Source organism: Thermodesulfovibrio hydrogeniphilus (genome assembly GCF_054657355.1).
This window is the reverse complement of sequence record NZ_BAAHYW010000001.1, coordinates 1,973,535-2,029,539: the sequence shown is the minus strand read 5'-3', so window position 1 is coordinate 2,029,539 and position 56,005 is coordinate 1,973,535. Positions and strand designations below refer to the sequence as shown.

Here is a 56,005-nt window from a genome sequence, read left to right as displayed (position 1 = left end):
AAAAATTGGGACTGATCGTAATAGATGAACAACACAGATTTGGAGTTGTCCAGAGAGCTACTTTAAAGAAAAAAGGGATTAATCCTGATACCCTTGTGATGACAGCTACTCCCATCCCTCGCACAATGGCTTTAACTGTATATGGAGAGCTTGATTATTCTGTGCTTGACGAATTACCTGCTGGCAGAAAGCCTATTATTACAAAAATAGTCAATCCTGAGAATAAAAAAGTAGTTTATAAAATGATTGAGGAGGAAGTTAAGGCAGGTGGGCAGGTTTATATTGTATATCCTTTAATTGAAGAGTCTGAGGTTATGGATTTAAAATCTGCAACACAGGGATATGAGGCTCTTCAGAGGATCTTTCCAAAATACAAAGTAGGACTTATTCATGGCAAAATGCCTGCAAAGGAAAGAGACGAGGTCATGAAAGAATTCAGGCAGGGCAAAATTCATATTCTTGTTGCTACAACAGTTATTGAAGTAGGTGTGGATGTCCCAAATGCGACCTTGATGATTATTACACATGCTGAAAGATTTGGACTTGCCCAGCTACATCAGCTAAGAGGAAGAGTTGGAAGAGGTAGCAGACCGTCAAAATGCATCTTGATTCCTTACAAGCTGACAGAAGAGGCTAAGTTGCGTTTAAGTGCTTTGGTTAAATACTCAGATGGCTTTAATATCGCTGAAGAGGATATGAAAATAAGAGGTCCGGGAGAGATGTTTGGAGTGAAACAGTCTGGTATGCTGGATTTAAAGGTCGCAGATTTTATAAGAGACAGAGAAATGCTTGAGATTGCGAGGCAGGAGGCTGAAAATCTCTTAAAAGAAGACCCTTCCTTTAAATATTGTCCGCAACTTAAAGCCCAGTTGCAGGATTACTGGAAGGACAAAGTAGAAATATTTTTAACTGCTTAATTAATCTTCTAAAAATTCTTCAACAAAGATTTTTGCCTATCGTAAAATACCCCGAAGAGTCCCAACTGCTAACTCTTGATGAAGTGGTACTATGCATACTATTTGTTGTTCAGAAGTTTGTTTTTTTAAAAACAGCATGACTTCCCTTAATACGAACGATTTTAAATCCAAATTTTTCTAATTTTTTAATTAGTTCCTCCCCAGACATTCTTTTTAATTTAGACATTAACAAGAACCTCAAAGGTTGTGATAAAAGGCTTTGAAGATTCTGGAACAGGAGATTCTTCTAAATATGATTCTGTTGCTTCTTTTAAATTTATTAAAGCTTCTTCTATGTTATATCCCTGACTTACAGTGCCAACTTCTGGGCATTCAGCAACATAAATGTCGTCTTCCTTATAAATAATGGCTGTAAATATCTTTGGCTTTATATTTGCCTATTGTATTGAGATTATAAACAAAATAATATCTTGACTTTAAATTTTTCCACTTTTTTCATTTCTGATGGATTAAATTTGTGGGTTAATTACGGTGGGCATTTACTGCAGATGGAGGCAAAGAGAGAGGTTGAAAGATATCTGTCTCCTCTGTCTGGTAAAATTACAACAATTACGCCACTGCGAATTTCACTTGCCTTTTTTAAGGCAATGTTCATAGCAGCACCTGAGGACATACCAACAAATACGCCCTCAAGTAATGCAAGTTTTCTTGTTGTATCAAATGCTTCTTCGTCATTAACATTAATCTTCTCGTCAAGTTTTGAAGGGTCAAATATTTTAGGCACTATGCTTTCGGATAGATTTTTCAAACCCTGAATTCTGTGACCCGGAACAGGTTCAACTCCGATTATTTGTATATTGCTATTAAACTCTTTAAGGCGTTTGCTAACTCCCATTATTGTTCCGGTTGTTCCCATTCCAGCGACGAAGTGTGTGATTTCACCTTTGGTTTGCTCTATTATTTCGGGAGCTGTTGTCTCATAATGAGCTCTTATATTAGCCTCGTTGTCAAACTGATTTGGCATGTAATAGAGCTCGGGAGCATCTTCATAAATCTGGTGTGCAAGCCTTATAGCTCCATCTGTGCTCTCCTCGGCAGGTGTTAAAATGAGTTCAGCGCTAAGGGCTTCAAGAATTCTTCTTCTCTCAACGCTGACACATTTAGGCATTACAAGCTTAATTCTATATCCCTTTGCAGCTGCTATCATGGCAAGTCCTATGCCAGTATTTCCAGAGGTTGGTTCAAGAATAATCTTATCCTTTGTAAGAAGCCCCTTTTCTTCAGCGTCTTTTATAAGATAAAGGGCTGTGCGGTCTTTGATTGAACCTCCAGGATTTGCCCCCTCAAATTTTCCATAGAGGACAACTTTTGGATTCGGATTTATCCTGTCAAATCTTATAAGCGGTGTGTTTCCTATTATATCAATTACGCTCATTTGTTAATTATATCACAGACTTTTGAATTTTTTCCTTACTTCTTTAATCTTGCCACAAGAAAATTTGCCTTCTTGACATTTGCCTGTTATACATGACGGTCCTGCATCTTTAAATAGCAACGGTGCAATCTTTTTTGCCTGCCTCAACATTTCTGTTGCAAGCTCTCTAATTTCCCATTGAGCCCGATTGCAACAACGAACTCTGAAGAAATGAAGAAGTTCCCTTGCATTCATGGTTATTACAATCTTTGTCTCTGCTGCATTTGGCAACACAAATCTTGCATCCTGACGAGCAGCCTCACCTTTAAGCCCTTTGTCTTCCAATGCTTTTAGTAGCTTGCAGTAGTAATCATGGGCAGACTTCATTGCCTCAAGAAAAAGAGATTCCAACTCCTTGTCTTCCGCAATTGATGGCGGGACAACAAAATCAAAGCCCTTTTCTTCGCTGACATATCTTTGGGACTGCTGGCTGTATGATGCAATTCTATGTCTTACAAGTTGATGGGAACATGCACGTGATATACCTTCAACTGCGAATGTGAAACTCACATGTTCAAAAGGAGATAAATGCCCACTTTCCCTTAAAAGATTTATAAGTTTTTCTTTTTCCTCAATCGTTAGTTTTTCTTTTAACTCATCAATTCCTACAGGGCTGTAACAAAGTCTCGCAGACAGTGCAACTACTTCTTCAGGATTTGGTGTATGCGTAAGGATAGAAACTTTTAGAGTTGCTATCATATTACGCCCTTTGTTGAGGGTAAATCTTCTCCAGAAATATGAACGGCTTCCTTTAATGCCTTTGCAAATGCCTTAAAGACAGCCTCAATTACATGATGCAGGTCTTTACCATAGCGAACATTGATATGGAGTGTAATTTTTGCGTTATTTGCCAGTGCTCTGAAAAATTCCTCAAAAAGTCCGATATCAATATCCTTGATAAATCCCTTAAATGGGACATTATAGACGAGAAAAGCCCTTCCTCCTAAGTCAACTGATACCTCGCACAAGGCTTCATCCATTGGAATTGACGCAAAACCATATCTTTTAATTCCCTTTCTGTCTGAAAGCGCCTTTTCAATTGCTTGACCAAGCACTATGCCTATATCTTCTGTAAGATGATGATAATCTACATGAGTGTCACCCTTTGCATTCAGAACTAAATCAAATTTACCGTGAAATGAAAAAAGCTCAAGCATGTGGTCTAAAAAACCTACTGAAGTGTTAATACTATTTTTTCCTGAGCCATCTAAGTTAAGCTCTACTTTTATCTCTGTTTCTTTGGTTTTTCTCTCTACTGAGGCTTTTCTCATTTTTTATTCCTCTAAGATTTTCTTAAGGGTTTTTAAAAATTCATCATTCTCTTCTTTCGTGCCAATTGTAACCCTCAAAGCATTCTTAATTACAGAGGACATATCTCTGATAAGAATTCCTTCTTGCGTCAATCTCTGGTAAATCTCTTTGGAGTTTTTTGCTGTAAAAAATATAAAATTTGCCTCTGAGGGATAAACTTTTAATCCGCTCAGATTTGATAATTCTTTGAAAACCCTTTCTCTTTCTTTTATAATTAATCCCACGAATTTCTTTATTTCAGGATACATGTTGTTAAGAGCCTCTTTTGCAATATACTGAGTTAATGCATCAACATTGTATGGAAGCCTAACTTTGTTAATTTCATGAATAATTTCCTCATTGGCAATCAAGTATCCGACTCTTAATGCTGCAAATCCTATTTTGCTGAGAGTTCTTAGTATAATCAGATTTTCATAGTCTTTCAACAAAGGCAAAAATCCTCTCTCGTTGCTGAAAGGATAATATGCTTCATCAATTACAACAAGGGTGGAATTTTTTCTTGCAAAATCAATAACTTTCAAAATCTTATCCGATGAGAATGTGTTTCCTGTTGGATTATTAGGAGTGCTGAGAAAAATCAATTTCGGCTTTTTTATTTTAATTTGCTCTATTATTGCTTTTTCATCTATATCAAAGGAATCATCAAGCTTTGTCTCTATTGTTTCAACTCCGATACTTTTTGAAATTATGCCATACATTACAAATGTCGGAACAGGATAAAGCACTGGTCCGCCAAAAGTAAGAACTAAGTAATAAATCAATTCGTCTGAGCCATTTCCAATCATTATGTTTTTGTATGAAATCTTGAACTTTTTACCTATGGCTTTTCTGAGTTCAATAGCTTCAGGGTCAGGATACCTGTTCAGTGGTATATTTATTTCCTTTACAATCTGCTCTATTTTAATTGGAAATGGAGACTCATTGGCATCAAGTTTGATTCTGCAAGGAATTTCTTTTGCCTGATAGGCTTTAAGTTTTTTTACATTGTCTCTAACAATTGCTCTAATGTTAAATTTTTTCATAGATTTTTATGATAAGTTGCCATTTTAAATATTGTCAACTGGTATGCTCTGAGATTATAATACAAGCTTATGGAGCTTGATTTTTTTAGAAACATCGGAGAGATGCTATACAAGAGAATTTCTTCCTCTAAACCTCAGTTTAACAAAACATCACTCGGCAGGGGCGCATCTGGTGATATGACTTTCCCGATTGATAAATTGGCAGAGGACATGATAATTGAGAGCTTTGAAAAGGAAGGCTTTAGCTTTAATATAATTGCAGAGGAAAGAGGAACAAAAATACTCAAAGATAACAACTTCACTCTCATTATTGACCCTATTGATGGAAGTAAAAATGCTGTCTCAGGAATACCGTTTTTTTCCACATCAATTGCAATAACAGACGGAACTGAGCTGAACAGTCTCAAATTTGGATATATAATAAATCTTACAAATGCTGATGAATTTTATGCTCAAAGGGATAAAGGAGCTTTTTTTAATGGTGAAAAAATTATTCCGCAGGAAAATGAAAAATCAATAATCGTTGCCTTTGAATCATCAAACCCTTATTCGGGAATTCAAAAAATACTGCCTTTATTTAAAATCGCAAGCAGAGTTAGATGTTACGGAAGTACAGCCCTTGACCTTGCGTATCTTTCAATAGGAGCAATAAGCATTTTTGTAACAGCCACTCCTTCAAGAATTTTTGATTTCTCTGCTGGAATTTTGATTGCTAAGGAATCAGGTGCTTTGATTAGAGATTTAGATGGGAAGCCAATTGAAACCTTGCCTGTTAAATTTGATACAAAAACCACTCTTCTTGTATGTGGCAATGAAACTCTTTACTCCAAAGCAATCAAAGCATTAGGGAAGGAATGAGCCATTCATCAACAAAAAAGCTTGGCATTACACTTTTTATTACTTTTTTAATCTTTGTTGCTGAATTAGTTGGTGGAATATTAAGTAACAGTCTTGCCCTGTTAAGTGATGCAGCCCATGTATTTACTGATTCCTTTGCCCTTATTTTAAGTCTAATTGCTTCATTGATAATGCGAAGACCTTCTGGTAAAAGAGCAACCTATGGTTATCAAAAAGTCGGAATACTCGCAGCCCTGATAAATGGAGTGAGTCTTATTATAATCGCATTAATGATATTCCTTGAAGGCTACAAAAGACTCGTTAATCCTCCTTCAGTTGACTATCAGATTATGCTACCTGTAGCAGTTTTTGGATTTATAGGGAATCTCGTCATGGCACTGATATTGGGACACAAACACGAGGATTTGAATATAAAAAGTGCGTGGTTGCATGTATTGGGTGATACATTGTCCTCAGCGGGCGTAATAATTGCAAGTATTATTATTACATACACAGGATGGCTTGTAATTGACCCTCTTGTGAGCTGGTTTGTTGGGTTCATTATCATCTTCGGTGGAATCAGAGTGGTAAAGGAATCATTCTCAATTTTCCTTGATTTAGTGCCAAAAGGACTTGATTTAATTGAAATAATTGAAAAAATAAGAAAAATTAATGGCATTGTGGATGTCCATGATGTCCACATCTGGTCAATTGGATATGGAATACCTGCATTTTCAGCACATGTTGTGGTAAATGCTCAGCTTCTAAGTGAGGCTGATCAAATCAGAAAAGAGATTGAAAAAGAGCTTATAGAATTTGGCATCAAACACATTGTAATTCAAGTGGAAAGTGTAAATTGTATAAATAATAGTTTATATTGCAAAGTTGAGGAATCACACCATCATTAATCTTTTCAGTTTCTTATCAATACATGATTTTTCAAATACGGCTTCGTTTCCTTATCGCTTTTTGCCCCACACTGTTATCGCAAGCCTGTCTGTTGCGAGCGAAATACCCATACATTCACTGCGAGACTCCAAATAAGGCGAAGCAGTCTCTAATTAGTGACTGGTGATTGGTGGATGGTGAATAGTGAATGGAATCTTTTTCACTATAATTGCGATTCCAAGCAAAGCGAGACAATTTCTCTTTTCTCTTTCAACAAGGCATGAGATTGCTTCGCATGCTTCGGATGCTCGCAATGACAGCAAAAAATACTTAATTTTCAAATGGTTATACCAATTATTGGATTTCTATCGCTATTTTTGGATTTTTGAGGAATTGTATACTCTTATGATAGTATATTTTAATGATTTTTGAATCTGCATATTTAAAGATTTCTGAGCAAGAGTTCAAGGAAAAAATTGAAAAAGCCTTTGAAATAATCAAAAACTGCACTCTTTGTCCAAGAAATTGTAATGTTGACAGAACAAAAGGACAAAAGGGATTTTGTAAAATTCTTGATAAGCCTTTTGTCTCAAGTTGGGGACCCCATTTTGGAGAAGAAAGACCTCTTGTTGGAAGATATGGCTCTGGCACAATATTTTTTGGATTTTGCAATTTAGGTTGTGTTTATTGTCAAAATTGGACAATAAGCCATCTTGGAGAAGGAGAGGAAATCTCTTATGATGAGCTTGCTTCAGTTATGATTTATCTACAAAATCTTGGTTGCCATAACATAAATTTAGTTACTCCAACTCATCAGGTTCCTCAAATAATTAAAGCAATTTATATTGCAAGGGAAAATGGACTTAGAGTTCCAATTGTTTACAACTGCGGTGGATATGAGGCATTGGAGACACTCAAGATTCTTGATGGAATAGTTGACATTTATATGCCTGATTTTAAATATGCCGATGACAAACTTGCTGAAAAATACTCAAAGGTGAAAAACTATGCATTTTATGCAAAACAGGCAATTAAAGAAATGCAAAGGCAGGTAGGAGATCTTATTATAAACGAAGAAGGAATTGCACTTAGAGGCATACTTATAAGGCATCTTGTGCTTCCAAATAATATTGCTGGAACTGAAGAAGTTGTAAAATTCATTGCTGAGGAAATCTCAAAAAACACTTACATAAACATAATGGACCAGTACAGACCATGCTGGCATGCAGATGATTATCCTGAGCTTAACAGAAGAATAACAAACAAAGAATTCAATGATGCAATAAATATTGCACTTAAGTATGGATTAAAAAGAATTGACTGTCTTCTTTATTCAAAATATTACAGATTCTGGGAACTATGAAATTTCTATCACCTCTGGAGTCATTGTTTCAAGATCAAGTAACATAAATGTAGCTTTTCCATAAAGCCAACCACATGCCTCACCAGGATTAAGGATTAAAGTATTTCCAATTTTTCTAATGTCAACCTCATGCATATGTCCATAAACAATCACATCAAACTTTCCTGACAGGGCAAGCTCTTCAAGTAATTGTGGTTCATGCATAAGTGCAAACTTTTTACCTGCTATTTCAAAAGTTCTAATTCCTTTCTGAATTCTGTCTCCATACATTTTCTTAAGCAAAAGAACCTCACCGTCATTGTTTCCAAAAACTCCGTAAAAATCTCCTTCAAAATCCTTAAAAAGTCTCCAAGTAAATGGAGCTACAAAGTCACCTGCATGAATTATAGCCTTAACATTTCTTTCTCTTAAAATATTCAAAATTTTTCTTATGTTATCCATGTGGTCATGGGTATCAGAAATAATTGCCACTACCATTTCCTTCCTCCAGCTTTATATAAATTTCTCCAAATGTTTGCTCCTGATAGGCTTTGACTAATTTGAGCCTTAAGAGTTCAAGCAAGGCAAGGAATGTAACTATAATCTCTATTTTAGTTTTTTTATTATACTCTCCAAACAGTTCGTAGAAGTTAGCTGATTTTTTGTTGTTTAAAAAATCAAGGATATAATTTATCTTGTCCTCTACTTTCACAGTGTCCTGAGGAATGTAGATTTTTGGTTCAGGTCTGTCAAGCAATCTTTTGAGAGCTGTTAAAAGGTCAAAAATGTTAAGTTCAGTGAGCAGAACTTCTTCATCCTCTTTTTCAGTTTTTCTTGAAAAGGCATTTGACCATATCTTGTATCTTTCCTTGAAGTAAGTGGTGCAATTTTTAATTTTTTCGTATTCAACTAACTGCTCAACAAGTTCCTGCCGAGGATCCTCCTCTTCCTGTTCATTTTCCTCCTTTGGCAGTAACATTTTAGATTTGATGTAAATCAAAGTTGCAGCCATAACAAGAAATTCAGAGGCAATTTCAATGTCAAGCTCTTTCATAAGTTCAAGATACTCTAAGTATTGCTTAGTTATCAAAGCAATCGGGATATCGTAAATATCAATTTTGTTTTGTTTAATTAAATGCAGAAGTAAATCCAGCGGTCCTTCAAACAAGGGTAAGGCTATTTTAAGAGACATGCTATATTTTAGCAAATTTTTAAGTAATTCCCAAAATAAATGAGAACTCTACACTGTAAAGAGAGATACTTTCAGCTTGCTTTGCAAGTCTTGTGATGACAAAAAGGAGCTTCATTACGAGGGCTTCCACTCATCGTCATTGCGAACGAAGCGAGGCAATCTCGCCTTTTTCCCCTGCAAAAAGGAGATCACTTCGGCTTGCTCTACAAGCCTCGTGATGACGGATAATAATAAATGGCAGGGTTGCCATGACGTATTAACAGGAGGTCTATAAAAAATCGTTAAATTTAGGTCTGTATTTGTTATTTCAGCTTACCATTCAAGTTCTTTTTTCAAAAGCTTATCATAAATATCTCTTGGTAAAAAGCAGGTTTTATGTAAACCTTCAGTGTAAAGCTTGGTTTTAACTTTGACCGGCTTTCTTATTTCTCTTGGGTCAAGGGATTTTGAGCCAACTGAAAATGTCCACCAGTTTCCTGCATATGTTGCGATGTTTGCTGTGTATAAATCAACTATTGGGAAGATTAGTTTCATGGAATTTTGAACTTCATATACAAGCTCTTTATGGAAAATAAGTGATTCTGATAGACTTACAAACATTCCATTTTCTGTAAGGGCATTTCTTACTGATTTGAAGAATTCAACAGTGAAAAGGCTTTTTGCAAAACCTATTATATCAGTGGAGTCTACAATGATGACATCAATTGAATTCTCCATCTTTTTTATAAACTCTGCTCCATCCATGCATTTTATCTCAACTCTTGGATCATCAATGGCACTTGATACAGTAGGGAAAAACTTTTTTGAGACATTGATTACTTCCTCATCTATTTCAACAAAGTAAACTTTCTGCACACTTTCATGTTTCAGTACTTCTCTTACTGCTCCACCATCTCCTCCACCAATTACAACAACGGTTTTTGCTTCAGGATGGGAATGCATTACCACATGTGTAAGCATCTCATGATATATAAATTCATCCTTTTCAGTAAGCTGTACTACATTGTCCAAAACAAGGATTCTTCCGAAATAGGGATTTTCCAGCACCATTATTTCCTGATAAGGGCTTTTTCCTTTGTAAAGTATTTTTTCAACCTCGTAAACATATTGAATTGGTGCATAAGGGTCTTTTTCAAAAAATCTTATCATTGCTTTCCTCCTAAATTAAAAATGTTTTCGGTATAGAAAATCCGTTAAACTCGGATGCATAGGAGATGGTGTATGCTCCTGCGGATAAAATCAATATCAAACTTCCCACATCTGGCTCAGGCAGCATTACGCCTTTGTCAATGACATCAAAGCTGTCACAGCTTGGACCTGCAATAGTCCATTCCTTTTCATCTCCTCTGCTTCCAACAATATATTTATACTTAATTCCTCCTATGCTTTCCATAAGTCCATTAAAAACGCCCACATCAATATAAAGCCAATTTTCATCGGTCCTTTTTGCTTTCCCAATGATTTTTGAGACAAAAACTCCTGCATCACCAATTACTGCTCTTCCTGGTTCAATAAATATCTCAGTTTCAGGAAAGTATTCTTGAAGAAAGGTATTTATTTTCATTTCAATCGTTTCTATATCAGGAACTTTTTTCAGATACTCTATCGGATATCCTCCACCAATGTTTAACATTTTTATTTCTATGCCTTCTTTTTCAACTAAGTCTTTGACCTGACGAGCTTTAACTATTGCTGTATGCCAGTTGTATATGTTGCTACACTGTGAACCAACATGAAATGTTATTCCAATAGGCTGAAGACCATTTTTTTTCGCATAAATTAGAAGCGATACAGCTTCTTCCAACTCTACTCCAAATTTTTTGCTCAGGGGCCATTCACTGCCTTCGTTGGGAACAGTGAGCCTTATGTAAACTTTTTTTCCGGGAGCGTACTTTGCGAGTTTGTTAACTTCTTCATACGAGTCAAAGGCATAATAGTCAACACCGTATTCAACTGCTTCTTTTAGAAATTTAAATGTTTTTATAGGATTGCTTGTAATTATTCTGTCTGGAGAAACATCAAGTTCTTTTAGAATTGCAAGCTCTCCCTCTGATGCGATCTCAAACCCTATGTTGAAATCGTTTAAAAATCTTAAAACTTCAATTGCAGGATTTGCCTTTACAGCATAAAAAACTCTTGAATTTGTTATTCCCTTTCCAATAACTGATATTTTTTTTCTTAAAACCTCTCTATCAATCAAAAGATACGGAGGCTCATCATCATGAGATGCAATCCAGTTAAGAACTCTATCCATCATTTCTTTTTTGAAAGTTTCCATAACTTAAATTTTAGCATAAATATGCTAAAATAAAAAATGGAAGATGGGGTATTAGATAGTTTACGGGAAGAAATAGACAAAATTGATAAACAGATTCTTAAGCTTCTCAACAAAAGGGCAAATATCGCACTTAAAATTGGTGAAATAAAAAGACAAAAAGGCCTTCAATTCTTTGACCCTGTCAGAGAAAAAAAACTGATAAACAATCTTATAACTCAGAATAAAGGTCCGTTTTCTGATGAAACAATAAAACACCTTTTCAGAGAAATTCTATCAGCTACTTTGTCATTACAAGAATCTCAAAAAATCTCATATTTAGGACCTGAGGGCACTTTTACCCATCTTGCAGCAATTAAATATTTCGGAAGTTTTGCACAGTTTGAACCACTTGATACAATAAAGAGCATTTTTGAGAGTGTTGAAAAAGGAACGAGCAAATTTGGAATTGTTCCAATAGAAAACTCAAATGAAGGTACTGTGACCCTTACCCTTGATATGTTTATGCAATATGAGGTGAAAATCTCTGGTGAAATCATTATTCCAATATCCCATCATCTGCTTTCCATTACTGGTGACAAGGAAAAAATAAAAAAAATCTACTCCCATCCCCATGCAAGAGCTCAGTGCAGAGAATGGTTAAGCAAAAACCTTCCCAATGTTCCGTTTTATGATGTTGCATCCACAGCAGAGGCAGCAAAGCAGGCATCCCTTGATGAGGAAGTTGCTGCTATAGCAAGTGAGTTTGCTGCAACACTATATGGGCTTAAATTTGTTGCAAAGCATATTGAAGATTACAAAAATAACTTTACGAGGTTTTTTATACTCAGTAAAAGTTTTCCTCAAAAGACTGGCTCAGATAAGACTTCCATAATGTTTTCCTTACAAGACAGGCCCGGAGCCCTTTACAATGCCTTGAAACCTTTTAAGGATGCGAATATTAATCTCACAAAGATAGAATCAAGACCTGCGAAGATGAGAAAGTGGGAATACATATTTTTTGTTGATTTTATTGGTCATATAGATGATGATAAAGTGCAGGAAACTCTCTCAAAAATAAATAAGTACTGCATAGAGCTTGTCCATTTGGGGTCTTATCCTATTTACGAATAAAGGAGGAGTGTATGATTAAACCACTACCATATGTAGAGAAAATTCAACCCTATGTCCCGGGAAAACCGATTAAGGAAGTAGAAAGGGAACTTGGAATTAAAAAATGTTACAAGCTTGCATCTAATGAAAATCCATTAGGTCCATCTCCAAAGGTTATAGAGGCTATAAAGGAGTTTCTCTCAAATCCTGAAGAACTTGCCAGATATCCTGAAGGTTCAGGATACTATCTGAAAAACGCCCTTTGTGAAATTTTTAGTAAAAAAGGAGTAAAACTCACACACGACGAGATTATTCTTGGCAATGGTTCCAATGAATTGCTTGATATTGCAGTGAAGACTTATTTAGGACCGGGGGATGAGGCTATTATGGCTAAGCCTTCATTTATCGTTTATGCAATGGCAGTAACAGCGCAAGGAGGAGTTGCTAAGGAAGTTCCGCTTAAGGACTGGAGGCATGACCTTGAGGCAATGCTTGAACAAATCACCGAGCGCACAAAAATTATATTCATCGCCAATCCTAACAATCCAACAGGAACAATGAACTACAAGGATGAGTTTAAAAAATTCATGCAAAAGCTTCCAGACAACATTCTTGTTATTGTGGACGAGGCATACTATGAATATGTAAGCTCTTCTGATTATCCTGACACAATTAAATATTTCCTTGATGGCAGGGATATTTTGATTCTCAGAACATTTTCTAAAGCCTATGGCTTGGCGAGTTTAAGAATTGGCTATGGAATAGCAAACAAAGAAATTATAAAAGACATGAATAGAATCAGAGAACCATTCAATACAAACACAATCGCTCAGATTGCAGCAGAGACAGCGCTTAGGGATGAGGAGCATCTGAAAAAAGTGCTGGAGATTAATGAATCAGGAAAAAAATATCTTTACAAAGAGCTTGACAGCATTCAGCAAATCAAGTATCTTCCCACAGAGACGAACTTTATCTATATAATTCTTCCCAGTAATATATCATCAAAGGAGGTATTTGAGTTTCTGCTAAGGGAAGGAGTAATTATTAGACCTGTTGGACCAAATGAGATAAGGGTTACTATTGGTTTGCCAGAAGAAAACGAGGCATTCATTAAGGGATTTAAAAAATTTCTAAAAATATAGGAGGGAAATCATGGATATTATTGTATTAAAGCCAGATGCAACAGACGAGCAAATTGAGAGAATTGTCAAAAAGCTTGAAGCAAAGGGGCTAAAACCTCATATCTCAAGGGGAACAGAGAGAACCATCATTGGAGTTATAGGAGATACTTCAAAGGTAACAGAGGATGAAGAGAATGCTATAAGAGCAATTCCTGCGGTAGAAGAGATTGTAAGAATTTTGAAACCCTATAAGCTTGCAAGCAGAGATTTCAAGAAATCAAACACCATAATTAAGGTTGATGATCTTGAAATAGGTGGCAAAAAAGTTCATGTTGCTGCTGGTCCCTGTGCAGTTGAAAACAGGATTACTCTTCTTGACATAGCTGAAAAGATAAAGGCTGCAGGTGCTACCTTTTTACGGGGAGGAGCTTTTAAGCCACGCACATCTCCATATTCTTTTCAGGGGCTGGGAGTTGAAGGTCTTAAATATCTGAAAGATGCTAAAGAACGAACAGGACTACCTGTCATAAGCGAAATAATGGACCCAAGAGACATTGATGTGATGCTTGATTATGTTGATATTCTTCAGATAGGAACAAGAAACATGCAGAATTTCAAACTTCTCATGGAAGTGGGCTCAGTTGACAAGCCCGTGCTTCTTAAAAGAGGAATGTCTGCTACAATCAAAGAGCTTTTAATGGCTGCTGAATATATTCTTTCAAGGGGAAATGAAAATGTAATTCTTTGTGAAAGGGGCATAAGAACCTTTGAGACAAGCACAAGAAACACCCTTGACCTTAGTGCTGTTCCTCTTTTAAAGTCTTTAAGTCATCTTCCTGTAGCAGTTGATCCAAGTCATGGAGTTGGCAAGAGAGATTTGGTAATTCCTATGGCATTAGCAGCAGTTGCTGCAGGTGCAGATATGTTATTGATTGAAGTCCATACAAATCCGGAAGAGGCTTTATCAGATGGAGAACAATCTCTTACTCCTCAGATGTTTAACGAAATGATGCAAAGGGTTGCTGCTGTTGCAAAGGCAGTTGGAAGGGAATTTTAAGCTTGGTGAGCAGTGGATATTAGTTAGTGGTTGGAAAAGTGTTATTTAATAAAGTTTCAATTATTGGCGTTGGACTGATTGGTGCATCACTTGCACTTGCTATTAAAGAAAAGGGGGGCTCTCCCAATATAATTGGTTATGGAAGAAGTGAAAAAAGACTGAGAGAAGCAAAATCCCTCGGTATAGTTGATCATTTCACTTTGTCCTTAGAAGAAGCTGCTGATGCAGACCTCGTGGTTCTTGCTACGCCAATTGGAACATTTGAGGAGATTGCAAGAGAGATTTGTAAATTTTTGAAACAGGATACGATAGTTATTGATGTAGGCAGTGTAAAGGCTCAAGTGGTAAATAACCTTGAAGAAATTATTGGTGACAAAGCTTATTATATTGGAACTCATCCAATTGCAGGCTCAGACAAAACAGGCTTTGAACATGCTAAGGCAGATTTATATGAAGGTGCAAGGGTTGTCATTACGCCTACAGAGAAGACGCATAATCCCTCATTGAAGAAGATTAAGAAAATGTGGGAAAGAGTTGGAGCTGTCGTTGAGATTATGCCTGCTGATGAACATGACAAAATATATGCCCTTGTAAGTCATATGCCCCATCTTTTAGCCTTCTCCCTTGTAAACACAGTTGCTGAAGTAGACAGCACATTTCTTAAATATGCTGGAAGTGGATTTAAGGATACAACAAGAATAGCAAAGAGTAGTCCAGAAATATGGAAAGACATTTTTTGCATGAATAGGACAAACATTATAAAAATGCTTGATGTTTTTATAGATAATCTCCATACAGCAAAAAAAATGCTTGAAGATAATTCGGAAGAAAAAATAGCAGGTTTCATTCAAAAGGCTAAAATCTTGAGGGAGAGCATTGATGCATCTTCTCATAATTCAGAGAGATAAAAGGGAAAATATTCATAATTTGCGTATTTTAGGCTGAATTTTGCGTTTTTTCTGTGACATCGGAGGCATCTTTTTACCTCGTCAGTGCAATTTGTTCCTTTTCTTCATTGTAGTGCTTTTCTTCCTGATCATTGCGAGGCTATTATTCTTCTGTCATTGCGAAGGTGTCTTTTTTAGTCATTGCGAGGGCACGCAGTGCCCGAAGCAATCTCGCTTTTTTCTACTCTGGCTTACTTCGCGGTTACGGAAAAAATACACGGACAGGCTTGCCATAACTCATGCCTATCTACTTTAGTCACAATGAAAATTACTTTTTTCGCTTAACTATGTTAAAATAAAGAGTTTAATAGAAAATGAGCGAGCAGAGTTATTTTCATGATATTCATGAAGAGTGCGGTATCTTCGGGATTTATGGACATCCTGAAGCAGCCAATTTAACTTATCTTGGACTTTATGCCCTTCAGCACAGGGGACAAGAAGGTGCTGGTATTTGCTCATCTGACGGCAGTAAGCTTTATCTTGAAAAGTCATTAGGACTTGTGGCTGAAATTTTCAATGAGAAGGTGCTTAAGAACCTCCCTGGACACATTGCCATTGGACACAATAGATACTCAACGACAGGCTCAAGCACTTTAGAGAATGTTCAACCATTGGTTGCCTCGTATAGTTTAGGAAGTATTGCAATAGCCCACAATGGTAATCTTATTGATATTGATGAGATGAGGAACAGACTTGAAAGGGATGGTGCAATATTTCAAAGTACATCTGACAGTGAAATAATTCTTCATCTGATTGCAAGGGCAAAAAATGGCTCTGTCTATGAAAGAATTGCAAATGCTGTAAGGCAGGTATCAGGTGCTTTCTCCCTATTGCTTTTGACTGAAAAGGACTTAATTGCTATAAGAGACCCTTACGGTATAAGACCCCTATGTTTAGGACAGCTACAGGATGCCTATGTAGTAGCCTCTGAAACATGTGCCTTTGATTTGATTGGTGCAACATACATAAGGGATGTTAATCCCGGAGAGATGCTTATAATTAATGAAAATGGTTTGGAGTCAATAAAAATCTTTAACTCAACAAAAAGGGCTCACTGTGTTTTTGAGTTCATATACTTTTCAAGACCTGACAGTTATATTTTTGATAATATATGCGTAAATACTATCAGAAAAGAACTTGGCAGACAGCTTGCAAGGGAACATCAGGTGGATGCAGATATAGTAATTCCTGTGCCCGACTCAGGAGTGCCAGCAGCAATAGGATATTCTGAACAAAGCGGAATACCCTTTGATTTTGGATTAATAAGAAATCATTACATCGGCAGAACATTCATAGAGCCAAAGCAAAGTATCAGGCACTTTGGCGTAAAAATCAAGCTAAATCCAGTGAGGGAAGTTTTAAGGGGCAAAAAAGTCGTGGTAATTGATGATTCAATTGTCAGAGGAACAACTTCCAAGAAAATTGTAAAAATGATAAGAGAGCTTGGTGGTGCAAAGGAAGTCCACATGAGAATCAGCTCTCCTCCTACAATTGGTCCTTGCTTCTATGGCATAGATACTCCAACAAGGCAGGAACTAATTGCATCTTCCCATAAAATAGAAGAAATCAGAAAATACACTACAGCAGACACGCTGGGTTATTTGAGCTTGGAAGGTCTAAAAAGGATTATTCCAAATTCTGACCTATACTGCATGGCTTGTTTTACATGCAAATATCCAATAGAGTTTAAATTGAAAAAACTTTCCCAGCTGGAGCTTTTTGAATGAATCTTAAAGCCCTTGAAAATATCTTTAAAATAAACCTGAAAACCAAGCCCCATGAAAAAGTGCTTATATTCACTGATTTAATCAGAGACGATGAAGCCCTTTCTCCCAAAGAAAAAAGCAGAAGAGAGTCACTGCGATATGTTGCATTGACTTTGCAAAAAATTGGCAAAGGATTTTGCAAAGATATCCTGTATTTTGAATACCCCTCGCTTGGCTCACACGGAATTGAACCTCCTGAAGAACTCTGGAAACTTGCATTTGGTAATGAGGCGCTAGAGGAAATCAAGCAAACAGGATTATGGGAAAAACTTCTTGCAAAGGAGATAGGCAAAAAAGAGCTAAATATGATAAAAGATGTTATCAAAGCCCATAAAGCCTCTGCTGTAAATGCTGTTGTAGCGCTTTCCAATTTCTCAACAAGCCACACAAATTTTAGAGACCTCTTAACAAAATGCTGTGGCACAAGATACGCAAGCATGCCTCTTTTTGATATAGCTATGCTTGATGGCGCAATGAATGCTGACTGGAAGGCAGTGCATCGCAGAGCTTTGGAGCTGAAGGGCATTATTGATGAGGTTGACGAGATACAAATAGAATCGCCAAATGGCACAAAAATAAAGCTTTTCAAAGGCAGAAGAAAGGTTCACATTGACTCAGGAATTTTATCCCGCAAAGGAGCATTCGGAAATCTTCCAGCTGGAGAAGTTTTTCTTGCACCATTAGAAGGTACTGCAGAAGGAATTCTCGTTATAGAATGGGCTCCTACGCGAAAGCTTGACTCACATTTGATTTTGAAAGTTGAAAAAGGCATGGTTGTCTCAGTTGAAGGAACAGAGCCTTACAAAGAGGAGCTTGAAAGTAAGCTCAATGAAAGGCATGAAAACAGAAACATTGCAGAGCTTGGAATTGGTGTTAACGATAAAGCAACGCATCCAGACAATATTCTTGAGTCAGAGAAAATTTTAGGCACAATTCACATAGCTTTGGGTGACAACTCATCCTTTGGTGGAAAAGTAAGGACATCCTTCCATCAGGATTTCATCTTTTTTGAACCCACAGTCTATGGCATTAAAAATGGCAAAAAAGTAAAGATATTGCCCCTTTAATGCCCATGAAAGAGCCAATGGAGATTGACGAGTTTTTCATGAAAAGGGCTCTATCGCTTGCCAAAAGAGCCAATTGGAAAACATCTCCCAATCCAATGGTAGGTGCGGTCATAGTAAAAGACGGAAGAATCATCTCAGAGGGATATCACAAAAAAGCAGGCTTGCCCCATGCAGAGGCAGAGGCAATAATCAAAGCTCAGGAGTCTCTATCAGGTGCAACTCTTTATGTCACCCTTGAGCCATGCTGTCACACAGGAAAAAGGACACCTCCATGCACTGATGCAATAATAAAAGCGGGAATTTCAAGAGTTGTAATCGCAATGAGAGACCCTAATCCAAAGGTCTCTGGACGAGGAATTGATATACTTCGTTCTCACGGAATTGAGGTAACAGAAGGCATATTTGAAAACGAAGCAAGAAAGCTCAATGAGTTTTACATAAAATACATAACCACTAAAACACCCTTTGTAATTCTCAAAATAGCAATGACTCTTGACGGAAAAATAGCCACTCCAGAGGGCGAGTCAAAGTGGATAACATCTGAAAAATCAAGGCATCTTGTGCATCAGCTCAGGTCAAGGGTTGATGCATTACTTTCAGCCTACGGCACAGTGCTTAAAGACAATCCCCGTTTTACTGCGAGAATAAAGAATGGCAAAAATCCAACAAGAGTAATCATTGACCCGGAGCTTAAAGTTCCATTGGATTACAATGTTTACACTCTCCCTCCCAAAACCATTGCTGTTGTGCATGAAAGCATGAAAAACAATACAAAATCAAAGAAGCTTCAAGAAAAGGGCGTTGAAATTTTATATTTTTCCACTGAGAAAGTAGACCTCAAGTGGCTTATGCAGGAGTTAGGCAAAAGAGAAATAACATCTGTTCTAATTGAGGGAGGCTCATCTTTAAACTCCTATGCCCTATGGAGCGGAGTGGTAGACAAAGTCATGGTTTTCATTGCTCCCAAAATCATAGGAGGACTCCATTCTTATCCTTCAGTTGGTGGAAAATTATACAAAAAAATTTCCGAAGCCTTTGAACTCCAAAACATCAGCCTCAAACGAATCGGCAACGACATTCTTATTGAAGGCTATCTGAAATTAGCATAAGTAACGCAACCTCGCCGAGAAACCTTTTTGTCATTTTTTTCCGTCATTGCGAAAATTTTATCCGTCATTGCGAGCCTCACCGAAGGTGAGGCGTGGCAATCTCGTCTTTTACCTTTTACGTCTCACGTCTCACATTTTACGAATACTTAGAGACTGCTTCGCCACATTGAGTGGCTCGCAGTGACACACTTCACCGTCATTGCGAGGCATCCGTAAGGATGCCGAAGCAATCTCTGAAATTGCCACGCTGTAGCTCTGTAGCACTGTCGCTCTATGGCACTATGACGGGGAGATTGCTTTGTCGCTTCGCTCCTCGCAATGACTGAAAAAGGTGGTCATTGCGAGAATCCGAAGGATGCGAAGCAATCCCATGCCTTGTTGAAAAAGAAAAGAAAAATTGTCTCGCTTTGCTTGGAATCGCAATTATAGTGAAAAAGATTCCATTCACAAATCACCATCCACCAATTACCAGTCACTAATTAGAGACTGCTCCGCCCCAGATTGCCACGCTATCGCTCGCAACAGGGGGGCTCGCATTGACAGTGTTGCGCATGAAAAAACGAGATTCCTTTGGGTACTGACGCACCCTCGCAATGACGAAAAAGAAAATCTTTTCCACTCACAAGAAAAGGGTTCGCAATGACTAAAAAATTCAAAAAGTTTTTGAGGATTTGTAAATTAGTGTGGTAAAATTTTAATTTAAAGTTAGATTGTGCGATTAGTAAGTGTCATTGCGAGAGTAGCGAAGCGATCTCGTCTTTAAGTTTGCTTCTTAGTTTTTCGAACTACTCGCAATGACAACTTAACAAAGGTTTTATAAAAATCGCTCAATTTAATGTTAAAGTTAAAAATGAGGAGGAAGAATGTTAATCATTGGTGAAAGATTAAGTATAATTTCAAAAACTGTGCGTGAGGCAATACAAAAAAGGGATAAAGAACCAATTCAAAGAATTGCAATTGAGCAGTGGAAAGCAGGTGCTCATATGATAGAGGCAAACATTGGACCAGCAGAGGACTCTGGAGCAGAAATTATGGAGTGGATGGTAAGAACAATTCAAGAGGCAGTGCCACTTCCTGTATCCCTTGACACTACAAATCCTGTTGCAATGGAGGCAGGACTTAAAGTACATAACAATGAATGGGGAAAACCTCTTATAAATTCTGCATCTTTTGATCCTGAAAGATTTGTAATGTTTGAGCTTGCGGCAAAATACAATGTTCCAATAATTGCACTTACAGTTGGAAAAGGCGGAATCCCAAGAGATGCAGAGGAAAGAGTTGACATTGCAGCACAGCTTCTTGAAAAGGCTGCGGAGTATGGCATTTCCTTTGAAGATATTTATCTTGATCCTTTGGTTTTGCAGATTTCAACATCTCAAAATCAGGTAATGGAGGTGCTTAAGGCAATAAAGCTTTTTCAGCAACTTAATGATCCTCCAATGAAAACTATTGTGGGATTGAGCAATCTTTCAAATGGATGCCCAAAACACCTTCGTCCAATTTTAAACAGACATTTTCTTACGCTTCTTATGTATGAAGGACTTTCAGCAGCAATTGTAAATCCAGCTGAAGTTATAGAGACAATTAAAACAATAGAAGTTTTAATGGGCAAAACCCTTTATGCCCATTCATACCTTGAAATCTGAGGTGCAGTATGAACTTTACAATACCAAAGGAAAAATATACAGGGAAAATTCCTGAAATAGTATTTGGTTCAAAAAAAATTGCAAAATTTGGTGGAGAAAATGCTCTTCCATTTCATTTTTTTGAAGGAGATTTTCCGAATAAACCTTTAATAGCATTTGAAATTCAAGACTACCCTCCAGAGGACTATCCAGCAGAGCTTGAAAAAGTTTACTCCTCAGTTTGGGATGATGTTGTAAGGTGGGCAAAACTTTGTGAATCCTTTGGTGCAGAGGCAATTGCCCTAAGGCTTATGAGCACTCATCCAGACACAAAAGATTCAAAACCTGAAGAGGCAGCAGATAAAGTAAAAAAATTACTCTCTGAGGTAGAGCTTCCACTCATTATTCTTGGAAGCAATCATACAGAGAAGGACTCTGAAGTTCTTCCAGTAGTTTCAGATGCAGCAAAAGGTTTCAATTGCATAATTGGAAAAGCTCAGGAGGCAAACTACAAAACAGTTACTGCATCTGCAATTGCTGGTGGACACAGCCTTATTGCAATGTCTGAACTTGATGTTAATCTTGCAAAACAGCTAAATATTCTCATTAATCAAATGGGATTTCCCCATGAAAAATTAATAATAGACCCAATGTGTTCAGCTTTAGGATACGGATTTGAATACACATACTCTGTAATGGAGAGAATAAGAATTGCTGGACTCATTCAAGGAGATACAATGCTTTGCAGTCCAATGGTTGCAGATGTTGGATTTTATGTATGGAAAACAAAAGAAGCACAAGCATCTGAGGAAGATGCTCCACAATGGGGAAGTCTTTATGAAAGGGCAGTAATGTGGGAGGCAGTAACAGCTTGTTCTTTTCTGCTTTCAGGAGCAGAACTTTTAATAATGAGACATCCAGAAGCAGTCAAGATAACAAAAAAATTCATTGATGACTTATATTCTGTGAAGGAGTAATAAATGGCACTAACAGGAATAGAAATTTTTAAGCTTTTACCAAAAACAAACTGTAAAAAGTGCGGATTTCCAACATGCCTTGCCTTTGCAATGAAAGTTGCACAAGGACAGGCAAGCATTGACCAATGCCCTGAAGCATCAGAAGAAGTCAAGACAAAGTTAAAGGAAGCTTCAACTCCTCCAATAAGAGGAATTGAATTTGGAACGCAGAAAAATAAGTTAAAAATTGGAGAGGAAAATGTTTTATTTAGGCATGAAAAGAAATTTAACAATCCAACAATCCTTGCAGTTAAGATAAAAGACAGAGAGATTTTAGACGATGATACAGTATTAGATAAAGTTTTAAGCTCAGAAATTGAAAGGGTTGGACAGATATTAAAAATTGATGCAGTGTATTTAAAGAATGAATCAGAAAATGCAGAAATATTCATTGAGGCATTGAAAAAAATAACAGAAAAAGCAGAAATTCCTTTAATTTTAGGTACAGATTTTCCTGAAATTTCAGATAAAGCATTGGATTTTCTTAAAAACCAAAGACCAATTCTTAGCTATGCCACAGAGGATAATTTTGCTCAAATGGCAGAGGTTGCAAAAAAATACAATGTTCCCCTTGGTGTAAGTGCAAAGGGAATTGAAAATGTGATTTCTTTGGTTGAAAAGGTTAAAGAAAAGGGTGTTGAAGATATTATAATTGACACACAGCCAAGCACTGCAGGAGCTCTTCTTAGAGATAACACAATTATAAGAAGAGTTGCACTTAAAAAAGGCTTTAGAACTTTAGGATATCCGATAATAACTTTTTTAAATGCGGATGATGACTTTTATGAAACTGTGCTTGCCTCTTTGTCAATTCTAAAGTACTCATCAATTGTTGTTCTGAGTGGCATTTCTTCTTGGAAAAATCTCATTCTTTTTACGCTTAAACAAAATATTTACTCAGACCCTCAAGTTCCGATGCAGGTAAAGCAGGATATTTACAAAATTGGTGAGCCAGATGAGAACAGTCCTTTGATTGTGACAACAAATTTTGCCTTGACATACTTTCTTGTTAAAGGTGAAATTGAAAACAGTAAAGTTCCTGCATGGCTTGCAATAATGGACTGTGATGGATTAAGCGTTCTTACTGCATGGGCAGCAGGAAAATTCTCTGCAAGCAAAATTGCTCAATTTATAAAAGAAAGCGGAATTGAGGATAAGATAAATCACAGGGAACTCATAATCCCAGGCTATGTAGCAATGCTTAAGGGAGCAATTGAGGATAAACTAAAAGACTGGAAAGTTATTGTTGGCACTAAGGAAGCCAGTGCTATACCAGCCTTTTTGAAAAATTATGTTAGGGAAAAGAAATAGAAACTATTAATTACAACTTATTTCAAATCTAAAGATTTTTCTATTTGATTAAGATATTCTCTAATTTCATTTAGTTTGCTTAATATTTGGTTGCAAATAATTTTACTGTCAATTTTTTCATAATCGTGGGCGAGAAAATTTCTAAGGCCTGCAATTTTAGCAAATTCATAAGCAAATTCATAAGCAAATTCAGGCTGAAGAACGCCATTTTCTCCTAATATATCAATAGCTTCATGATAACTCTGAGGTGTTCTAAGTTTTTTATATTTAATAACCATTTCAGCAAGTGAGATACAAGAATCGGATGTAAGATATAGATAATACAAAAGTGAACCTCTGTAAATTGGATCAATGTCAAATCTTGTTTTGCAATCATTCTTTAAGGTTTCTATCAGATTTAGATAATATTTTATCTTTTCAATTCTATTTCTTATATTTTCAATCATTTTCCGATTATTGCCATTCTTTGTTCTCTAAAATCAATAGCTCTATGCAGTGTATATACCTCAAACTCTTCCCTTAATTGAGGAGCTTGGTCATAAATCACAATACCATGTCTAACTATTTCTTCAAGTAAAATTAAATTTTCAATTACATTCAAAACTACCAAGTCAATATTATTTGTTTTCAAAGACCTACAAATATCCGCGTATAAAGAAAGTTTCAATTCAAATAATTTTTCTCTTTCTTCTTTAAAGTATACTGCAATGTCTATATCACTTAACGGAGTTATGTCCTTTTTTGCTACAGAACCAAAAAGATAGGCAAAAAGAACTTTATCGCTATATTTTTGAAAAACAGAATTCAATGTATTTTTTATGCCTTCAATTGTCAACATAAGAATATTTAACTTCAATGCTTTTTATTATGTCAAGAAAATATATACCCAAAAATAGCGATAGAAACCTAAAATTACCAAAACCATTTGCAAGCCTTACCGAAGGCTATTCGTTGCAATCTCGGAGGTTGCTTTGCTACGATTGCAATAAAGAAAAAGGGTGGTCATTGCGAGGCATCCTCCCCACTTCGTCATTGCGAGGCATCCGTCAGGATGCCGAAGCAATCTTGTCTTATACTTTTCACTTCTTAATTTTTGCGAATTTTCAGAGACTGTGTCATCTCCTTCTATGGTTTGCTGCGAGGGTATAGAGATTGCTTCACCATAGCTCCAACAAGTGAGCTGCATTGACACATTTTTAATCGACTATTTTTTGAGTATACTGTTGTCCAATTTGTTAAACCAAAAGTTCCGATATTAGCCGAAGTTATTGATTTTACTGAATCATTTTTGTTAGCATTAGATATGCAAACTATTTACAAAATAGAAACTTTTGAAGACTTACTTAAAGCATTAAAGGAAAGAGAGGATTGGCTTGAACAGCTAAGGGCTCTTATTTTAACTGAAGAACTCCTTTCTTTACCTAAAAAATTTGATGAATTTGTAAAAAAAGATTTTAAGGAACTAAAAGATAAAGTAGGAAATCTCGAAACAAGAATGGATAATCTCGAAACAAGAATGGATAATCTTGAAACAAGGATGGATAATCTTGAAACAAGGATGGATAATCTTGAAACAAGGATGGATAATCTTGAAAAAAGAGTAGCGAAACTTGAAATAGATGTAGCAGAACTTAAAGCAGAGAATTTTGAGAGAAAAGTAAGGGAAAAAGCACCTGCTTATTTTGGAAAATTAATTAGGAAATGCAAAGTAATTGGATTTGAGGAGCTTGCAGAAATTTTGGAGAAAGCAGTTGATGAAGGAAAGATAACAGAGGAAGAAAAAGATGATGTTTTAAACATAGATGTTGTAGTTACAGGATTTTTAAAGGAAGATAGACAGCAAAAAGTAGCGATTGCTGCTGAAGTTTCAGTGAAAGTTGACAAAGAAGATGTAGAGAGAGCAAGCAAAAGAAAAATAGTTCTTGAAAAAGCAATGGAAATCCCTGTCTTAAGTGTTTCAATTGGAAGAGAATTTTCTAAATCTGTCAAAGCCTTAGCTGAAAAGTTAAATGTTATCTTAGTTTCTTGTCATTAAATTTTGATGACTTACTTATAAGTTTTAAGTGCAGTGGAATTTTTCGGGCTGCCTAATTTAATTTTTCAACTTGACACCTCCGATTTATCGCAAGTTCTAAAATTATTTTGACAATTCTCATTTCTTGAAGGATTGATTCCAAAGGAATACTTATTGTGTTTATAATATCTATATTTATTCAGGAGGAAGGAAAATGATTGAGCAGTTGATAAATCTTGCAAAAAAAGTCTATGAAGATTTATTAAAGGAAACAGAAAATCTTATAAAAAAAGCACAATCTAACATTCAGCAAATAGAATTCCCTGATACAGCATATGGAATGCCTTTAATCTATGCTCTTGAAGGATTAAAAATAACAGAAATGTCTCAACTGAAAGATTTTTTTGAAAACTTAAAAAAAGAAAATTTTTCAGATGCACTGACACTTGCGCTTAATTATCTTTATCTTGCAGAAATTAATCTTGCCTTGAAATACCTAATCAATGAAGAGCCTGAAAAACAAGAAGATTTTGTTTTTCAGGGATTTTTAGGAGACACTATACAGAGAACTCTTGGAGTTCAGCTTGTTGATGGTAGAATTCCTGCAGTAAGTGTTTTGCTTGGCAGTCTTGATATTGATAAACTTACTTCAATTGTAAAGGAACTTCAGGAAAAGAAAATTTTAACCTTTCTCATTGGACCTATTGCAAAAGATTTTTTAAAAACTGGAGAAAGGACAGGTTTTGATGCCTATGTAGTTACTGTTGGCACAAAAACAGAGCATGCAGTTTATGTAATTGATTGGGCAGTCAGGGCATCCTTAATATTTGGTGGACAAACCGCTGGAGACAAAGATGCAATTATTGATTATGTAAGAAAAAGGGTGAATGCCTTTGCATGTGCCTTTGGAAGTATTGATGAAAAATCAGTAGCAATTGCCTTAGGTGCTTCAGTTTTTGCAATTCCTGTAATTACTGACCAAAATCTGCCAGAACTTAAAATTCCTGAAATAGCAGAGTATCCTTTACTTGTCTCAGAGACTGATTATAAGAAAACAGTTAAAAAGGCAATTGAAACAAGGGGATTGAAAATAATTGTAGAAAAACCTCCTATTCCTGTATCCTATGGTCCAGCTTTTGAAGGCGAAAGAGTAAGAAAAGAAGACACATTCATAGAATTTGGTGGACAGAAAACACCTGCGTTTGAATTAGTAAGAATGAAGGATATATCAGAGATTGAAGATGAAAGGGTTGAAATAATAGGCAAAGACTGGAAAGCTCGTTATGAGGCAGGTGACAGGATGCCATTGGGAATAGTTGTAAATGTTGCTGGCAAGAAAATGCAAAAAGATTTTGAGCCTGTACTTGAGCGTCAGATTCATACATTCATAAATGAAGCTGAGGGACTTTGGCACATAGGACAAAGGGATATTAATTGGATAAGAATAAGCAAAAAGGCAAAGGAGGCTGGAATAACTCTTGAGCATTTAGGAATTATAATAGCAAGCATGATGAAAGCAAGATTTCGTAGCATTGTTGATAAAGTTGAAGTTTTGCTTTATGTAGATGAAGAAGATGTATTGGCTCTAAGGGAGGAGGCAAGAAAAGACTATAAGCAAAGGGATTTGAGGCTTGCAACACTTATAGACGAGGATGTAAGCGAATTTTACTCCTGTCTTCTTTGTCAGAGCTTTGCACCTAAACATGTATGCATTATAACTCCTGAAAGACCCGGGCTTTGTGGAGCATTTACTTGGCTTGATGCTAAAGCAGCCTATGAAATTGAGCCTACAGGAGGAAACCAGCCTGTTTCAAAAGGCAAACTTATAGACAGTATCTACGGTAGATATTCAGGCGTTGATGAATATGTCAGAAAGAATTCAGGTGGTGAGACTGAAACCATAAATCTTTACTCAATTATGGAAAATCCAATGACATCATGTGGATGTTTTGAATGCATAGTTGCAGTTGTTCCAGATGCAAATGGAGTAATGATTGTAAATCGTGGATACAATGGAATGACTCCAATAGGAATGAAGTTTTCAACACTTGCTGGAATGATTGGCGGTGGAGTTCAGACTCCCGGATTTATGGGAATAGGTGTAAATTACATTACCTCAAGGAAATTTCTTAAGGGAGATGGTGGAATAAGAAGGATTGTTTGGATGCCTCGTGAGCTAAAGGAAAGAATAAAAGAGCCTCTTAAGAAAAGATTAGAAGAGGAGGGAATTCCTGAGCTTTTTGATAAAATTGCAGATGAAACAATTTGCGAAGATATTGAATGTCTTTTAGATTATCTTGCAAAAGTTGACCATCCTGCCTTAGAGATGGAGCCGATCATAAAATAAAAAATGGCGGCGAAGGGATTCGAACCCCTGACACGACGGATATGAGCCGTCTGCTCTGACCAACTGAGCTACGCCGCCGATTATTATATAATATACCAAAACTCACCCTTACTTGGCAAATTTCAGTTAATCAATCCTCTAAAGATGACCAAAGTCTTTTAGCCATTTGAAAATTAAGTATTTCTTTGCTGTCATTGCGAGCATCCCCGATTATTTTTGCTGTCATTGCGAGCATCCGAAGGATGCGAAGCAATCTCTTTGAAGAGGAAAAGGCAAGATTGCTTCGCTTAGCTCGCAATGACGAGGAGGAGAGAGAGACTGCTTCTCTCCAGATTGCCACGCTATCGCTCGCAACAGGGGGGCTCGCAGTGACGAGTGTCTATCTCTATTTTTCAGTTACTCAATCCTCAAAAGATAACCGAAGTCTTTAAGCCATTTGCTTTGGATTTTGTAATCAGGCATCATAATTTTGACTATGTTCCAGAATCTTTTGGAATGGTTTCTCTCAATAATATGGGCAAGTTCATGTACCACAACATAGTCAATAACACTTAATGGAGCCATAATCAAACGCCATGAAAAATTCAGATTACCCCTTGAAGAACAAGAACCCCACCTCCGCATAGCATTTGAAATCTTTATCTTGTTATAGGTAATACCTCGCTTTTTTGCATAAAACTCAACTCGTTCAGAAATTTTTTCATAGGCTGACCTTTTATACCAATCTAAAAAAACTTTCTTTGCATGCGGCAAGGCGGTCTTTGAAAGATAAAATCCATTTTCAAATCTCAAAGGCTCTAATTGCTCCTCAACTATAAATAGCTTATACCATTTTCCAAGATAAAGAAATCCTTCTCCATTTACAAACTCTTTAGGCTTGTATTTGGCTCTGCTATTAATCTCCCTCTTCCTTTTCTCTATCCATCTTCTGTGCTTTAATATTACCTGCTTGATTGTCTCCTCACTCACATAAAAAGGCGCCTTAACAATCAATTGCGCATCCTCAGTGACAGTAAGGGCAATAGTTTTCCTTTTGCTTTTTATTACTTTGTAATCCATATCCTTACCCTTTGCCGTAGATATGATAGGCAAGTTCCATTATTTTCTGTGCTATCTCATTTCTTTTTTGCAAAATTGAAGATGTCTCTCTTGTATGATAAATCTCTGGCTTTTCAGTTACCGCAGAAGTATCTATCTTTTTAGGCAATTTATCAAGAAAACGAGCTATTATAAAAGATTTTAACTGTTTTTGTTTATTATAATTTTCCCAGAAATCAATGACTTTTGTATTTGCTTCTATGATCTCAAGCACATCCTTTGTTAGAGTAATAAGAAAATCTAAATCTTCATTTGACAATGTATTAACTGATTTTTTACCGAATATCTCTCTTTTTAAAAGCCCGAAAAATGGCATCTCCTTTTTAGGATGGAAACCAAAATTCTGCTCACCTTCTCTGCCAGCCTTGATATCATTTCTAATTTGTTCAAGCTCTTGGGCAAGCTCATTCCAGTTTTCTTTATATTGTTCAAGAACTGCTTTGAGTCTATCAGAAAATCTTTCATAAAATTCAGGATCTTCTTCAAAATGCTTAATGATATGCTCCTTGATAGCATGTTCAAGGGTTTGAGCTTTTTCTCTGCTTGTTTTGTTTTCAATCTTTTTTATAAATTCTGATTCAAGTAGTGGAGTCGGCGGGATTTTTGGATTTATACCATTGGAAATTAGAAACTCTTCAACTATTTCCCTTACCCTCTTGCTCGCATCTTTAATGCTTAGTTTATCATCTCTGTAGCGATTCCTCGCTGATTCTTTGATAAAGCTGAGTATTTTTAAATCAGTGGCATATTTCAAAGCGGATGGATCTGGGAGCACAATGTCCATTGCCTTTATAAATCGTCTTGCAAGGGTAATAAATTCATCTCTTACTTTTTCATCAACCAATAAATCTATACAGTCATCAATAGCTTCTCTCCAGTTTTCTATGCGGTTGTCTCTAAAAAACTTATCAATTAAACTATGTGTGTGTCTCAATTCATCAATACTTTTACTCTTGTTTTTTACCACACTGGTTATTTCTTCAATATCCTCATCCGCATAAATAGAAAGGGCTTCTTTTAAATGTTTCAGCACGCCTACATAGTCCACAACAAACCCGCAACTTTTATTTTTATAAACCCTATTCACCCTGGCGATGGCTTGTAAGAGGTTATGGGCTTTTATAACAGTATCAAGATACATCACCTGTTCAATAGGTGCATCAAAACCTGTAATAAGCATACTTTTAACAACGAGAAAACCCACATCTCCAGAAATACCGCTTTCATCTTTAGCATTAAAGGGAAGTTTAAAACTTTTTATTATTTTTTCATGTTCTGCAGGATTGGTGTAAGGACGGTATACTGGCTCATCGTTTGGCTCTCCTGAAATAACCACTCCTGCTTTTACTCTCTTTAAAAGTTCAATATCTATATGCTCGGGGTTATTTTTTTCAAGCTCGCTAATCTTTTCTTTTAAAGCCTCCTCCAAAGCCTTTTTATATCTTATAGCAGCAAGCCTTGAAACCGCGACTACTTGAGCTTTAAATCCGTTAGGAAAAACATGTTTCACATAATGCTCTACCATATCTCTTGCCTTTTCTTTGATAACTTCTTCAGCTTCCAGATAGGCTTTCCAAGTATATTTACCCATAATCTTTTTTTGTTCATCTTTGTCTACCAGTACAAAAACATCTTCAAATTTTGCATTAGCCTTTTCTTCATCTGTAAGCTCAGCGCTATGAACCCGTCCCTCGTAGACAATCTCAACGGTTACACCATCGTCTTTGGCTTGCCTGATACTGTATTTATCAATACAATCACCGAAAGTCATCTCGGTCTTCTCAATAGGAGTTCCTGTATAGGCTACTTTAACGGCATTAGGAAGAGCTTTTCTGAGATTTGCTCCCAAATACTTATACTGTGTTCTGTGTGCCTCATCTATCATTATGGGAATATTCGGAGATTTATTCAGCATAGGAAACTCTTTTTGCAAATCTCTCTCCTGAAATTTATGAATCATACCCATAACTAAATCGGGAGTGTCGGTTTTTAAAAGTTCTTTAAGTTTTTCTATGTTATCTGCCAAATGAACCGTATAGCCAACAGATTTTGAAGTATCACTAAGCTGTTTTTGAAGGTCTTTTCTATCTGTAATAAAGAGACTGTTCAAAAACTTACAAACACCTGAAAATCAAGCATTTGTAAGCTATTGCTTTTTTTCTTTGCCCCTAAATCATTAAAATATCTTAATCCTTTTATATCGGAGGACAAGCAACGAGAAGACATAATCAACCTAACTTTGCTGACAATATCATTTCTCAAATTATACCTCTTGATGACCCCCTTAAAATTCTTTTCAGCAGTATTCACTTCTCCTTCATATATGAACTTTGTAGAGATAAGTACTCCTCCGTCGGTAGGCAAGGCTACAACCCTGTTAGTCTTTTTAAAGCACTTTTGCTCATTTATCTTGGATATGCCAACTCTAAAAGAGACCTTGCTAAAAAGCTCAAGTTTGACGGTAGACTCTGCTTTCTCTGCGGATTCTCCTACGGAAACACTCCAAAACATAACACCTTCCACTACTTTAGGCAAAGACTTGGAGTTGACACTTTTCATGATATTGTTATGAATCTTATTGCTCAATCTTTGGTTAATATAAAAAGCAATAAACTTAAGCTTTCTATAGATTCTACCCATATAGAAGCCTTTCCTTCTGATAAAGATGCTAAGCTTGGATACAAACAGAAGGACTTTAGCTTTTTTGGCTACAAAGTCCATCTCACAGTCACTACCACAGAATTGCCAGTGATTGTATCTGCCACTGTTACAGAGGGAAATAAATGGGATGGGCACTTTCTTGCACCTTTGACAGAGTTTGCTCAAAAGATTGCTAAAAAGAACAACAAAACAATACAGGCAGTAATAGCAGATGCAGGATATGATTCTGTGGAAAATGGGAAATTTCTTTTGGGAAGAGACATTATTCCATACATTGCTGAAAATCCCAGAGGAAGAAAAAATCCTTTGCAAACAGGCTTTATAACTGTAACATCCAAAGGAAAACTTGTCTGTCCAGTAGGAATTGAACTTTGTTATTGGGGAAGAGAAAGCAAAAGAGGAAGAATAAAATTTCGCTGCGGGCTTCATAAAGAAAAAGGAAAAGGATGTCTTTTTAGAAACATCTGCTATGGCAAGAGTGATTACGGACCTTGTTTTTATATCAAAGAAGACCAAGACACACAAAAAACAATGAGAGCGATAAGAAGTAAGAAAAGCTTTAAAGCGACTTATAAGCAAAGGACAGTAATTGAACGAGTCAACAATGTACTTAAGACAGCTCAAAGGCTTTGTCAGTTGAGAGTAAGGGGGATAAAACAAGTAAGCATACATGTTTTTATGAGCATTGCAGCTTATTTGAGCAGAGTCATAGCTGGATTTAAGACGAACAACAAACTTGTTAGTGTGTAAAGCATATACTAAACAATAATATAAAGAGAACAATATAGGAAATCTAAGGGATAGCATTTGAAAATTGAGGGGTAACAATTGATTTTTTAGTGATAAAAGGGTTAATGTTTGAGCATATGATGGAAAAATTACTATCAATTTTTTATTGAAGTCTTTTAAATTTTTCTTACCTATCTCCATAGACTTAAACCTTTATCATTTTTTGAACAGTCTCATTACTAAAGTCAAGTCACACTTTATTACTACATTAAAATGTCACATTTTATTTTAAGCTTCTCCTCCAAGGGTGATTAGCTGCAGGTTTATATTTTTTCTTTTCCTTCTGCTCTCTCTGTTCCTCTATATAAGTCCTGAGATTTAAAATCTCTTCTTTCTCTTTAAGTCTCTCTTTTTCTGTCTTATCTAATCCTTTTATTTCTGAATATCCTATACGTTTGCCTTCCCATAATATCTCCATTCTACCGTCTCTAAGTTCACAAACCTCTACCCGTTTGCCTGCAAGGCTCTTAATTCCCTTTACACGAAGTATCTGATAAACTCCTCCACAGTATCTTAATGTGTTGTCTTTGTTCACTTTTCTTGGATGTTTTATTGAAAAGACAAGGTCAAGGTCTTTTTCTTTAGCCACAGGCATATAAAGACTCTCTACAGAAAGAGTGTATCTACTGTTACTTTATGTAAGAAATTCCTCTTTGAGAAACTTGTTAGCCTCATCATAATCCCTTATGCCACTTAATCTCATCTCCTTAATAAGCCTGTCCTGAAAAAATCTAAACTTACGTTCAACTCTTCCTTTTGCCTGCGGAGTATTTGCATTGATTAGTTTAATCCCCAATTCATTTAATGCTCTTGCAATCTGGGTTTCTTTATGTTGTACTTCAACATGATAGTGAAGCCCTCCATGTCTTGTTGTCCTAAAGTGAGAGGCTTTATCAGTGTATAAAGCCATAAAGACACCTCTTTGCTCTATATATGCTCTTATTACTGACATATTTGCCCATACTGTCTCAGATGGATGAAATTCAGCATACACAAATCCATCTGCATCATCTATCATTGCTACAAGCCACCATTGCTGCCCAATACCTTCAATCCACCTATGTTGAGATGAATCCATCTGCACAAGCATTCCTGCCTTAGGCATCCTCCTTCTCCTTCGGTATACTTTTCTTTTCTTCTTAGGTTCATGTAACCCTTCCTGTATCAATATCTTTCTTATACTTTCATAGCTTAAGTTAATGTCATGAACATCCTTAAGTTTATCCTTAAAGTGAAGTATGTTGAAATCCCAGTACAAGGACTTTCTCAAGCTTATGATCTCATCCTTGACGGAAGAGTCAATCTTTAGGGCTGTGGGTGGCTCAGGTATTTTCCTTAAAAGTCCCTCAAAACCCTGAAACTTGAACCTCTCCTTTAGCCTTAAAACCTGTCTGTAACTCAACCCTAATATCTCCTGAGCTTGTTTAAGGGTTAAAAAGCCTGATAAGACTTGATTCATTACTTCAAACCTCTTCAACTCTTCCTCCGTAAAAATGTATTTTTTCTCCATAAAACCTCCTTCCTTTAGATTGCTTGCCTAAAAGAAGGAGGTTAACATATATGTGACATTTCAATTTAGTAAAAACAGATGACATTTTAATATAGTAACCACATTCATAATTTACCTCTATTGATTTCTGATAAACCAAATAGCATAATATATTCTCCTCATTTCACTTTTCACTTGCACTGTAAATCAACAGATGCTTTTATTGATACTGTCCTGTCTTCTTTTTTGGGCTCAGGTGTTTCCATCTTTTCATATTTCAAACCAGCAGAAAATAAGTTTAATTCATCTCTCCACCAGCCCCACCATCTTGAACGATCAATATCATAGTTTATTCTTGATATTGAACAACTCTTTTCCAGCTTTTCTGATACCTTCTTGGCAAAATTTTTGGCTGAATCAATTATGGAATAACGAAGTTCCTCTTCCACTGCCCTTACTTGCTCTTTTGATATCGTCCAGTAAGGCTCTGATACTGCGTAATTTATTTTCTCTCCATACTTGTCTTTGAATTTCTCAACTGCCTCAAATATTTTACTTTGCTCACTCAAATCTTTCAATTTAAAAACATAATTTAGCTCTCCTTTATATCCAGCACAGCGTTTTCTTTCTTTTTCCCACCAGCAATATTTTGCTACTGAGTATTTTCCCCCTGTATAATCTACATTTAGACTTCTTATTGCTTTATCAATTGAGCCAAATATGTTAATTGCTTCAGCTTCAGTTGAGGTATTAGCCTTAATTTGTAAGTTCATAATTAAAGTGTCAGGCTCAAAGGCTTTTCTGTCCTCAAGGGTTATGGAGACAACTGTGCCTAATGTGTCCTTTTCACCTGCCTCAGCATAAAAAGCGCCAAATATTACAAAAAGTCCGACCAAAAGTAAAACTGCTTTTGACATTTTTTCCCTCCTTTTTTCGTAATTTTAATTAATTATTTCACGATTACAGGTTCATATTCAACAAGCCTGTATTGTTTATCTTCCTTCTTAAGCATTAAAGAAACAGGAATTTTTGAATAGTAACCTTTGCCTACTCCTACTTCAATTACAATATGTGGATCGTATAAGAAATAGCGAGTATCTCCATATAGTTCAAACCTAACATTTCTTATATCTGTTATGCTTTCTCCATAACGCATTAATCCTGTAAGAGACACCGCATTTGTCTGCAATATACCTTTGTCTGTTTCAATTAATGCAACTGCTTCGTATTCTGCTTTGCCGTCTTTTTCTATCAAAAATAAAACAACCGCATCAGGAAGTCTGTTTTCAATATCTTCTTTTTTAATTTGTTTGTCTTTGACTGCATATTTAAGAAGAACGACTTTAATTCTGTCATCTACATAGTTCCCATTTTGGAGTTTAACAGGCTTTTCAAGTGATAAGAGCTGATATGTAGTATCTTTTATAAATTCTTCTATGCTTTGTTCTGCATAAAGTAAATCAGACACTGTAATTAACAATGCCAGAAGAAAAACTAAAAGTATTTTTCTTTCAATTTTCATCGCTTTCTTATAAAAATTTCCATGCAATAGCTTCATTTTTGCTTAATGCCATCATGCCTTTAATGTTTTTATAAATAAACCAAGCCAAAATCAAAGCGTAAAGAACAAAATTAAGTGGGAATAGTGGCAAGACTACTATTGAACCAAACCCAACAAACATAAACAAAACTGCAAGTAAAATGGATACCCAAAACAGTTTAATCTGATAGCTAAAGTGAGACTTAAGCCATTCAGCAGCATTGCCTCTTTGAATGTAAGCCATAACTACTCCAACAATTGCAGTTACTCCTAATAAAATTGCACCAAGATAGCAGAAATAAACAATCCAAGCCCATTTCTTTGCGTCAGAAAACACATTCTCCATTGTTTTGTCAAAAGAACTCTGTTGAGTCTTTTGTTCCTGATTGTTAATTGGCTCCATAAATCCTCCTTTTTATTTTTTTAGTATTGTCAAAAATTTACTACTTAAAAGTCTATAAAATTCTTATTCTTCAATGCATTCTGTAAAAAAGCTTGTCTCCCCCTCTACTTTAGAGGTTAAACTAATTTTTCCCAAATAAAACAAAGGAGCCAAGCCGTGAATAAAATTTTCCGTTTTGTTATCTGGATGTGTTCCAAGTTCTCTCGCTCTCAAATAGAAACTATCGCTTTTACTCTTATTGACATCCTTCTTAACCGTTACCCTGACATTAAACTGAAAGATGACCTCAAAGAAAAATATCCTAACTACAGAAATTTCTATGTTGACCCTGTAATGCACCCCTTTGGTTTGAACATTTTTGATGTCTTAAATGTGTAGAGGGCATGCTATTCTCCTGCCTGCCTCTTTATAGTATAACATCTCAAACTCCTCTGGACTCTTATATCCCAATGCACTATGAACATAAAGGCGATTGTAGTCAACCTCTATCCATTTGCCGTATTGTATGAACTTCAACAAATGTTTCAGATGAGATTTGCGTATGAAACACCGAAAAATAGAGATAGAAATCCAATAATTGATATAACCATTTGAAAATTAAGTATTTTTTTGCTGTCATTGCGAGCATCCGAAGGATGCGAAGCAATCTCTCCGTTTGCCTTTTACGTCTCATGTCTTACTTTTTACGAATATTTAGAGATTGCTTCGGGCACTACGTGCCCTCGCAATGACCCCTCTGCCTGTCATCACGAGGCTTGCAAAGCAACTTTTTCCCGTCATAACGAGGCTTGCTTTAGCAAGCCGAAGTGATCTCTTTTTTGTGACGGGGGATAGAAAGACGAGATTGATTCGGGACTTCGTCCCTCGCAATGACGAGGCGGATGGGTCATTGCGAGGCATCCGTCAGGATGCTGAAGCAATCTCTGAAATCTCCACGTTTTCGCTCACAACAGGGGACTCGTAGTTATGAATTGTTGGATTTCTAAGCTGTCGCTCTGTAGCACTGTCGCTCTATGGCACTATGACGACGAGTTTGCTTCGCTTCGCTCGGAGTCGCAATGACGGAGAGGTTTTCACCATGCACCATCCACCATTCACCATCCACCAATTAGAGACTGCTTCGCCTCCTTCGGAGGCTCGCAGTGACGAGTGTCTATCTCTATTTTCAGTTCGTTTAATTGCTTGCCTCGTTTTTAAGATTAATGTTAGATTTAAAAAGATATATTTTTATAAATTGCAAACGAGGAGGTGTAGTAGATGCACACATTGAAAACTCTTGTTTTAATGGTGTTTCTTACAGTGTTTTTTATCTTTGTTGGCTCTGCGATAGGAGGTAAACAAGGTGCAACAATTGCTTTGATTATGGCACTTGCTATGAATTTCTTTGCCTACTTTTTCAGTCATAAAATTGTTCTTTCTATGTATGGAGCAAGAGAGGTAACAGAGGCTGAAGCTCCAGAGCTTTACAATATTGTAAGAAGACTTGCACAAAGGGCTGGGCTTCCAATGCCTAAGGTATACATCATTGAAAGCGAACAGCCAAACGCATTTGCAACAGGAAGGTCTCCAAAGCATGGTGTAGTTGCAGTTACAACAGGCATCATGAGGATTCTCTCAAGGGAAGAGCTTGAAGGTGTAATAGGCCACGAACTTGCACATATAAAGCACAGAGATATTCTCATAAGCACAATTGCAGCCACAATCGCTGGAGCAATCTCTTATCTTGCACAGATGGCAATGTGGGCTAATATTTTTGGCAGACACGATGACGAAGAAGGCGGACATCCGATTGTAGCTCTTTTAATGATGATAATCGCTCCTATTGTTGCCATGATTATTCAACTTGCCATAAGCAGAGCAAGAGAATATGCAGCAGATGAAGAAGGAGCTGAAATAGCAGGAAATCCGCTCTATCTTGCAAATGCCCTTAAAAAACTTCACTATGCATCCCAAGCAATACCAATGGATGCAAATCCGGGAACAGCTCATCTATTCATTGTAAATCCTCTTTCTGGCAAAACAATAATGAAACTTTTTAGCACCCATCCACCAATTGAAGAGAGAATTGCAAGACTTGAGTCAATGACAAGGAGGAGATAAATGACTAAAGTATTAATACTCATGGGAAGTGATAGTGACTATGATATTATGAAAAAGGCTGCTAAAGTTTTCAAGGATATGGGCATTCCTTTTGAGATTGATGTATGTTCTGCCCACAGAACACCAGATAGGGCAAAGAATTACGCTGAAGAGGCTGAAGGGAGAGGAATAGAGGTTATCATAGCTGGAGCTGGTATGGCAGCGCATCTTGCTGGATTTATTGCAGCCCATACTACTTTGCCTGTAATTGGAGTTCCAATCTCTTCAGGAGCATTAAATGGCTTTGATGCTTTACTTTCTACTGTTCAGATGCCTCCCGGTGTTCCTGTGGCAACAGTTGGAATAAATGGAGCTGAAAATGCAGCTTGGCTTGCATGTGAAATCCTTGCAACAAAATATTCTGAAATAAGAGAGAAGCTCAAATTAAAAAGACAAGAAATGTATAATAAAGTTTTGGAAAAGTCTGAAAAGATTAGAGGGCAACATGAAAACTATTAAAATTTATATTGAAGGAATGACTTGTCAGCATTGCGTAAAAAGAGTTACTCAGGCACTTGAAAAAGCAGGTGTTGAGGAGTCTGAAGTACAGATTGGAGAAGCTGTTATTACTTTTGATGAAAATAAAACAAATTTGCAGATAATATCTAAATCATTGGAGGATGCAGGCTATAAGTTAAAATCTTAAAAAAAATTAAGTCCTAAATTATTCTTTTTTAAGCTCATTGATAGAGGTCGCAATACCTTCAGCTTGCGATAGATTTTTCTCTATTCTGTCATCGCAAAACACTCTCATTATTATTACGATGGTGCGCCAAGATGCGAAACAACATTGCCCTGTTTATTCCTTGTAAGGAGAGAGAATCCCTGGCAATGACTGAAAAAGGAGGTCATTATGAGCCTTGCTGAACCCAAAAGATAGAGATAGAAATCCAATAATTGATATAACCATTTGAAAATTAAGTATTTTTTGCTGTCTTTACGAGCATCCGAAGGATGCGAAGCAATCTCTACTTTGTTTTTCAATAAAGCCTTATTAGAGACTGCTTCGCCCAAGATTGCCACGCTATCGCTCGCAACAGAGGGCTCGCAGTGACGAGTTTCTATCTTTATTTTTGGATTCACGATTTCTATGTATTTACTTCATCAAACTGATATAATAAAAAATAAAATTCAATAATATCATTGCTGAGACATCCTTAAAATGTCTCGTAATGTCAAGGAGGCAAAGTTATGGCAGAAATTTATGACCTTGTAATCATAGGTGGAGGACCTGCAGGACTTACTGCAGCTATATATGGAAGAAGAGCCAATCTCAGCACCCTTATTCTTAATAAATCTAAAACCGCTGGAGCAATTTCCTACGCAACATTAATAGAAAATTTTCCCGGATTTGAGAGAATCTCTGGCAAAGAATTGCTTGAAAGAATCCTCAACCAAGCACTATCATTGGGTGCTGAATACAAAGAGGAGCAAGTAGTTGGTGTTAATCTAAATACAGAGCCAAAGGAAGTTTTTACGATGCAATCTTCTTATAATGCTCGGGCATTAATTATTGCAACCGGCTCTATGGGAAGAAAGCCAACAATAAAGGGAGAAGGAGAACTGCTTGGTAGAGGTGTGAGTTACTGTGCAGTATGCGATGCTCCTTTTTTCAGAGGAAAAATAGTGGCTGCTTTAGGAGACAATGAAGAGGCTGCTAAAGAAGCAGTATATTTAACTCAGTTTGCTGAAAAGTGTTATCTTATCACATCTTCATCAAAAATTAAGGTTGATGAGCAGCATCCAATCTTCTCAAACACAAAAATAGAGATTATAGTTGAGCATTCTGTTAAAGAGATTCAGGGAAAAGATTTTGTTGAGGCTATTGTTTTAAAGGATAAAGCAGGAGAGGAAAAAACAATTCCTTTGCATGGAGTTTTTGTTTTCATGGCAGGTTCTAAGCCTATTACGGATTTTCTTGGTGAATCAATTCAACTTGATGAGCGGGGCTTTATAATTACTGATAACCTTATGCAGACAAACATTCAGGGAGTATTTGCAGCTGGTGATGTAGCATCTCCTATGGTGAGGCAGGTAGTTGTTGCATGTGCACAAGGAGCAATAGCAGCCCTCTCGGCGGAAAAATATATTCGCGGTGGGCAGAGAATAAAACCAGATTGGCAGAGGTGATACTATGAACGGAAACAATGGAAATTGGACTGGAGAAGGCTTTGAAAATATGCTTTTTGATTATCTTGACAATGGCTATCTGGAAAATATAATTACCTTTTTTGAACACGAACCAAATGAAATGCGTCTTATTCCAAAAATGCTTCAGGATGAAAGAATTCGTATAAGGGTTGGAGCCCTCGCAATAATTGAATCTCTTACTCCGGTATTCTACCGATCGGTGAGTCTTTAAATTTATGGGTTTTTTCGGTGCGGATTTTGCCGTTTTCATCAATTCCTTTGGTTAGTAGTTCCTGCATCAGCCCTTGTTTTATACGTTTGTATTTTTCGATAATCTGCTCGGTCTTTTCAATTGCATTATCAACCGTTTCCAGAATTTCAGCAATCTTCTGCTGTTCGGGGAGAGGAGGAAGGGGTAGCAACATCCTGTAAAGGGTTACCCTATTTAAACTTGGAACGCCAGTCGCCTCATTCAAAAGATTAAAATCAACTGTCTCAAAAAAATAATATAAATAATGCATATCTATATCATTGTTGCCCAACTTTAGATAAAAAGCAGTATCTATGACCCAAAACTTTGTATCTTTAGGTATAAATGTTTTTGAATTAATTGTCCCTTTTCTAGGAATGACAATTGACTCTCCAATATCCAAATGTTTGTCTGTAAAACCAAGTATTCCCCCGGTGCCATACACAATAGTACCACCATCTTCCTTATATTTATCAATATTTAGGCCTTCACCATAAATCAATTCAGCCACCTCCCCCAACCTCACCCACTTCCAACCTTTCGGTAGTGTTTTTAACTCTTCAAATTTTGCCATCACTTAACCCTAACTTATTCATAAGTTAATTCCTACAGGTATCCCAAACTCTTCAAAAATTCATTCAGCTTTTCTGTCTCTCTATCCCTTGCCTCAAGGAGCTCTTTCATAGAGACCTGATATTTGTCCCAGAGGTTCTCAAAATACTTAACGAGTTCCTTCTTTTCTGCGTTTAGGTATTTGTTCATTTGTTCATCTATTTTATTATAAAATTTCTCAAGAATAAGCTCTTTTGCTTCCTCTTGAGTGAGAGATTCCAATTTTTCTTTAATTTTTTTCTCAAGTTCTTTTTTCAATTCATTAAATTTTTTATTTAACTTTTTTAACTCTTCACTCTTTCCTTTAATTTTTATAATAAGCTCATATCCCTTTCTCTGCTCTTCAGAAAGGCTTAATATTGCCATGTTTTTTGAATATTTAATACCGTATGTTTCCTCTATGTAGGCAATTGCCTTTGAACCTGTTTTCTGTCCCATTTCTTCTTCGTCCCAGTCTTCTATTTCTTCAAGTATTTCATTCAATTCGCCTTCAAGTTCAGTAATCTTTGCTTCAATATTTTCTATCTCCTCATTATCCTCTTTGAAAAACTTCTCTTTTATCATTTCTTCTTCTACAAGCTCAGCCCTCCAACCGCTTGAGATAATACTTTTGAAATCATATCTTAAATCCTCCCACCAGTTTACAAAGATTCCAGCAATTTTAAATTCATCAAGCAAGCTTAAGGGCAGTAATTTTTCTTTAAGTTTCTCTTTTGCGTTGTTTCTAAATCTCCATAAATTATTGCTTGAAATGTTTTCAAACTCACTTAAAATCTCATTCCACCATTCATTCAGACTACTCTTGTGTTTTTTTATGATTTCTTTTTTTATGATTTCTTTAATACCCCTGGATGCATCGATGAATTCCCTGATTTTACTTTTTTCATCAACCTTAAATTCAAAATATTTCTCATTCTTTTCATTTATCAAATCTTTGTAGTCAAAGCCAAATCTTCGCATTTTCTCGTTTATAAGTTCAACCTCAATTTTTAGTATTCCACCATGAAGGTGGGCATTTATGTCTTCAGGCTCAGGGTCTGGTGAATTATCCACATATCTTCTTATGTTGAGATTAAAGTCATTTTCTTCAATTTCTTTTAAATTAACAAGACGTGAGTATTTAGGTATTTCAAGCTTTTTTCAAATACAGTAACAATCTTTTCAATATCTTCGGGTCTTAAGTAGTTTTGATTTCGTCCCTCTCCGTATTCTCTATCTGCATTGATAAATAATATTTTGTTCTTTAGCTCTTCTGGTTTACTTTTGTTGATTACAATTATGCAGACTGGAATGCCCACATTGTAAAAAAGCTTTGCGGGAAGTCCAATTATTGCCTCAATGATGTCGTCCTTTACAATTCCCTCACGAATGATCTTTTCCTGTCCACCACGAAACAGTACACCGTGAGGCATAACCGTTGCCATAATGCCATTGCCTTTTAGGCTTGCAATCATATGCTGTAAAAACATAAGGTCTGCTTTCTTGCCTGTCTCTGGAGTAAAGCCATATTTAAATCTCTCAGGAAACTCCATGTTGGCACGAGAATAGTTTTGTGAAAAAGGTGGATTGGCAAGAATTCTGTCAAATTGCTTTATATAGCCATTTTCAAGAAATTTCGGACTCGCAATTGTATCGTCGTTTTCTATATACGCATCAGGAATATCATGTAAAATCATATTCATTTTGCAGATTGACCATGTAAGTCCGTTGTTTTCCTGACCGTAGAGAGCTATATTTTCGGATTCTGTCCCTGCTCTTCCACATATTGCCGTGCTGCAATTAAAAATCCTCCTGAACCTACAGTGGGGTCATAAATCCTCATACCTTCCTGGGGTTTAATTAACTGAACCATTAGTCTTTTTACACAGGCAGGAGTATAAAATTCACCACCCTTTTTACCGGCAGAATCTGCAAAATCTTTAAGTAGATACTCGTAGGCAGCACCGAGAAGGTCAGGAAATTCAAAATTATTACTGGTTAATTTGTATTTATTAAAGTGGTGAATTAGGTCTATTACTTGTTGGTCTTTAAGCTTTGTTTTTCCCTTTATTGCATTGAAGTTTATATGTTTTAAAACGCCATCAAGTTCAGGATTGGCTTCCTCAATAGCTGAAAGAGCTTTCAGTATTTAGGAATCGCTTAAATTTAGATTCGCTACCGTTCATTCTAATTATTATAATCAAATGAATGCTCGTGTAAAAATTAACACTGGGAATTTATAACATCCCAGTGTTTTTAAGCTCATCTTCAGACAGTTCCAGTTTACACACAAAACACCTGCCTACAGTTAAAAATTGCCCGCTCAGGTCGTCTTCCGATTCTGTATAAAGCTTAAGAACGCAAAAGGATGCATTACCACAAGCAGGACATTCCATACTGTCGCGTATAATTTCTCTTTCATCGTAGGAAGAGCGGATGTTGATTTTTTTTCTTTCCTCAATTAATTCAGGATTTAACTCATTGTACTCTTCTCTCTTTTCCATTATTTTCTGGCTTAAGGCATCAGATTGTTGTCCTGTTAACTCTTCTTCCTTTGCCTTAAGTTTCTCAAAAACAGTCTCATTAAAAATGTCTTCATATTTGTACGCATCAGATACTTCCTGAATCGGGACTTTTCCCATGCCAGTGCTCTCCCTTAAAGCTTTATCTTCAGCAATTTCTCTTAAATCATCTATGTGTCTTCCTCCTGCAAGTAACATAAGAACGATGGGATGAATATATTGCCAAGCATCATATCCTCTGTTTGAACCCGGAGATGGCATTATCCTCTGAATAAGCTTTTTAACTCCAAAAGCCAACATGAATTCTGTAAAAAGAGTAGCTCCTGCATGGGGAGTTAACTTTTCATCTGTTCTTTTAAACTTGAAATTAAGCAGAGTTTGTTTTATCATATCTTAAGCTCCTTGTGTATAATAGTTCACCCAATGGGTGATTTTGTTGTTTCCATATAAACTATTATACACAAAGGAGCCTCTCTATTTTAGTAGATTTCTATTTCTATTTTAGGGATTAGACCCTAAAATAGAGATGGAAACTCGTCACCGAGAGACCTCTATTGTGATTGATAGCGTGGCAATTCTTCAAGGAGCTAAAATAGATCACTTCAGCTTGCTTCGCAAGCCTCGTGATAACAAAAGAGGGGTCATTGCGAGGGAGAAAGTCCCGAAGCAATCTCGTTTTTTTCCTTTCAACAAGGAAAGAGATTGCTTCGGCATCCTTACGGATGCCTCGCAATGACGTGATAGGATATAAAGGAACGAGATTTCCGTGCAGTGCTTCGCACTACTCGCAATGACAGGATGGGATATAAAGGAAGAGAGATTGCCACGCCTCACCTTCGGTGAGGCTCGCAATGACGGCAAAAAGACAATCGGTGAGGCTCGCAATAACGGAAAAAACTGTCGGCAGGCTCGCATGACTAAAAATTATATGGCAGGCTTGCAATGGCAAAAAAAATCGGGCAGGCTCGAAATAAAGGGAAAAGATAATCGGTGAGGATTGCAATCACTGAAAAATAAAACGGCGAGGTTTGCAATGACTGGTTACCAAAGGTTTTATATAGAGGATGGTTCAATTTATATATGTTTGTCCATCATTTCCATAAACATCCGATAACTGTTAAAATAAAAAATGATAGAGAGCATTAAAAATGCCAAGATACTTGAGATTGTCAATAATCTTCGGGGTAATCTTCAGGGTAAAGAAAATGCCATTGTCCTGTCTTTAATTGCTATTTTTTCAAAAGGTCATTTGCTGATTGAGGATTTTCCGGGTCTTGGTAAAACATCTTTGGCTATTGGCTTGGCACGAATTTTAAATTTGAGCTTTGGAAGAATACAATGTACAAATGACCTTCTTCCTACAGACATTACAGGTGTATCCATTTATAATAAAAACACTGGTGAATTTGAATTTAAACCCGGTCCGATCTTCAATAACATTGTTCTTGTAGATGAAATTAATAGAGCTACTCCAAAGACTCAGTCTGCTTTGCTTGAAGCAATGGCAGAGGAGCAAGTGACCGTTGATGGAAAAACATATAAGCTTCAAAAGCCATTCTTTGTTATAGCAACGCAAAATCCAATTGAAACCTTTGGCACATATCCATTGCCTGAGAGTCAGCTTGATAGGTTTATGATGAAGATAAGGATTGGCTATCCTAACAAAGAGGCGGAAATGGATATTTTAAAAGGAGGCAGTTCCAGAGAAAGACTTTATCAGCTCACTCCATGCATGGATAAAGAGGAGATTATTAATTTACAAAATGAGATAAAAAATGTTTATTTATCTGAGAAAATCATTAACTGGATTCTTGATTTTATAAATGCAACAAGGCGGGACAGCCGAATTCTTCTTGGACTTTCAACAAGAGCAGGACTTGCTATTACTTATACCTCTAAAACCCTCGCTTTTTTCAGGGGCAGAGACTATGTTATACCTGAGGATGTTAAAGAGATTATATCTTATGTTGTTCCACACAGGATTATATTAAAAGAGGAATTTTTATCAAAGGAAGAGGTGGTATTATCAATTTTAGAAAGTATTCCAACACCTCCGTAAAGGTTACACCAGCTGGCTGGATTTACATAGGAACTACCCTTTTTATTGGCTTTGCGGCAGTAAATACAGGAAATAATCTCCTTTATCTTATTTTGTCCTTTCTCTTAAGCATTATGGCTATCAGTGGTTTAGCTTCATATTCAAATTTAAAAAATATCAGGATAACAATTGAACCACCTGCTGATATTTTCGCAAATCAAGAAGCCGTATTTAAGATAAGAGCAAAAACGAAATTTTTAGAAGCATTTCTTATACGAGTATCAATTTTGAATTCAAATGTTGTAATACCTCATTTTAAAGGCGAGTCTTTATCCAAAGTCAAACTAATTTTTCCAAGCAGGGGAAAGCATAAAATTAATGAGATATTTATCTCATCTTTTTTCCCGTTCTATTTTTTTAAAAGAACTCTCAGACTGCCTGTTGACATTGAATTTGTCGTATTTCCAAAACCTATTAAATGCGAAATTCCATTTATAGCCTACGAAAGCATGGCTAAAACCGAGTCTTCTGCCTCAAGAGGAAAAGCTTTTGAGGGAGAGCTTTCTGGAGTAAGAGATTATGCATTTGGAGACCCTTTAAAACACATACACTGGAAGGCAACTGCAAAGACATCCTCAATCAAAACTAAGGATTTCTCACCTCCTCAGGGAAATCCTGTGATTATTAATATAGATGATTTCAATGGCTCAATAGAAGAAAAAATAAGCAAAACAACCTATACACTGATTAAATTGCATAAAAACGGCTTACCTGTTGGAATGAAGTTAGATAAACAAATTTTTAAGCCTGACACTACTCAGGTTCACATAAGGAGAATGCTTTATGCTCTTGCACTCTATGGCATTGATAAAGATTGACAGCATTCTTTTTCTATTGAGTTTGGTTATAGCCTTTGTGCCTTTATCTGCGGTTTACTCTGAAATTTCTCTACCTATTCGTCTTATTTTTGTTTCTATGGTTTTGTTAAGTATCTTACTTTACATGAAAAAAGCTTTGCTTCCAAACTGGATTTTAAATATTCTGACTATTATGTTGCTTATCTATCCAATCCTCAGTTTTTCTCCTGATGACTTTTTAATTCCCTCCATAGAGGCTATTACTATAGTGTTAAGCATCAGGTTATTAGGCAGAAAAACCTCAAGGGAGTATTTTCAGATTTATCTGATTGCCGTTCTTCTGCTTGCTGGTTCTTCTCTTATCAATATGGGATGGATGTTTCTGCTGCGAACCTTTTTGATGCTCATACTGACCATCATCTCAATTCTTATATTGACTTACATAAAAGAGACGAATGCTCAATTCATAAAAATACATGAACTTTTGAATTTTGCCAAAATTGCTCTTTTAATGACACTGCTTTCTATTCCTTTAAGCGTCCTTTTCTTTTTTACTTTGCCAAGAACAGCCTCTCCTTTACTTGACATTGGAATAGGCAAGGCAAAAACAGGATTTACATCAACAGTAAATCTTGGAGGCATCAGCTCAATTGAAGAGGATACATCTGTTGTGATGAGAGTAAAAATCAAAAAACTACCTGAAAGTCAACTTTACTGGCGAGTGATTACTTTTGATACATTTGATGGCAAAACATGGAAAAAGACTTTAACTGAAAACGCTAAATCCAATGCAAAAGGTGAAAGAATAACTTACACGGTTTATCTTGAACCTTTGACTGAGCAGTATCTGCCTGTTCTGGATTATCCTTTTAATGTTTTTATGCAAAAGGTTATTTATGAGTCACCAGCAAGTTTTAAAACCAATTTTGCTATTGAAAAAACAACCAAGTACTCTGCCATCTCTCTTTTAAATGCATCTGTAGAAGAGCTTAATCCATCACCATTGTATCTTTCTCTTCCTGAAAAATTTTCACCAAAAATCAAAGAACTTACAGAGAGTATTACTGGCAATGCAACAGATAAAATAGAGATAATTCAAAGAATTATGAAGTTTTTAAGCAACTATCAATATTCTCTCAAAAATCTGCCTTCTGGCTCTCAGCCTCTGGAGGATTTTCTTTTCAACAAAAAAAGCGGAAATTGTGAATATTTTGCAACCTCAATGGCTTTAATGCTTAGAATAAAAGGCATACCTGCAAGGGTTGTCGGAGGATTTAAAGGTGGTAGTTATAACGAGTTTGGTGACTACTACATTGTTAGAGCACGGGAGGCACACCTATGGGTTGAGGCATGGATAGATGGTAAATGGATAAGACTTGACCCGTCAGGAAGAGTCTCAAGACCATCAGAGCCTGTTATATTTCATTTGATTGACTATCTCTGGAACAAAATTGTCCTTGATTATGACATTACTGCACAAATTAAACTTGCGAAGTCCATCAAATCACCGAAGATTGAGTTCAACAAAAAATGGCTTATTTTACCAATTACCATATTTAGCATTATCTTGATCATAAAAGGCATTGAATATATGCGTCGCAAAAGAGACCCTCTCTTTGTATTTTTAGGTATAATGAAAAAATATGGCTACGAAAGAAAGCCTAATCAGGGTTTGAGAGAGTTTATAGAAACTGTTGACAATCAAACATTAAGAAAAAGGGCTGAAAAATTCATAACAGCATACGAAGAAATATATTTTAAGGATGAAAAAATCACGAAAGAAAAATTGAAATTACTCCAGAAACTTCTGAGGGAAATAGATGAAACTCATAAAGGCTGAAGCTATAAAGATAGAGGATGTCAAAAATATTTTGGAAAAAGGCGGAATAATCATTTATCCAACAGAAACCCTTTATGGAATTGGAGCTAAATACGATGATAGGAATGCTCTAAAAAAAATATTTGAAATAAAAAAACGACCCTCTGAAAAGAGCTTTCCTCTAATCATTGATATAAAACATCTTGAATTAGTAGTTGAAAACATACCTGATTTTGCTTGGAAACTAATTGAAAAATATTGGCCCGGACCTCTTACCCTTATTCTTCCTGCTAAAGCAGGGCTTCCAGAGGAGATAACAAAGAATGGAACAGTTGCAGTTAGAATGCCGGGAGAGTCCTTTGCCTTAAAATTGATTAAGGAACTGCCTTTTCCAATAACAGCGACATCTGCGAATTTATCTCAGATGCCACCTTCAGACTGTATTGAAAAGGTTTTAGAATACTTTAAAGACGAAGAAATAAAGCTTATAATTGATGGAGGCAAACTCTTCGGCATTCCTTCAACCATAATAGATGTAACAGTAAATCCACCACGAATGATAAGAGAAGGAGCAATCAAAATAAAATTATAAAAAGATTTTTTAATTCTTAATCTTCATCGGGCAAGAAAAACTTTTTACCTGCACCACATACAGGACATCTCCAGTCATCAGGTAAATCCTCAAACGGAGTATCTGGAGGGATTTTACCTTTTTTGTCACCCTTTTTAGGATTGTATATATATCCGCAGTTATGTCCTTGACACCTGTAACATTTCATCTTTTTTTCCATATGCCCATCCTCCTTTTTATATATTTTTAACATAATAATAACTACAAAAAATAAAAATCAAGGAAAATCTTAACAGAGGAGTTTTTATAGAAAACCTTTACTATCCTGTCATTACGCATACAGTGAAACAATCTCACCTTAGGGTTCTTAAAAAGGCGAGATTGCCTCGTGGCTTTCGCTCTTATCAATGACAGCCAAGAAGCCCATAATTTAGGTATAATATATTCCATGCACATTGTTTACCTGCTACTTGGTTCAAATTTGGGGGATAGAGAAAAAAATTTAGCTGATGCAATAAAACATCTGCAAAAACTTGGGCTTCAAGTTCTAAAAAAATCTTCAATATATAACACTCTCCCTTGGGGGTACACTGAGCAGCCAGATTTTTTAAATCAGGCTATTGAATGTTTGACTGAACTTGAACCTTTAGAACTATTAAAAAGATTAAAGGAAATAGAAAAATCTATGGGCAGGAAGAAAACTGTGAGATACGGACCAAGAATTATAGATATTGACATCATTTTTTATGATAATTTAATTCTAAAAACCGAACAGCTTTCTATCCCTCATCCAAGAATGCATGAAAGGGAATTCGTATTAAAACCTTTATCCGAAATTGCTCCTGATTTTATTCATCCTGAACTGCAATTATCAGTAAAAAGACTGCTTGATAATCTTTAATAGCTTTATTTTAAATTTTAATGGCTAATTTCTTGACTTTTTAGCCTTAAAATTGTCAAAATTTTACAATTAAAAAAACTTTAGGAGGGTAAGATGAGCGACATTTATGTCATTGGCCATAAGGCACCAGACACAGACACAGTTTGTTCTGCAATCGTTTACGCAGGTATCAAAGGCTACAAAGCCGCAACAGCAGGACCTATTAATGAGGAAACAGAGTTTGCTCTCAAGCAGTTTGGGGTTGCTGCTCCAGAAATGTTAGAAAATGCTGCTGGCAAAACCCTTGTTCTTGTTGACCATAACGAAGAAAAACAAAGGGTTGATGGTGCAGAGAAAATTCTTGCAATCATTGACCATCACAAGATGAATTTCAACTATCCTGATCCTATCTTTGTTCATGTTGAGCCTGTTGGTAGCACAGCAACAGTAATTGCAAAAATGTTTCCAAATGAAGTAAAAGCAAACAAGGCTTATGCAGGACTTCTTCTTTGCGCAATACTTTCCGACACAGTAATATTTAAATCTCCAACCACAACAGAAGAAGACAAAAAAATAGCTTCTGAGCTTGCTGCTGTAGCAGGAATTTCAGATTTAACAAAATTCGGAGTTGAATTAAAGAAAGCAAAAGCAAGCATCAAAGGCAAACCAATTGCTGATGTTGTCCATGTTGACTTCAAAGACTATGACTTCAAGGGCAAAAAAGTCGGAATTGGACAGACAGAAGTTGTTGATATTGAAGAAGTATACGAGCAAAAAGATGCTTTCGTTAAATATCTTGAAGAACTCAAAGCCAGCAAAGGCTATGATATGGTAATCTTTATGGCAACAGACATTGTAAAAGAAGGAACTGAGCTTTTCTATGCTGGAGATGCTTCAATTATTGAAAAAGCATTTAATGTGAAAGTATCCGGACCATCTGTATGGCTTCATGGTGTACTTTCCCGTAAAAAACAGGTTGCACCACCTGTTGAAAAGGTATATTTAGGATAAAATCTCAATGGGTAGCGGGATTTTTCCTGCTACCCCTATCTTTAATATTTCCAGTTAGCTATCTGCTCTTGGTTTATTACCTTTACATCCTTTTACATAATTTTTTATCTTAGTAAACTATATTTCCTGATAAAAACTCCCTTTTTGTCACAAGTCATCTGATATATATCTCCTTCAGGAGATACTCTAATTGGTTGATAGATTTCATGGGGCATTTTCTGCAAAAAGAGCTCTACTCTTCCTAATTCATTGCCTTCTGAAGTAAGGACAACAATGAGTTTTGAGGATTTTGGCTCTTCAATAAGCATTGCTCCAAGATAGATTCTTCCGCTGCAATCGCTCCATATCCCAAGTAGATAATCAACATACATATCAAACTCAACAGTGTATTGCTTCATTATTGAGAATTTCTCTTGAGAATAGTAAATTATAGCAGTAATATCCCCTATCCTATTAGCTGACATCAGATGCTTTCCATCTGGCGTCAAAATCCCTGGAACATTTATCCGCTCAGAAAAAGGCTTTCCTTCAAGGGAAGCTATACGAACTGATCTTACACCTAAATTAAGCCAGACACCAGCCATGTCTCCGCTGTGAATGCTATAAATACCTGTAACTTCTGGAGCGTATGAAACATTTTCACCTTCCAATGGAATGTGATTGATTACTTTACCATCGGGCTCAAGAAAATAAACAGCTTTTTTGACCTGATTGTCAAGCAAAACAATTTTGCCATTAGGTAAAACATCAATATCCATAAATGTTCTAAATGGTATAGGAATTGTCCTTACTCTTTTGCCTTCTTTAAATACCTGAATACGGGAGTTTATCTGATCAAGGATATAGATTTCACCTTTTGCACCAAGATCAAAGCTCATAGGTCCTTCAGGATTAGCTTCCGGTGGAGTAACTATCCCAATGTCATTTGGACCTGAACCAAATTTTGCCCTTACCACCTCTTTTACCGTGACTTTACTTGCCTCTTTTTTTTCTTGCTGTTCTGGATTGTAAGATTTTGCAAAAGTTACATCTGTATAAAGAAAATTTGTGGTAGCCATTATTAAGCTAAAGATAAGGATAAACAATTTAAAAAATTCTTTCATAACCATCTCCTGCTATTTATGAATTCTAATACGATTCTACTATTTTTTCTTTTGACACTTCTCAAGCAACTTCTTTGCCTCTTTTTCGTCTATTCTTAAATTGTAAAGCGGTAAAACATCGTCTTTATAACCATCAATAAGTGGCAGGTTATTTCCATGATGGGGCTTCCAGCCTTGACTCTGAGTATCCGGAATGCTAATTGGGTAGTTGTGCACCTTAATCCAAGTTTTCCAGTTAGCAGATGTAGAAAAGTACAATGGTTTTTGATGATTCTTACGGAAATCCACATAGGCTTTATCAAGTCTATATTCACTATTGTTTAAGACTGAAAAGTGAAAACAACGCTTCTCACCTAAAGGAATGTATTCAAATTCAAAATCTGATGGTTTTGCTTCATTGGTTACTACCTCATAATAACAATTATCTTTAGTTGGTTTTAGCCTGAAAGAAATAACACCTGGAACGCTTTTTACATTTTTACCTGTGTATTGACATCTAGGAACATTTAACAATGTGGACACCATCCTGTCATGCCATGGATCCCAAGAAATTATTAGTTGTCCTTCAACACAAAAAATATCAAATGCTTTGGTCGCTATTTCTCTTTCTGGGATAGGGTTTTGTCCGGGGCGAATCTCACAGGTATTATAGATAGTAATTTTTTCCTTGTCGTTTCGGCAGGGGGCAGGAGCTTGGTATTGAATTTCAATAATGCCATTTCCTACCGTAAATATCCTGTATTCATCATAAGGAGTACCGTTGAGTATCTTTCCTTTTTCAGCCTTAACAAGGATCCTCTGCCAATGTTTTGAAGGCTTGCCATTTGCGTCACGGATGTTTTTCAATTTAATGGTCATGGTTTCGCCTGCCATAATCGGTTCCTTTTCCAATTCAAATTCCAGATTCTCAGGAATTCTCTCATAATCGTATAGTAATTTATCCAAAGGTTGAAATGTTTTAGCGAGATTTTTTGTATTTTTAATTCTTGCCCGTACGCATTCGAGGGGTTCTCGGGGTATACATGAAAAAGCTCTTTGACCACTTTTTACAGTGGTCTGATGTCCGATATCAATAAGTTCAAGGTTTATTTTGACATCATAACCTTTCGGTGGATCTCCTGTACCTGTTACTGAGTAACTCAGTAAAAAAAGATACTCAATATATTGTGCTGGGTTAATTTCAAAATATTCCCTAAATCTTTCTAATTCTGGTGGAACTTTTAATTCTAACATTCTGATTTCATGACATTTTAAAAATTGAGGTCCTCCACCCAACGCAGGATCAAGAAATACTTCATCTACAGGTCCGTGAAGCCATTCAGGAGGAAATCCAAAGATTTTCTTATATATTCTACTTTCCGTATCATAAGGTACATTGGCTTGCGTTGCAACATACCTTGAACAGCATGTTTTTGAAAAAGACTGGATGGGTAAGGCCAAAATACAGACAAAAACTAAAAATAAAACAAATAGCAATTTTTTCATATTTATCCCTCAAATCCTTAAACTTTTAAAAACTCCATGTCCTATCAACTCTTTTTTAAAGAAATTTAATTTTTATTTTGGTTGGCAGACAGTTCTTCCGCATCTGTTTCTACAATTTAGTCTATGATGCCAATCATCTCTTGGAATACTTGTAACACAACCTCCTACACAACTCCAGCATTCTCTGACATTTTTATAATTCCTCTTTACCCAATCATAATCCTCCTGACATCCTTTATATTGATAGGATCCGCAATTGTTACCTGAGGGACGATCCATTGTACCTTCCAAAATTGGTTCGGGTTGTGGACGGTCATCACCCATTCGTGCAAATATCTGATGTTCTTTGCCTCCTTTTTCTGCTTCCTGTGCTAATGATAAACTTAAAAATGTAATCAAAATAATCACAACTAAAAATGTTATGCCCAAAAATTTTTTCATCTGATTGCCCTCCTTCTCTTTTTAAATTGTTTAAAAAATTCTTAATTTCAATATTTTTATTTTCCCTAACCTCCACTACTGTTCAACAAGCTCTACCCTTCTATTCTTTGCCCTTCCCTCCTCTGTTTTGTTTGATGCAACAGGTGCAAGCTGTCCTAATCCAAAGGCTTTAAGCCTGTCGGATGAAATCTTATATTTTGTGGTAAGTTCTCTGACTACAGCATCTGCCCTTGCCTTTGAAAGTTTAAGATTATATTCAATACTTCCTACATTATCAGTGTGCCCAACTACATAAAGTTTTAATCCTCTGTTTTCCTGAAGCAGCTTTGCAACTTCCCTTATAGCAGGCTCAGAATCTGGTTTAATGTCAGCTTTGTCAAAATCAAAATAAATTCCATAAACTGAAGCACTACCCTTTGCCTGAATATCTCTCATTAAGCTCTTTGCATCTGCCACTACTTCCTGAACCATTGCTTCTTTTTCAACAATCCTAATTCCATAAGTTTTACCAGCTCCTCCACCTGACCATGAATCCACATAAACCCAGAAAGTCTTTCCAGCTCTGTCCAGTTTCAGCCAGATTTCATATTCTTCCTGATATACCTTTACTCCTCCGATTTTCTTAATTGCATTCTCATAGTTTCTTAGAACCTGCAAAGCACTTGGTGATGTGTATCCTTCTTTTATGTGGTAATCAATTTTATAAATCCTTCCCTCAACCTTTACATTTTTTCCCTTTGCATCTCTAAAATCAAATTGACCAAATTTTTCCTCAGTGCATCGCTGTATGTAGAAGTTATCCATCCTCGTAAGCATTGGATGGTCTTTACAACCTTTCGCATCCTCTTGAGCATGAACAGCTGGAAGTGCCATTAAGAAAAGTAATAATAATCCTATAATAAAAATTAAACCCTTTGCTTTCATTTTTTAGCCTCCTACTCATTGTTAAAACATTTTTAAAATCTTCCCATTGTAGGCACGAAAAAGGCACTAACGATTATTCCTATAACAAAATAAACAGCCACACTGGCAACTATAATCACTAAAACATATACGAAAGCTTTATCTTTTGGTGTGTTCATAAGAATGGGAAGCCCAAGATATAAGATGTAGATTCCATAAATTCCAGCTATGAGAACTAAAACTGAAAGCGCCGGTATTATATATATAGTATCCCCGCAATCCAAACAGGTGTCATAGAATAAAGAGAAAGTTTGACTGCATTTGTTATATCCTTCTGAGAGCTAAAAGACGGTGCGAGGGCATTAATTATAAAGGCAACTATGTAAACACCAACAAGTGATAACACATATGAGACAATTGAATGTCCCAGAGCATTACCTACTGACCAGCGTATATGCATACCAAATCCAGAGACTCCTACTAAACTGTATCCAATAAATTGAGCAATAGCAGGAATTGCAGCAAGAATTACGGCATAAGAGGTATAAAGTTGAGCTATTGAATGCTCTTCTCCTTTAATCTTTTCCCATTCTTGAGATGGACTAAATAAAATTCCCTTTACCCTATCCACTATATTCATGATTTCACTCCTTTCTCTTTTATTTTGGACATTGTCCAATCCATTTTCCCTTCATATACTGTGTCATTTGCATATTGCGAGATTTGACTTTGACTGTTCCGTTCATATTGTCGCCGTTGTAAGTAACGCTTCCTTCATTCATTTGTTATTTTCTCTCCTCTGTCAATACACTCCATTATCCAGTTTACTGTGTTACCTCTTACTTCATGCATTAGAATTTTACAATTTTGCTCCTTTTCGGGCTTCTGTGGAACATAATCTTTCTTTGTTAAACAAATCTTCGTAGTCTGTGGCGGCATTTTCATAGGCATTCCAGCAACCTGCATTTCTGTAGTTATCTCCCATAAACCTTCCTTTAAATTAGGTTCAGAATACAAATAACCGCTAAACATAACAATAAAAAGAATGCTTAATAAGTAAAAAATTCTTCCCATTCTTGCCCTCCTTTTTTAGTTTTTCTTCTTATAAAAATTTTGAAAGGGGTTTGGACACAGTTCCTTCAAGAATACCTCTTTAGAACCCGAAATTCCACATAAGTATGCTTCTCTCACTTCAGTTATTTTCCAATAATCCTCGCAATTATTTCTTGCAAAATGAAACTGCTTCCACTTCCCCCGTAGCTGGTCATCCAAAAATCCTTCTTCTACAATTGTTATAACTGATCTTGATGGACACTCTGCAGTGTTATCTTTTCTTTTTATGCTTACATACCTGACATTGCCAAAATCATGAAACTTGAAAACTATAAGCAAGGGATTAAATATCCAGTTTTCATCTCTTTGTGAAGCTTTTTGAATTTCATTATTAAAAACTCTTGCATCAATGATTTTATAAGACTTTACTGAAATTTTTTCAGGCTCTATACTTTGGGCAAGGGAGTAGGATAGAGGATAGAAGGTAAAAAGAGTTATGAGA

61 protein-coding genes, 1 tRNA gene and 4 pseudogenes (1 of these 66 running past the window's edge) are annotated in these 56,005 nt (G+C 36.3%); 31 read left to right on the top strand and 35 right to left on the bottom strand.

The window, feature by feature from the left end; genetic code table 11:
- Positions 1-917, top strand: the 3' portion of a protein-coding gene (recG, locus tag ACYQ3P_RS10320) for an ATP-dependent DNA helicase RecG (protein WP_460177797.1). It extends 1,156 nt beyond the left edge of the window; only the last 917 of its 2,073 coding nucleotides appear in the window; the start codon falls outside the window, past its left edge; it ends in the stop codon at positions 915-917.
- A 109-nt stretch (positions 918-1,026) separates the two neighbouring features.
- Here the strand turns inward: recG and ACYQ3P_RS10315 are convergent, their stop codons facing one another.
- The 6 genes from ACYQ3P_RS10315 to hisC (ACYQ3P_RS10290) form a co-directional block, all read right to left on the bottom strand.
- On the bottom strand, positions 1,027-1,125 hold the full coding sequence (locus ACYQ3P_RS10315; protein ID WP_460178079.1) for a type II toxin-antitoxin system HicA family toxin: 99 nt from the start codon (positions 1,123-1,125) through the stop codon (positions 1,027-1,029).
- A 10-nt stretch (positions 1,126-1,135) separates the two neighbouring features.
- Positions 1,136-1,348: a type II toxin-antitoxin system HicB family antitoxin gene (locus ACYQ3P_RS10310; RefSeq protein ID WP_460178078.1), complete on the bottom strand. Its 213-nt coding sequence runs from the start codon at positions 1,346-1,348 to the stop codon at positions 1,136-1,138.
- A gap of 95 nt (positions 1,349-1,443) precedes the next feature.
- Entirely contained in the window at positions 1,444-2,352 is a 909-nt protein-coding gene (locus ACYQ3P_RS10305; protein ID WP_460177796.1) for a PLP-dependent cysteine synthase family protein, read from the bottom strand.
- 12 nt (positions 2,353-2,364) lie between these two features.
- A complete protein-coding gene (thyX, locus tag ACYQ3P_RS10300) occupies positions 2,365-3,090 on the bottom strand; it encodes an FAD-dependent thymidylate synthase (RefSeq protein ID WP_460177795.1) in 726 nt (241 codons plus the stop codon).
- Entirely contained in the window at positions 3,087-3,662 is a 576-nt protein-coding gene (hisB, locus tag ACYQ3P_RS10295; protein WP_460177794.1) for an imidazoleglycerol-phosphate dehydratase HisB, read from the bottom strand. Before hisB ends, thyX begins: the two co-directional genes overlap by 4 nt.
- Before the next feature lie 3 nt (positions 3,663-3,665).
- Positions 3,666-4,724 (bottom strand): histidinol-phosphate transaminase, encoded by a 1,059-nt coding sequence (gene hisC / locus ACYQ3P_RS10290; RefSeq protein WP_460177793.1) that lies wholly within the window; start codon positions 4,722-4,724, stop codon positions 3,666-3,668.
- A 69-nt stretch (positions 4,725-4,793) separates the two neighbouring features.
- Here hisC (ACYQ3P_RS10290) and ACYQ3P_RS10285 point away from each other — a divergent pair, with 69 nt between their 5' ends.
- From ACYQ3P_RS10285 to ACYQ3P_RS10270, 4 genes are all read left to right on the top strand, one after another.
- On the top strand, positions 4,794-5,582 hold the full coding sequence (locus tag ACYQ3P_RS10285; RefSeq protein ID WP_460177792.1) for an inositol monophosphatase family protein: 789 nt from the start codon (positions 4,794-4,796) through the stop codon (positions 5,580-5,582).
- Complete coding sequence (locus tag ACYQ3P_RS10280; RefSeq protein WP_460177791.1) at positions 5,579-6,469, top strand: cation diffusion facilitator family transporter; 891 nt, start codon at positions 5,579-5,581, stop codon at positions 6,467-6,469. Before ACYQ3P_RS10285 ends, ACYQ3P_RS10280 begins: the two co-directional genes overlap by 4 nt.
- 184 nt (positions 6,470-6,653) lie before the next feature.
- A complete protein-coding gene (locus tag ACYQ3P_RS10275; protein ID WP_460177790.1) occupies positions 6,654-6,881 on the top strand; it encodes a hypothetical protein in 228 nt (75 codons plus the stop codon).
- Complete coding sequence (locus ACYQ3P_RS10270) at positions 6,871-7,812, top strand: radical SAM protein (RefSeq protein WP_460177789.1); 942 nt, start codon at positions 6,871-6,873, stop codon at positions 7,810-7,812. The genes ACYQ3P_RS10275 and ACYQ3P_RS10270 overlap by 11 nt, the downstream gene beginning before the upstream one ends.
- Here ACYQ3P_RS10270 and ACYQ3P_RS10265 read toward each other — a convergent pair.
- The 4 genes from ACYQ3P_RS10265 to ACYQ3P_RS10250 all read right to left on the bottom strand — a co-directional run bounded on the left by ACYQ3P_RS10265 (position 7,807) and on the right by ACYQ3P_RS10250 (position 11,261).
- Positions 7,807-8,289: a metallophosphoesterase gene (locus ACYQ3P_RS10265; RefSeq protein WP_460177788.1), complete on the bottom strand. Its 483-nt coding sequence runs from the start codon at positions 8,287-8,289 to the stop codon at positions 7,807-7,809. The genes ACYQ3P_RS10270 and ACYQ3P_RS10265 overlap by 6 nt on opposite strands.
- On the bottom strand, positions 8,267-8,983 hold the full coding sequence (locus ACYQ3P_RS10260; RefSeq protein ID WP_460177787.1) for a segregation and condensation protein A: 717 nt from the start codon (positions 8,981-8,983) through the stop codon (positions 8,267-8,269). The genes ACYQ3P_RS10265 and ACYQ3P_RS10260 overlap by 23 nt, the downstream gene beginning before the upstream one ends.
- 312 nt (positions 8,984-9,295) lie before the next feature.
- Entirely contained in the window at positions 9,296-10,132 is an 837-nt protein-coding gene (speE, locus tag ACYQ3P_RS10255) for a polyamine aminopropyltransferase (RefSeq protein WP_460177786.1), read from the bottom strand.
- Between the two features lie 10 nt (positions 10,133-10,142).
- The gene (locus ACYQ3P_RS10250; RefSeq protein ID WP_460177785.1) at positions 10,143-11,261 is read right to left on the bottom strand and encodes a type III PLP-dependent enzyme; all 1,119 of its coding nucleotides are present in this window, start codon (positions 11,259-11,261) and stop codon (positions 10,143-10,145) included.
- A 36-nt stretch (positions 11,262-11,297) separates the two neighbouring features.
- Between ACYQ3P_RS10250 and pheA the strand changes: the two genes are divergently transcribed.
- From pheA to acsC, 10 genes are all read left to right on the top strand, one after another.
- A complete protein-coding gene (pheA, locus tag ACYQ3P_RS10245; RefSeq protein WP_460177784.1) occupies positions 11,298-12,371 on the top strand; it encodes a prephenate dehydratase in 1,074 nt (357 codons plus the stop codon).
- 11 nt (positions 12,372-12,382) lie between these two features.
- Positions 12,383-13,492 (top strand): histidinol-phosphate transaminase, encoded by a 1,110-nt coding sequence (hisC, locus tag ACYQ3P_RS10240; RefSeq protein WP_460177783.1) that lies wholly within the window; start codon positions 12,383-12,385, stop codon positions 13,490-13,492.
- A gap of 10 nt (positions 13,493-13,502) precedes the next feature.
- Positions 13,503-14,528, top strand: a complete 1,026-nt coding sequence (gene aroF / locus ACYQ3P_RS10235; RefSeq protein ID WP_460177782.1) for a 3-deoxy-7-phosphoheptulonate synthase — start codon at positions 13,503-13,505, stop codon at positions 14,526-14,528.
- 38 nt (positions 14,529-14,566) lie between these two features.
- Positions 14,567-15,436: a prephenate dehydrogenase gene (locus tag ACYQ3P_RS10230; protein WP_460177781.1), complete on the top strand. Its 870-nt coding sequence runs from the start codon at positions 14,567-14,569 to the stop codon at positions 15,434-15,436.
- 353 nt (positions 15,437-15,789) lie between these two features.
- Positions 15,790-17,202 (top strand): amidophosphoribosyltransferase, encoded by a 1,413-nt coding sequence (gene purF / locus ACYQ3P_RS10225; protein WP_460177780.1) that lies wholly within the window; start codon positions 15,790-15,792, stop codon positions 17,200-17,202.
- Complete coding sequence (locus ACYQ3P_RS10220) at positions 17,199-18,308, top strand: aminopeptidase (RefSeq protein ID WP_460177779.1); 1,110 nt, start codon at positions 17,199-17,201, stop codon at positions 18,306-18,308. Before purF ends, ACYQ3P_RS10220 begins: the two co-directional genes overlap by 4 nt.
- A gap of 17 nt (positions 18,309-18,325) precedes the next feature.
- Entirely contained in the window at positions 18,326-19,417 is a 1,092-nt protein-coding gene (ribD, locus tag ACYQ3P_RS10215) for a bifunctional diaminohydroxyphosphoribosylaminopyrimidine deaminase/5-amino-6-(5-phosphoribosylamino)uracil reductase RibD (RefSeq protein ID WP_460178077.1), read from the top strand.
- An 863-nt stretch (positions 19,418-20,280) separates the two neighbouring features.
- The gene (locus ACYQ3P_RS10210) at positions 20,281-21,063 is read left to right on the top strand and encodes a dihydropteroate synthase (RefSeq protein ID WP_460177778.1); all 783 of its coding nucleotides are present in this window, start codon (positions 20,281-20,283) and stop codon (positions 21,061-21,063) included.
- Between the two features lie 8 nt (positions 21,064-21,071).
- A complete protein-coding gene (locus ACYQ3P_RS10205) occupies positions 21,072-22,019 on the top strand; it encodes an acetyl-CoA decarbonylase/synthase complex subunit delta (RefSeq protein ID WP_460177777.1) in 948 nt (315 codons plus the stop codon).
- 3 nt (positions 22,020-22,022) lie between these two features.
- Positions 22,023-23,369, top strand: a complete 1,347-nt coding sequence (gene acsC / locus ACYQ3P_RS10200; protein WP_460177776.1) for an acetyl-CoA decarbonylase/synthase complex subunit gamma — start codon at positions 22,023-22,025, stop codon at positions 23,367-23,369.
- Positions 23,370-23,386: 17 nt separating this feature from the next.
- Here acsC and hepT read toward each other — a convergent pair whose 3' ends face one another.
- On the bottom strand, positions 23,387-23,815 hold the full coding sequence (gene hepT / locus ACYQ3P_RS10195; RefSeq protein WP_460177775.1) for a type VII toxin-antitoxin system HepT family RNase toxin: 429 nt from the start codon (positions 23,813-23,815) through the stop codon (positions 23,387-23,389).
- Entirely contained in the window at positions 23,812-24,207 is a 396-nt protein-coding gene (mntA, locus tag ACYQ3P_RS10190) for a type VII toxin-antitoxin system MntA family adenylyltransferase antitoxin (protein ID WP_460177774.1), read from the bottom strand. Before mntA ends, hepT begins: the two co-directional genes overlap by 4 nt.
- Positions 24,208-24,672: 465 nt before the next feature.
- Between mntA and ACYQ3P_RS10185 the strand changes: the two genes are divergently transcribed.
- On the top strand, positions 24,673-25,404 hold the full coding sequence (locus ACYQ3P_RS10185; RefSeq protein WP_460177773.1) for a hypothetical protein: 732 nt from the start codon (positions 24,673-24,675) through the stop codon (positions 25,402-25,404).
- Positions 25,405-25,597: 193 nt separating this feature from the next.
- Positions 25,598-27,730 carry an acetyl-CoA decarbonylase/synthase complex subunit alpha/beta gene (gene acsB, locus ACYQ3P_RS10180; RefSeq protein WP_460177772.1) on the top strand — a complete coding sequence of 711 codons (2,133 nt, stop codon included), beginning with the start codon at positions 25,598-25,600 and terminating at the stop codon, positions 27,728-27,730.
- A gap of 4 nt (positions 27,731-27,734) precedes the next feature.
- On the opposite strand, the gene ACYQ3P_RS10175 is transcribed toward acsB, so the two are convergent.
- The 3 genes and pseudogenes from ACYQ3P_RS10175 to ACYQ3P_RS10165 all read right to left on the bottom strand — a co-directional run.
- Positions 27,735-27,808: transfer RNA gene (locus ACYQ3P_RS10175), tRNA-Met, on the bottom strand.
- A 318-nt stretch (positions 27,809-28,126) separates the two neighbouring features.
- Positions 28,127-28,789 (bottom strand): M48 family metallopeptidase, encoded by a 663-nt coding sequence (locus ACYQ3P_RS10170; RefSeq protein WP_460177771.1) that lies wholly within the window; start codon positions 28,787-28,789, stop codon positions 28,127-28,129.
- Between the two features lie 4 nt (positions 28,790-28,793).
- Positions 28,794-30,929, bottom strand: a pseudogene (locus ACYQ3P_RS10165) (type I restriction endonuclease subunit R); the annotation flags it as partial.
- Positions 30,930-31,027: 98 nt separating this feature from the next.
- Between ACYQ3P_RS10165 and ACYQ3P_RS11765 the strand changes: the two are divergent.
- Together ACYQ3P_RS11765 and ACYQ3P_RS10155 are read left to right on the top strand one after the other, a co-directional pair.
- Positions 31,028-31,306: pseudogene (locus tag ACYQ3P_RS11765) on the top strand (transposase); the annotation flags it as partial.
- A gap of 90 nt (positions 31,307-31,396) precedes the next feature.
- A complete protein-coding gene (locus tag ACYQ3P_RS10155; protein ID WP_460178052.1) occupies positions 31,397-32,239 on the top strand; it encodes a transposase in 843 nt (280 codons plus the stop codon).
- A 262-nt stretch (positions 32,240-32,501) separates the two neighbouring features.
- Here the strand turns inward: ACYQ3P_RS10155 and ACYQ3P_RS10150 are convergent, their stop codons facing one another.
- The 6 genes from ACYQ3P_RS10150 to ACYQ3P_RS10125 form a co-directional block, all read right to left on the bottom strand.
- Positions 32,502-32,873 carry a hypothetical protein gene (locus tag ACYQ3P_RS10150; protein WP_460177770.1) on the bottom strand — a complete coding sequence of 124 codons (372 nt, stop codon included), beginning with the start codon at positions 32,871-32,873 and terminating at the stop codon, positions 32,502-32,504.
- A gap of 39 nt (positions 32,874-32,912) precedes the next feature.
- A complete protein-coding gene (locus tag ACYQ3P_RS10145; RefSeq protein WP_460177769.1) occupies positions 32,913-33,788 on the bottom strand; it encodes an ISNCY family transposase in 876 nt (291 codons plus the stop codon).
- 170 nt (positions 33,789-33,958) lie between these two features.
- Positions 33,959-34,684, bottom strand: coding sequence for a hypothetical protein (locus ACYQ3P_RS10140; RefSeq protein ID WP_460177768.1), 726 nt, complete (start codon positions 34,682-34,684; stop codon positions 33,959-33,961).
- A gap of 32 nt (positions 34,685-34,716) precedes the next feature.
- Entirely contained in the window at positions 34,717-35,289 is a 573-nt protein-coding gene (locus ACYQ3P_RS10135; protein WP_460177767.1) for a hypothetical protein, read from the bottom strand.
- Between the two features lie 7 nt (positions 35,290-35,296).
- Entirely contained in the window at positions 35,297-35,710 is a 414-nt protein-coding gene (locus ACYQ3P_RS10130; protein WP_460177766.1) for a DUF4870 family protein, read from the bottom strand.
- A gap of 63 nt (positions 35,711-35,773) precedes the next feature.
- Complete coding sequence (locus ACYQ3P_RS10125; protein WP_460177765.1) at positions 35,774-36,049, bottom strand: hypothetical protein; 276 nt, start codon at positions 36,047-36,049, stop codon at positions 35,774-35,776.
- 117 nt (positions 36,050-36,166) lie between these two features.
- On the opposite strand from ACYQ3P_RS10125, the gene ACYQ3P_RS10120 reads away from it, so the two are divergent.
- The 4 genes from ACYQ3P_RS10120 (at position 36,167) to ACYQ3P_RS10105 (ending at position 38,495) form a co-directional block, all read left to right on the top strand.
- Positions 36,167-36,304, top strand: coding sequence for a hypothetical protein (locus ACYQ3P_RS10120; protein ID WP_460178092.1), 138 nt, complete (start codon positions 36,167-36,169; stop codon positions 36,302-36,304).
- Positions 36,305-36,967: 663 nt separating this feature from the next.
- On the top strand, positions 36,968-37,810 hold the full coding sequence (gene htpX / locus ACYQ3P_RS10115; protein ID WP_460176491.1) for a zinc metalloprotease HtpX: 843 nt from the start codon (positions 36,968-36,970) through the stop codon (positions 37,808-37,810).
- Positions 37,811-38,308: a 5-(carboxyamino)imidazole ribonucleotide mutase gene (purE, locus tag ACYQ3P_RS10110; RefSeq protein ID WP_460177764.1), complete on the top strand. Its 498-nt coding sequence runs from the start codon at positions 37,811-37,813 to the stop codon at positions 38,306-38,308.
- On the top strand, positions 38,295-38,495 hold the full coding sequence (locus tag ACYQ3P_RS10105) for a heavy-metal-associated domain-containing protein (protein WP_460176493.1): 201 nt from the start codon (positions 38,295-38,297) through the stop codon (positions 38,493-38,495). The genes purE and ACYQ3P_RS10105 overlap by 14 nt, the downstream gene beginning before the upstream one ends.
- Before the next feature lie 113 nt (positions 38,496-38,608).
- Here ACYQ3P_RS10105 and ACYQ3P_RS10100 read toward each other — a convergent pair whose 3' ends face one another.
- Positions 38,609-38,872, bottom strand: coding sequence for a hypothetical protein (locus tag ACYQ3P_RS10100; protein ID WP_460176494.1), 264 nt, complete (start codon positions 38,870-38,872; stop codon positions 38,609-38,611).
- Between the two features lie 168 nt (positions 38,873-39,040).
- Between ACYQ3P_RS10100 and ACYQ3P_RS10095 the strand changes: the two genes are divergently transcribed.
- Positions 39,041-39,979: an NAD(P)/FAD-dependent oxidoreductase gene (locus ACYQ3P_RS10095; protein WP_460176495.1), complete on the top strand. Its 939-nt coding sequence runs from the start codon at positions 39,041-39,043 to the stop codon at positions 39,977-39,979.
- Positions 39,980-39,983: 4 nt separating this feature from the next.
- Entirely contained in the window at positions 39,984-40,211 is a 228-nt protein-coding gene (locus ACYQ3P_RS10090; RefSeq protein ID WP_460177763.1) for a hypothetical protein, read from the top strand.
- On the opposite strand, the pseudogene ACYQ3P_RS10085 reads toward ACYQ3P_RS10090, so the two are convergent.
- The 3 genes and pseudogenes from ACYQ3P_RS10085 to ACYQ3P_RS10075 all read right to left on the bottom strand — a co-directional run.
- A pseudogene (locus ACYQ3P_RS10085) lies at positions 40,180-40,803 on the bottom strand (restriction endonuclease subunit S); the annotation flags it as partial. The gene ACYQ3P_RS10090 and the pseudogene ACYQ3P_RS10085 overlap by 32 nt on opposite strands.
- A 32-nt stretch (positions 40,804-40,835) precedes the next feature.
- Positions 40,836-42,963 (bottom strand): annotated as a pseudogene (locus tag ACYQ3P_RS10080) (N-6 DNA methylase); the annotation flags it as partial.
- A 94-nt stretch (positions 42,964-43,057) separates the two neighbouring features.
- A complete protein-coding gene (locus tag ACYQ3P_RS10075) occupies positions 43,058-43,732 on the bottom strand; it encodes a hypothetical protein (RefSeq protein WP_460177762.1) in 675 nt (224 codons plus the stop codon).
- Positions 43,733-44,471: 739 nt separating this feature from the next.
- Between ACYQ3P_RS10075 and ACYQ3P_RS10070 the strand changes: the two genes are divergently transcribed.
- From ACYQ3P_RS10070 to ACYQ3P_RS10055, 4 genes are all read left to right on the top strand, one after another.
- Positions 44,472-45,401: an AAA family ATPase gene (locus ACYQ3P_RS10070; protein ID WP_460177761.1), complete on the top strand. Its 930-nt coding sequence runs from the start codon at positions 44,472-44,474 to the stop codon at positions 45,399-45,401.
- Between the two features lie 113 nt (positions 45,402-45,514).
- The gene (locus ACYQ3P_RS10065; RefSeq protein ID WP_460177760.1) at positions 45,515-46,258 is read left to right on the top strand and encodes a DUF58 domain-containing protein; all 744 of its coding nucleotides are present in this window, start codon (positions 45,515-45,517) and stop codon (positions 46,256-46,258) included.
- Entirely contained in the window at positions 46,239-48,077 is a 1,839-nt protein-coding gene (locus ACYQ3P_RS10060) for a transglutaminase TgpA family protein (RefSeq protein ID WP_460177759.1), read from the top strand. The genes ACYQ3P_RS10065 and ACYQ3P_RS10060 overlap by 20 nt, the downstream gene beginning before the upstream one ends.
- Positions 48,058-48,648, top strand: coding sequence for an L-threonylcarbamoyladenylate synthase (locus tag ACYQ3P_RS10055; RefSeq protein ID WP_460177758.1), 591 nt, complete (start codon positions 48,058-48,060; stop codon positions 48,646-48,648). Before ACYQ3P_RS10060 ends, ACYQ3P_RS10055 begins: the two co-directional genes overlap by 20 nt.
- Positions 48,649-48,664: 16 nt before the next feature.
- Here the strand turns inward: ACYQ3P_RS10055 and ACYQ3P_RS10050 are convergent, their stop codons facing one another.
- Positions 48,665-48,880, bottom strand: coding sequence for a rubredoxin (locus tag ACYQ3P_RS10050; protein ID WP_460177757.1), 216 nt, complete (start codon positions 48,878-48,880; stop codon positions 48,665-48,667).
- A gap of 195 nt (positions 48,881-49,075) precedes the next feature.
- On the opposite strand from ACYQ3P_RS10050, the gene folK reads away from it, so the two are divergent.
- Both folK and ACYQ3P_RS10040 read left to right on the top strand, forming a co-directional pair.
- On the top strand, positions 49,076-49,528 hold the full coding sequence (gene folK, locus ACYQ3P_RS10045) for a 2-amino-4-hydroxy-6-hydroxymethyldihydropteridine diphosphokinase (protein WP_460177756.1): 453 nt from the start codon (positions 49,076-49,078) through the stop codon (positions 49,526-49,528).
- A 93-nt stretch (positions 49,529-49,621) separates the two neighbouring features.
- Complete coding sequence (locus ACYQ3P_RS10040) at positions 49,622-50,518, top strand: manganese-dependent inorganic pyrophosphatase (protein ID WP_460177755.1); 897 nt, start codon at positions 49,622-49,624, stop codon at positions 50,516-50,518.
- A 104-nt stretch (positions 50,519-50,622) separates the two neighbouring features.
- On the opposite strand, the gene ACYQ3P_RS10035 is transcribed toward ACYQ3P_RS10040, so the two are convergent.
- The 9 genes from ACYQ3P_RS10035 to ACYQ3P_RS09995 all read right to left on the bottom strand — a co-directional run bounded on the left by ACYQ3P_RS10035 (position 50,623) and on the right by ACYQ3P_RS09995 (position 55,842).
- Positions 50,623-51,621: an NHL repeat-containing protein gene (locus ACYQ3P_RS10035; RefSeq protein ID WP_460177754.1), complete on the bottom strand. Its 999-nt coding sequence runs from the start codon at positions 51,619-51,621 to the stop codon at positions 50,623-50,625.
- A 39-nt stretch (positions 51,622-51,660) separates the two neighbouring features.
- Complete coding sequence (locus tag ACYQ3P_RS10030; RefSeq protein ID WP_460177753.1) at positions 51,661-53,106, bottom strand: hypothetical protein; 1,446 nt, start codon at positions 53,104-53,106, stop codon at positions 51,661-51,663.
- A 72-nt stretch (positions 53,107-53,178) separates the two neighbouring features.
- A complete protein-coding gene (locus ACYQ3P_RS10025; RefSeq protein ID WP_460177752.1) occupies positions 53,179-53,547 on the bottom strand; it encodes a hypothetical protein in 369 nt (122 codons plus the stop codon).
- 75 nt (positions 53,548-53,622) lie between these two features.
- A complete protein-coding gene (locus ACYQ3P_RS10020) occupies positions 53,623-54,471 on the bottom strand; it encodes an OmpA family protein (RefSeq protein ID WP_460177751.1) in 849 nt (282 codons plus the stop codon).
- A gap of 32 nt (positions 54,472-54,503) precedes the next feature.
- Positions 54,504-54,734, bottom strand: coding sequence for a hypothetical protein (locus tag ACYQ3P_RS10015; protein ID WP_460177750.1), 231 nt, complete (start codon positions 54,732-54,734; stop codon positions 54,504-54,506).
- Positions 54,707-55,090: a Yip1 family protein gene (locus ACYQ3P_RS10010; protein WP_460177749.1), complete on the bottom strand. Its 384-nt coding sequence runs from the start codon at positions 55,088-55,090 to the stop codon at positions 54,707-54,709. The genes ACYQ3P_RS10015 and ACYQ3P_RS10010 overlap by 28 nt, the downstream gene beginning before the upstream one ends.
- 19 nt (positions 55,091-55,109) lie before the next feature.
- Complete coding sequence (locus ACYQ3P_RS10005; RefSeq protein WP_460177748.1) at positions 55,110-55,232, bottom strand: hypothetical protein; 123 nt, start codon at positions 55,230-55,232, stop codon at positions 55,110-55,112.
- Positions 55,225-55,524: a DUF3617 domain-containing protein gene (locus ACYQ3P_RS10000; protein ID WP_460177747.1), complete on the bottom strand. Its 300-nt coding sequence runs from the start codon at positions 55,522-55,524 to the stop codon at positions 55,225-55,227. The genes ACYQ3P_RS10005 and ACYQ3P_RS10000 overlap by 8 nt, the downstream gene beginning before the upstream one ends.
- A 15-nt stretch (positions 55,525-55,539) precedes the next feature.
- Positions 55,540-55,842, bottom strand: coding sequence for a hypothetical protein (locus tag ACYQ3P_RS09995; protein WP_460177746.1), 303 nt, complete (start codon positions 55,840-55,842; stop codon positions 55,540-55,542).
- Positions 55,843-56,005 lie beyond the last annotated feature (163 nt).

Bases quoted from the DNA above. Each gene is read 5' to 3' on its own strand.
- ACYQ3P_RS10315 (WP_460178079.1), bottom strand. From the start codon at position 1,125: ATGTCTGGGGAGGAACTAATTAAAAAATTAGAAAAATTTGGATTTAAA.
- ACYQ3P_RS10305 (WP_460177796.1), bottom strand. From the start codon at position 2,352: ATGAGCGTAATTGATATAATAGGAAACACACCGCTTATAAGATTTGAC.
- thyX (WP_460177795.1), bottom strand. From the start codon at position 3,090: ATGATAGCAACTCTAAAAGTTTCTATCCTTACGCATACACCAAATCCT.
- hisB (WP_460177794.1), bottom strand. From the start codon at position 3,662: ATGAGAAAAGCCTCAGTAGAGAGAAAAACCAAAGAAACAGAGATAAAA.
- hisC (WP_460177793.1), bottom strand. From the start codon at position 4,724: ATGAAAAAATTTAACATTAGAGCAATTGTTAGAGACAATGTAAAAAAA.
- ACYQ3P_RS10285 (WP_460177792.1), top strand. From the start codon at position 4,794: ATGGAGCTTGATTTTTTTAGAAACATCGGAGAGATGCTATACAAGAGA.
- ACYQ3P_RS10280 (WP_460177791.1), top strand. From the start codon at position 5,579: ATGAGCCATTCATCAACAAAAAAGCTTGGCATTACACTTTTTATTACT.
- ACYQ3P_RS10270 (WP_460177789.1), top strand. From the start codon at position 6,871: ATGATTTTTGAATCTGCATATTTAAAGATTTCTGAGCAAGAGTTCAAG.
- ACYQ3P_RS10265 (WP_460177788.1), bottom strand. From the start codon at position 8,289: ATGGTAGTGGCAATTATTTCTGATACCCATGACCACATGGATAACATA.
- ACYQ3P_RS10260 (WP_460177787.1), bottom strand. From the start codon at position 8,983: ATGTCTCTTAAAATAGCCTTACCCTTGTTTGAAGGACCGCTGGATTTA.
- speE (WP_460177786.1), bottom strand. From the start codon at position 10,132: ATGATAAGATTTTTTGAAAAAGACCCTTATGCACCAATTCAATATGTT.
- ACYQ3P_RS10250 (WP_460177785.1), bottom strand. From the start codon at position 11,261: ATGGAAACTTTCAAAAAAGAAATGATGGATAGAGTTCTTAACTGGATT.
- pheA (WP_460177784.1), top strand. From the start codon at position 11,298: ATGGAAGATGGGGTATTAGATAGTTTACGGGAAGAAATAGACAAAATT.
- hisC (WP_460177783.1), top strand. From the start codon at position 12,383: ATGATTAAACCACTACCATATGTAGAGAAAATTCAACCCTATGTCCCG.
- aroF (WP_460177782.1), top strand. From the start codon at position 13,503: ATGGATATTATTGTATTAAAGCCAGATGCAACAGACGAGCAAATTGAG.
- purF (WP_460177780.1), top strand. From the start codon at position 15,790: ATGAGCGAGCAGAGTTATTTTCATGATATTCATGAAGAGTGCGGTATC.
- ACYQ3P_RS10220 (WP_460177779.1), top strand. From the start codon at position 17,199: ATGAATCTTAAAGCCCTTGAAAATATCTTTAAAATAAACCTGAAAACC.
- ribD (WP_460178077.1), top strand. From the start codon at position 18,326: ATGGAGATTGACGAGTTTTTCATGAAAAGGGCTCTATCGCTTGCCAAA.
- ACYQ3P_RS10210 (WP_460177778.1), top strand. From the start codon at position 20,281: ATGTTAATCATTGGTGAAAGATTAAGTATAATTTCAAAAACTGTGCGT.
- ACYQ3P_RS10205 (WP_460177777.1), top strand. From the start codon at position 21,072: ATGAACTTTACAATACCAAAGGAAAAATATACAGGGAAAATTCCTGAA.
- acsC (WP_460177776.1), top strand. From the start codon at position 22,023: ATGGCACTAACAGGAATAGAAATTTTTAAGCTTTTACCAAAAACAAAC.
- hepT (WP_460177775.1), bottom strand. From the start codon at position 23,815: ATGATTGAAAATATAAGAAATAGAATTGAAAAGATAAAATATTATCTA.
- mntA (WP_460177774.1), bottom strand. From the start codon at position 24,207: ATGTTGACAATTGAAGGCATAAAAAATACATTGAATTCTGTTTTTCAA.
- ACYQ3P_RS10185 (WP_460177773.1), top strand. From the start codon at position 24,673: ATGCAAACTATTTACAAAATAGAAACTTTTGAAGACTTACTTAAAGCA.
- acsB (WP_460177772.1), top strand. From the start codon at position 25,598: ATGATTGAGCAGTTGATAAATCTTGCAAAAAAAGTCTATGAAGATTTA.
- ACYQ3P_RS10170 (WP_460177771.1), bottom strand. From the start codon at position 28,789: ATGGATTACAAAGTAATAAAAAGCAAAAGGAAAACTATTGCCCTTACT.
- ACYQ3P_RS10155 (WP_460178052.1), top strand. From the start codon at position 31,397: ATGAATCTTATTGCTCAATCTTTGGTTAATATAAAAAGCAATAAACTT.
- ACYQ3P_RS10150 (WP_460177770.1), bottom strand. From the start codon at position 32,873: ATGCCTGTGGCTAAAGAAAAAGACCTTGACCTTGTCTTTTCAATAAAA.
- ACYQ3P_RS10145 (WP_460177769.1), bottom strand. From the start codon at position 33,788: ATGGAGAAAAAATACATTTTTACGGAGGAAGAGTTGAAGAGGTTTGAA.
- ACYQ3P_RS10140 (WP_460177768.1), bottom strand. From the start codon at position 34,684: ATGTCAAAAGCAGTTTTACTTTTGGTCGGACTTTTTGTAATATTTGGC.
- ACYQ3P_RS10135 (WP_460177767.1), bottom strand. From the start codon at position 35,289: ATGAAAATTGAAAGAAAAATACTTTTAGTTTTTCTTCTGGCATTGTTA.
- ACYQ3P_RS10130 (WP_460177766.1), bottom strand. From the start codon at position 35,710: ATGGAGCCAATTAACAATCAGGAACAAAAGACTCAACAGAGTTCTTTT.
- ACYQ3P_RS10120 (WP_460178092.1), top strand. From the start codon at position 36,167: ATGAACATAAAGGCGATTGTAGTCAACCTCTATCCATTTGCCGTATTG.
- htpX (WP_460176491.1), top strand. From the start codon at position 36,968: ATGCACACATTGAAAACTCTTGTTTTAATGGTGTTTCTTACAGTGTTT.
- purE (WP_460177764.1), top strand. From the start codon at position 37,811: ATGACTAAAGTATTAATACTCATGGGAAGTGATAGTGACTATGATATT.
- ACYQ3P_RS10105 (WP_460176493.1), top strand. From the start codon at position 38,295: ATGAAAACTATTAAAATTTATATTGAAGGAATGACTTGTCAGCATTGC.
- ACYQ3P_RS10095 (WP_460176495.1), top strand. From the start codon at position 39,041: ATGGCAGAAATTTATGACCTTGTAATCATAGGTGGAGGACCTGCAGGA.
- ACYQ3P_RS10090 (WP_460177763.1), top strand. From the start codon at position 39,984: ATGAACGGAAACAATGGAAATTGGACTGGAGAAGGCTTTGAAAATATG.
- ACYQ3P_RS10075 (WP_460177762.1), bottom strand. From the start codon at position 43,732: ATGATAAAACAAACTCTGCTTAATTTCAAGTTTAAAAGAACAGATGAA.
- ACYQ3P_RS10070 (WP_460177761.1), top strand. From the start codon at position 44,472: ATGATAGAGAGCATTAAAAATGCCAAGATACTTGAGATTGTCAATAAT.
- ACYQ3P_RS10065 (WP_460177760.1), top strand. From the start codon at position 45,515: ATGGCTATCAGTGGTTTAGCTTCATATTCAAATTTAAAAAATATCAGG.
- ACYQ3P_RS10060 (WP_460177759.1), top strand. From the start codon at position 46,239: ATGGCATTGATAAAGATTGACAGCATTCTTTTTCTATTGAGTTTGGTT.
- ACYQ3P_RS10055 (WP_460177758.1), top strand. From the start codon at position 48,058: ATGAAACTCATAAAGGCTGAAGCTATAAAGATAGAGGATGTCAAAAAT.
- ACYQ3P_RS10050 (WP_460177757.1), bottom strand. From the start codon at position 48,880: ATGTTAAAAATATATAAAAAGGAGGATGGGCATATGGAAAAAAAGATG.
- folK (WP_460177756.1), top strand. From the start codon at position 49,076: ATGCACATTGTTTACCTGCTACTTGGTTCAAATTTGGGGGATAGAGAA.
- ACYQ3P_RS10040 (WP_460177755.1), top strand. From the start codon at position 49,622: ATGAGCGACATTTATGTCATTGGCCATAAGGCACCAGACACAGACACA.
- ACYQ3P_RS10035 (WP_460177754.1), bottom strand. From the start codon at position 51,621: ATGAAAGAATTTTTTAAATTGTTTATCCTTATCTTTAGCTTAATAATG.
- ACYQ3P_RS10030 (WP_460177753.1), bottom strand. From the start codon at position 53,106: ATGAAAAAATTGCTATTTGTTTTATTTTTAGTTTTTGTCTGTATTTTG.
- ACYQ3P_RS10025 (WP_460177752.1), bottom strand. From the start codon at position 53,547: ATGAAAAAATTTTTGGGCATAACATTTTTAGTTGTGATTATTTTGATT.
- ACYQ3P_RS10020 (WP_460177751.1), bottom strand. From the start codon at position 54,471: ATGAAAGCAAAGGGTTTAATTTTTATTATAGGATTATTATTACTTTTC.
- ACYQ3P_RS10010 (WP_460177749.1), bottom strand. From the start codon at position 55,090: ATGAATATAGTGGATAGGGTAAAGGGAATTTTATTTAGTCCATCTCAA.
- ACYQ3P_RS10005 (WP_460177748.1), bottom strand. From the start codon at position 55,232: ATGAATGAAGGAAGCGTTACTTACAACGGCGACAATATGAACGGAACA.
- ACYQ3P_RS10000 (WP_460177747.1), bottom strand. From the start codon at position 55,524: ATGGGAAGAATTTTTTACTTATTAAGCATTCTTTTTATTGTTATGTTT.